General features: G+C 36.5%; 48 protein-coding genes (1 of these 48 running past the window's edge). 24 read left to right on the top strand and 24 right to left on the bottom strand.

All coding sequences use genetic code 11. The annotated features are described in order from the left end of the window. A protein-coding gene (locus tag BM361_RS00250; protein ID WP_074976185.1) for a GAF domain-containing protein crosses the window boundary here: on the bottom strand, positions 1-184 show its beginning. Its footprint begins 272 nt before the window's first position; 184 of the gene's 456 nt are visible here — the first part of the coding sequence; its start codon is at positions 182-184; the stop codon falls past the left edge of the window. A gap of 136 nt (positions 185-320) precedes the next feature. On the opposite strand from BM361_RS00250, the gene BM361_RS00245 reads away from it, so the two are divergent. Continuing rightward, positions 321-842, top strand: coding sequence for an AraC family transcriptional regulator (locus BM361_RS00245; protein WP_175496530.1), 522 nt, complete (start codon positions 321-323; stop codon positions 840-842). Positions 843-920: 78 nt separating this feature from the next. Beyond that, a complete protein-coding gene (locus BM361_RS00240) occupies positions 921-3,422 on the top strand; it encodes a heavy metal translocating P-type ATPase (protein WP_074976181.1) in 2,502 nt (833 codons plus the stop codon). A 113-nt stretch (positions 3,423-3,535) separates the two neighbouring features. Here the strand turns inward: BM361_RS00240 and BM361_RS00235 are convergent, their stop codons facing one another. From BM361_RS00235 to miaB, 8 genes are all read right to left on the bottom strand, one after another. Next, complete coding sequence (locus BM361_RS00235) at positions 3,536-4,819, bottom strand: DoxX family protein (protein ID WP_074976179.1); 1,284 nt, start codon at positions 4,817-4,819, stop codon at positions 3,536-3,538. A 128-nt stretch (positions 4,820-4,947) separates the two neighbouring features. Next, positions 4,948-6,579 carry a chaperonin GroEL gene (gene groL / locus BM361_RS00230; protein WP_038268957.1) on the bottom strand — a complete coding sequence of 544 codons (1,632 nt, stop codon included), beginning with the start codon at positions 6,577-6,579 and terminating at the stop codon, positions 4,948-4,950. 76 nt (positions 6,580-6,655) lie between these two features. After that, entirely contained in the window at positions 6,656-6,934 is a 279-nt protein-coding gene (locus BM361_RS00225; protein WP_074976176.1) for a co-chaperone GroES, read from the bottom strand. Between the two features lie 153 nt (positions 6,935-7,087). Further along, positions 7,088-7,441, bottom strand: coding sequence for a preprotein translocase subunit SecG (secG, locus tag BM361_RS00220; RefSeq protein ID WP_038268961.1), 354 nt, complete (start codon positions 7,439-7,441; stop codon positions 7,088-7,090). Between the two features lie 3 nt (positions 7,442-7,444). Then, the gene (locus tag BM361_RS00215; protein ID WP_074976174.1) at positions 7,445-8,263 is read right to left on the bottom strand and encodes a hypothetical protein; all 819 of its coding nucleotides are present in this window, start codon (positions 8,261-8,263) and stop codon (positions 7,445-7,447) included. Between the two features lie 3 nt (positions 8,264-8,266). After that, positions 8,267-8,758 carry an LPS assembly lipoprotein LptE gene (gene lptE, locus BM361_RS00210; protein ID WP_038268966.1) on the bottom strand — a complete coding sequence of 164 codons (492 nt, stop codon included), beginning with the start codon at positions 8,756-8,758 and terminating at the stop codon, positions 8,267-8,269. A gap of 36 nt (positions 8,759-8,794) precedes the next feature. After that, positions 8,795-10,069, bottom strand: a complete 1,275-nt coding sequence (locus tag BM361_RS00205; RefSeq protein ID WP_074976173.1) for a sigma-54 interaction domain-containing protein — start codon at positions 10,067-10,069, stop codon at positions 8,795-8,797. 81 nt (positions 10,070-10,150) lie between these two features. After that, positions 10,151-11,596: a tRNA (N6-isopentenyl adenosine(37)-C2)-methylthiotransferase MiaB gene (miaB, locus tag BM361_RS00200; protein WP_074976671.1), complete on the bottom strand. Its 1,446-nt coding sequence runs from the start codon at positions 11,594-11,596 to the stop codon at positions 10,151-10,153. Positions 11,597-11,739: 143 nt separating this feature from the next. Here miaB and BM361_RS00195 point away from each other — a divergent pair, with 143 nt between their 5' ends. From BM361_RS00195 to BM361_RS00160, 8 genes are all read left to right on the top strand, one after another. After that, positions 11,740-12,975, top strand: coding sequence for an LVIVD repeat-containing protein (locus BM361_RS00195; protein ID WP_074976171.1), 1,236 nt, complete (start codon positions 11,740-11,742; stop codon positions 12,973-12,975). 129 nt (positions 12,976-13,104) lie between these two features. Then, complete coding sequence (gene topA / locus BM361_RS00190) at positions 13,105-15,618, top strand: type I DNA topoisomerase (protein ID WP_074976170.1); 2,514 nt, start codon at positions 13,105-13,107, stop codon at positions 15,616-15,618. Next, positions 15,619-16,779 (top strand): formimidoylglutamase, encoded by a 1,161-nt coding sequence (locus tag BM361_RS00185; protein WP_074976168.1) that lies wholly within the window; start codon positions 15,619-15,621, stop codon positions 16,777-16,779. A gap of 154 nt (positions 16,780-16,933) precedes the next feature. Further along, positions 16,934-18,289: a T9SS ring complex lipoprotein PorK/GldK gene (gene porK / locus BM361_RS00180; protein ID WP_038268978.1), complete on the top strand. Its 1,356-nt coding sequence runs from the start codon at positions 16,934-16,936 to the stop codon at positions 18,287-18,289. A 70-nt stretch (positions 18,290-18,359) separates the two neighbouring features. After that, positions 18,360-19,013 carry a type IX secretion system motor protein PorL/GldL gene (gene porL / locus BM361_RS00175; protein ID WP_038268980.1) on the top strand — a complete coding sequence of 218 codons (654 nt, stop codon included), beginning with the start codon at positions 18,360-18,362 and terminating at the stop codon, positions 19,011-19,013. A gap of 49 nt (positions 19,014-19,062) precedes the next feature. Next, the gene (gene porM / locus BM361_RS00170; RefSeq protein WP_139226573.1) at positions 19,063-20,658 is read left to right on the top strand and encodes a type IX secretion system motor protein PorM/GldM; all 1,596 of its coding nucleotides are present in this window, start codon (positions 19,063-19,065) and stop codon (positions 20,656-20,658) included. 92 nt (positions 20,659-20,750) lie between these two features. Further along, positions 20,751-21,641 carry a type IX secretion system ring subunit PorN/GldN gene (gene porN / locus BM361_RS00165; RefSeq protein ID WP_038268985.1) on the top strand — a complete coding sequence of 297 codons (891 nt, stop codon included), beginning with the start codon at positions 20,751-20,753 and terminating at the stop codon, positions 21,639-21,641. Positions 21,642-21,748: 107 nt separating this feature from the next. Next, positions 21,749-22,810: an NAD(P)/FAD-dependent oxidoreductase gene (locus BM361_RS00160; protein ID WP_074976166.1), complete on the top strand. Its 1,062-nt coding sequence runs from the start codon at positions 21,749-21,751 to the stop codon at positions 22,808-22,810. 7 nt (positions 22,811-22,817) lie between these two features. On the opposite strand, the gene BM361_RS00155 is transcribed toward BM361_RS00160, so the two are convergent. Beyond that, positions 22,818-23,213, bottom strand: a complete 396-nt coding sequence (locus tag BM361_RS00155; RefSeq protein WP_074976165.1) for a DUF983 domain-containing protein — start codon at positions 23,211-23,213, stop codon at positions 22,818-22,820. A gap of 66 nt (positions 23,214-23,279) precedes the next feature. On the opposite strand from BM361_RS00155, the gene BM361_RS00150 reads away from it, so the two are divergent. The 13 genes from BM361_RS00150 (at position 23,280) to BM361_RS00090 (ending at position 45,695) form a co-directional block, all read left to right on the top strand. Beyond that, a complete protein-coding gene (locus BM361_RS00150; protein ID WP_074976164.1) occupies positions 23,280-25,190 on the top strand; it encodes an ABC-F family ATP-binding cassette domain-containing protein in 1,911 nt (636 codons plus the stop codon). A gap of 76 nt (positions 25,191-25,266) precedes the next feature. After that, a complete protein-coding gene (locus BM361_RS00145) occupies positions 25,267-26,400 on the top strand; it encodes an efflux RND transporter periplasmic adaptor subunit (protein WP_074976163.1) in 1,134 nt (377 codons plus the stop codon). A gap of 5 nt (positions 26,401-26,405) precedes the next feature. Beyond that, on the top strand, positions 26,406-29,603 hold the full coding sequence (locus tag BM361_RS00140) for an efflux RND transporter permease subunit (RefSeq protein WP_074976162.1): 3,198 nt from the start codon (positions 26,406-26,408) through the stop codon (positions 29,601-29,603). Beyond that, positions 29,593-30,912 carry a TolC family protein gene (locus BM361_RS00135; protein ID WP_074976161.1) on the top strand — a complete coding sequence of 440 codons (1,320 nt, stop codon included), beginning with the start codon at positions 29,593-29,595 and terminating at the stop codon, positions 30,910-30,912. Before BM361_RS00140 ends, BM361_RS00135 begins: the two co-directional genes overlap by 11 nt. 12 nt (positions 30,913-30,924) lie before the next feature. Next, positions 30,925-31,107, top strand: a complete 183-nt coding sequence (locus tag BM361_RS00130; RefSeq protein ID WP_038269001.1) for a CPXCG motif-containing cysteine-rich protein — start codon at positions 30,925-30,927, stop codon at positions 31,105-31,107. Positions 31,108-31,198: 91 nt separating this feature from the next. Then, positions 31,199-32,611, top strand: coding sequence for a DUF4403 family protein (locus BM361_RS00125; protein WP_074976160.1), 1,413 nt, complete (start codon positions 31,199-31,201; stop codon positions 32,609-32,611). Between the two features lie 164 nt (positions 32,612-32,775). Continuing rightward, a complete protein-coding gene (locus tag BM361_RS00120) occupies positions 32,776-35,508 on the top strand; it encodes a PKD domain-containing protein (protein WP_175496529.1) in 2,733 nt (910 codons plus the stop codon). 223 nt (positions 35,509-35,731) lie between these two features. Then, positions 35,732-36,310, top strand: coding sequence for an RNA polymerase sigma factor (locus BM361_RS00115; RefSeq protein WP_038269009.1), 579 nt, complete (start codon positions 35,732-35,734; stop codon positions 36,308-36,310). 104 nt (positions 36,311-36,414) lie between these two features. Next, a complete protein-coding gene (locus BM361_RS00110; protein WP_139226572.1) occupies positions 36,415-37,503 on the top strand; it encodes a FecR family protein in 1,089 nt (362 codons plus the stop codon). Between the two features lie 174 nt (positions 37,504-37,677). Then, a complete protein-coding gene (locus tag BM361_RS00105; protein ID WP_083425821.1) occupies positions 37,678-41,079 on the top strand; it encodes a TonB-dependent receptor in 3,402 nt (1,133 codons plus the stop codon). Positions 41,080-41,090: 11 nt separating this feature from the next. Then, the gene (locus tag BM361_RS00100) at positions 41,091-42,920 is read left to right on the top strand and encodes a RagB/SusD family nutrient uptake outer membrane protein (RefSeq protein ID WP_038269011.1); all 1,830 of its coding nucleotides are present in this window, start codon (positions 41,091-41,093) and stop codon (positions 42,918-42,920) included. Positions 42,921-42,931: 11 nt separating this feature from the next. Then, a complete protein-coding gene (locus tag BM361_RS00095; protein ID WP_074976157.1) occupies positions 42,932-44,002 on the top strand; it encodes a discoidin domain-containing protein in 1,071 nt (356 codons plus the stop codon). 49 nt (positions 44,003-44,051) lie between these two features. Beyond that, entirely contained in the window at positions 44,052-45,695 is a 1,644-nt protein-coding gene (locus BM361_RS00090; RefSeq protein ID WP_175496528.1) for a discoidin domain-containing protein, read from the top strand. 344 nt (positions 45,696-46,039) lie between these two features. On the opposite strand, the gene BM361_RS00080 is transcribed toward BM361_RS00090, so the two are convergent. After that, positions 46,040-46,225: a hypothetical protein gene (locus tag BM361_RS00080; protein WP_074976154.1), complete on the bottom strand. Its 186-nt coding sequence runs from the start codon at positions 46,223-46,225 to the stop codon at positions 46,040-46,042. A 135-nt stretch (positions 46,226-46,360) separates the two neighbouring features. Between BM361_RS00080 and BM361_RS00075 the strand changes: the two genes are divergently transcribed. Beyond that, on the top strand, positions 46,361-47,572 hold the full coding sequence (locus BM361_RS00075; RefSeq protein WP_074976153.1) for an alpha/beta fold hydrolase: 1,212 nt from the start codon (positions 46,361-46,363) through the stop codon (positions 47,570-47,572). Between the two features lie 463 nt (positions 47,573-48,035). Here BM361_RS00075 and BM361_RS00070 read toward each other — a convergent pair whose 3' ends face one another. From BM361_RS00070 to BM361_RS00010, 13 genes are all read right to left on the bottom strand, one after another. After that, a complete protein-coding gene (locus BM361_RS00070; RefSeq protein WP_074976152.1) occupies positions 48,036-48,467 on the bottom strand; it encodes a hypothetical protein in 432 nt (143 codons plus the stop codon). 178 nt (positions 48,468-48,645) lie between these two features. Further along, complete coding sequence (locus tag BM361_RS00065; RefSeq protein WP_139226571.1) at positions 48,646-49,323, bottom strand: hypothetical protein; 678 nt, start codon at positions 49,321-49,323, stop codon at positions 48,646-48,648. Then, complete coding sequence (locus BM361_RS00060; protein WP_074976150.1) at positions 49,271-49,540, bottom strand: hypothetical protein; 270 nt, start codon at positions 49,538-49,540, stop codon at positions 49,271-49,273. Before BM361_RS00060 ends, BM361_RS00065 begins: the two co-directional genes overlap by 53 nt. A 157-nt stretch (positions 49,541-49,697) precedes the next feature. Then, on the bottom strand, positions 49,698-50,093 hold the full coding sequence (locus BM361_RS00055) for a hypothetical protein (protein WP_074976149.1): 396 nt from the start codon (positions 50,091-50,093) through the stop codon (positions 49,698-49,700). Between the two features lie 11 nt (positions 50,094-50,104). Beyond that, a complete protein-coding gene (locus BM361_RS00050; protein WP_074976148.1) occupies positions 50,105-50,626 on the bottom strand; it encodes a hypothetical protein in 522 nt (173 codons plus the stop codon). 10 nt (positions 50,627-50,636) lie between these two features. Next, the gene (locus BM361_RS00045; RefSeq protein ID WP_074976147.1) at positions 50,637-51,830 is read right to left on the bottom strand and encodes a hypothetical protein; all 1,194 of its coding nucleotides are present in this window, start codon (positions 51,828-51,830) and stop codon (positions 50,637-50,639) included. Then, positions 51,820-52,167: a hypothetical protein gene (locus tag BM361_RS00040; RefSeq protein ID WP_139226570.1), complete on the bottom strand. Its 348-nt coding sequence runs from the start codon at positions 52,165-52,167 to the stop codon at positions 51,820-51,822. Before BM361_RS00040 ends, BM361_RS00045 begins: the two co-directional genes overlap by 11 nt. 83 nt (positions 52,168-52,250) lie before the next feature. Further along, positions 52,251-52,415 (bottom strand): hypothetical protein, encoded by a 165-nt coding sequence (locus BM361_RS17225; protein ID WP_394364639.1) that lies wholly within the window; start codon positions 52,413-52,415, stop codon positions 52,251-52,253. 647 nt (positions 52,416-53,062) lie between these two features. Beyond that, the gene (locus BM361_RS00035; RefSeq protein ID WP_074976145.1) at positions 53,063-53,353 is read right to left on the bottom strand and encodes a hypothetical protein; all 291 of its coding nucleotides are present in this window, start codon (positions 53,351-53,353) and stop codon (positions 53,063-53,065) included. A 681-nt stretch (positions 53,354-54,034) separates the two neighbouring features. Beyond that, positions 54,035-55,504, bottom strand: a complete 1,470-nt coding sequence (locus BM361_RS00025; RefSeq protein ID WP_074976143.1) for a hypothetical protein — start codon at positions 55,502-55,504, stop codon at positions 54,035-54,037. A 77-nt stretch (positions 55,505-55,581) separates the two neighbouring features. Beyond that, positions 55,582-55,857: a hypothetical protein gene (locus tag BM361_RS00020; RefSeq protein WP_139226569.1), complete on the bottom strand. Its 276-nt coding sequence runs from the start codon at positions 55,855-55,857 to the stop codon at positions 55,582-55,584. A 351-nt stretch (positions 55,858-56,208) separates the two neighbouring features. Further along, positions 56,209-56,772, bottom strand: a complete 564-nt coding sequence (locus BM361_RS00015) for a site-specific integrase (RefSeq protein WP_083425820.1) — start codon at positions 56,770-56,772, stop codon at positions 56,209-56,211. 45 nt (positions 56,773-56,817) lie between these two features. Next, positions 56,818-57,270 carry a site-specific integrase gene (locus tag BM361_RS00010; protein ID WP_139226568.1) on the bottom strand — a complete coding sequence of 151 codons (453 nt, stop codon included), beginning with the start codon at positions 57,268-57,270 and terminating at the stop codon, positions 56,818-56,820. Positions 57,271-57,671: the final 401 nt, after the last annotated feature.

Genomic DNA, 57,671 nt, shown 5'->3' with positions numbered 1-57,671 from the left:
CGCCTGCATATGGGCCTAACTTCAGCTCTTCTTTATCACCGTTTTTGAAATAGAAGCCTACCCAGTCGTAATAGTCAATACTATTACGTAATAGGGAACAAACTTCAGTGAGTCGTTCATCAACAGATTTGCCTGAGTCTGAAAGTATATTAGTAACTTGTGGTTTTAAAACGTCAAAAGTCATTATCGTAATATTAGGGTACAAATGTATTTAAAATGATGTGGATAACGTTACATTGATTAGGTAAAATTTGTTAAAAAAATAGCAGGTAAATTTCGTGAATTTTCTAGTAAAAAATATGGTGTGTGATCGCTGCATTATGGTAGTGAAAGATGATTTTGAACAGTTAGGGTTTGATGTGATGCAAATTAGTTTGGGGTCTGTTGAAGTTAAAAGCAATTATATATCCGAAGAGGATAAATTAGATTTGGAAAAAACACTTCAAGAACATGGATTTGAATTGATTTTGGATAAGGAGGAGGCCCATAATGAGGAGATAAAGGTCTTGCTGTTAGAGTATGTAAATGGACAGTGGTTTAAAAAGTTCAATGTGTCTGATTTTTTAGCTCACAACTTACACTCAGATTATATTGCTATTAGTAGATTTTTTTCAAAAAAAAATAACCTTACCATAGAAAAGTATCTTATCAGGTTAAAAGTAGAGCGTACCAAACAGCTTATTCAGGAAGGAAAACTTAATTTCTCAGAAATAGCCTATGAACTTGGGTATAGTAACCTAAGTCACTTATCCGCACAGTTTAAAAAAGAGGTGGGGAAAAGTCTTTCTGATTATAAAAACGATGCTGATTTTCAAAGAAATCCAATAGACAAAATTGTATAAGAATATTCTAAAATTTTAAAATACGAATGCCGAATCATCTGGTACCTTAGTTCATATTATCATATTAAAAGTTTTTCGATGAAACATACATATAAAATAACAGGGATGACCTGTAATGGATGCCGGACACATGTTGAGGAAGCCTTAAACTCAACTGAAGGAGTTATAAGGGCTGCAGTCGATCTTGAGAAAGAGGAAGCTGAAATTGAAATGGATAAGCATTTGTCCATTGAAAAACTTCAGAAGGGTATTCGAAAAGCAGGTGAAAAGTATCGTATACATTTGAGTGAAGAAGAGGCGAAAAAACATAAAGTAGCTCATGATCAGTCAAGTAAGAAGGGGCAGGGGAATGGAGTTTTTTATTGTCCAATGCATTGCGAAGGTGATAAAACATACCACGAGCCCGGCGATTGTCCTGTATGTGGAATGGACCTGGTTGAACAGCCTGCGATTTCGGCCACAACCATTTATACATGTCCAATGCATCCTGAGATAGAGAAAGACGAGCCTGGAAGTTGTCCTATATGTGGAATGGAGCTTGTTCCCAAAGAGGCAGAGGAAAGTGCAGAGGTGAAAACCTATAAAAAGTTGCTAGCTAAGTTTAAAGTTGCAGTGATATTCACATTGCCTATTTTTATTATAGCAATGTCTGACATGCTTCATAACAATCCTTTATACAATGTTTTATCGCTAAAGTATTGGAATTGGATCCAATTTGGCTTGTCGCTGCCAGTAGTTTTTTATGCGACATGGATGTTTTTTGAAAGGGCTTATAAATCTATAAAAACATGGAATTTAAACATGTTTACACTGATAGGGATTGGGGCAGGAGCAGCATGGGTTTTTAGTTTTTTTGGATTGCTGTTTCCTGGTGTTTTTCCAGACCAGTTTAAAACAGAAGCTGGTACTGTACATTTGTATTTTGAAGCAGCGACGGTTATACTAACCTTGGTGTTGTTAGGTCAGCTGTTAGAAGCTCGGGCGCATAGTAAAACCAATGCTGCTATCAAAGAATTGATGAAGCTTGCTCCGAATACTGCCATTAGGGTTGTTGACGGAAATGAAGAAACAGTTTCTATCAACGCTATTAAAGTTGGAGATGTTTTAAAAGTTAAACCCGGAGATAAGGTTCCGGTTGATGGGGTTATTGTTAAGGGCAATGCATTCATAGACGAGTCTGCGATTACCGGAGAACCGGTTCCGGTTGATAAGTCAGAAAATGATCAGGTCAGCTCCGGCACCATTAATGGTAAAACATCCTTCTTAATGAAAGCCGAAAAAGTAGGAAGTGAAACTTTGTTGTCACAAATTATAGCAATGGTTAATAATGCAAGCAGGTCAAGGTCGCCTGTACAAAAGCTCGCTGATAAGATATCTGCTTACTTTGTACCAATCGTGGTGTTGATTGCAATAATTACTTTTGTCATTTGGAAAATATTTGGTCCGGAGCCTTCAATGGTTTATGCCTTTGTGAATGCAATTGCCGTATTAATTATTGCCTGCCCCTGTGCTTTAGGTCTTGCAACGCCAATGTCTGTTATGGTAGGTGTTGGTAAAGGAGCAACCTCAGGGGTCCTTATTAAAAATGCGGAAGCTCTCCAGAAATTGAGTAAAATTGATACGCTAATAATAGATAAAACCGGAACAATAACTGAAGGGAAGCCGTCGGTAGAAACTATACGAGGTGTAAGAGATGCTTATTCTGAAGAACGGGTTACCGAGATCATTGCTTCCTTGAATAGTCATAGTGAGCACCCTCTGGGTGCCGCAACAGTTGCTTATGCAAAAGAAAATAAGGTAAATGTTGGTGAGGTGGATGATTTTGAATCGGTAACTGGAAAAGGTGTGATTGGTATTTATAATGATCAGAAGGTGGGGCTTGGTAATTTTTCACTTCTTAAAGATTTTAATGTTAAGGTTGGGGAAGATGTTGAGAACGCTATTTCAGAATATCAATCGAAGGGAAAAACTGTATCAATGTTGTTTGTTGATTCACAATTAGTAGGTTTCGTAGTATTATCTGATGCGATAAAGAAAACGAGTAGTGAAGCGATTGATCGCCTGAAGGAAGAAGGAGTTGAGGTTATTATGCTTACGGGTGATAATGAAAATACAGCCCAAGCCGTGGCAGAGGAGCTTGGTTTGTCTGGTTTTAAAGCCGAATGCTTACCTGAAGATAAATTGAAAGAGGTAGAGAGGCTACAGGAGGAAGGGAAAAAAGTAGCAGTGGCCGGTGATGGTATTAATGATGCTCCTGCCCTTGCTAAAGCAGATGTTGGAATCGCTATGGGTACAGGAACAGATGTTGCTATCGAAAGCGCTGAGGTGACTTTAATCAAAGGTGATTTGAAGGGAATCGTGAAAGCAATTAACCTGAGTCATAAGGTAATGAGGAATATTAAACAAAACCTTTTTTTCGCATTGATATATAATACAATTGGGGTGCCTATAGCGGCCGGAGTTTTGTTTCCTGTTTTCGGACTATTACTGTCTCCTATGATTGCCGCTTTGGCCATGAGTTTTAGCTCGGTATCAGTAATTGCAAATGCGCTTAGGTTAAAAGCAGTGCGTATTGATTAATGAGAAAAAGAGGCTGTATCAAAAATCTTGTCGTGCGGATTGTTAAATATTTTGACAACCTGATTTGAACTCAGGTTGTCGCATTGTTTTTTTGATTTAGCTTCTTTATGGGGCTATCTGTTATATGGGTACTCGTTTATCCAGTTAAACCCTCGCTTTAAAAGAGGAAATTGTGTGTGGTCTTGTTTGATGAGCCTTATTTTTAAGGTGTCCTGATAGTAGGTTCCTTCTAGATTTAGAATGCTGTCCTGTTGGGAATACTTAAACTTGTAATAGTAATTCATTTCTTTTTTATACGGGGTTAGCTCTAATGCATAATTTGATGAATCAACTAAATGTCTAACTCCTTTCGGAGTATCATCCATATTGATTATAAGAGAAGAGTTTTTGTCGATAATTAGTTTTTTCCACCGTATGCTGTCCGTTGTTAAAGGCAGTCTTTCATTATTGTTGTATGTAAACTTTTCGACCTCGTATATTCCATAGAGTGCAGGTAATGCAGCGAATTTTCCATATTGTTTTTGTCGCTCAACCTGCTTGATAGAAAATTTAACCACCGTGTAGGAAATAAATAGGGTTTTAAATATCAGTGCTGTGATGTTCCATCGTCTCTTGTTGAAATATTTGTCATATTGAACAGGTGGTATAGGTTTGTTTAACAGGAAATAGTTTATGAGGCTTTTTAAATGTGGAATAAGAATGTAAAAAGCGATCAGCATCAGGTGAAAAGAGAATAGTTTTACCGGAATATCATAACTGACGTTCATTAGAAAAACATTTAACATGACGCCAAACGTTATGAGTGCCCCAAGTTTGGTGGTTCTTCTAAACAGTAATAATACCCCTCCGATAATTTCACTTATCCCCGAAAATATGGTATAGGTGTCAGAATACTCCATGAAGTTCCACATGAGTCCCATAGGGGACGATTGACCATAGGTTTTAACCAGGTCAAACAACGACAAACTTGAAAATTGATTCGTAAATAACTTAGACATCCCATAGGATAACATATAATAAGCCAGGTAATATCTTAAGGCTACTAAGAAGAACTGAAGTAATTTGTTGTAGTTATTACGTTTTCTATCAAGAATAGACCAAAAAAAGGTTATAATTAGGGCGAGGCCTGCAATAGAGAGTAATTTTATATAATCAGAGGTTTTGTCGCCACTGCCATTAAAAAGAATTTTGAAGTTTTGTATGTGAAATATGTTTTCTGCAACCAGGGTTGTGATCCATTTCCAAAAATTGAAAACAGCCATATAGGGATAGTTAGAAAATGGCAGGTTGCCTAATGGAAACGGAATGATGTAGAGTGCAAGATAACAAAAGGAAAGTCTGAAATAAAGCTTCTTTGAAAAACTCCAATTTGGAGTGAACGTAGTGGTTTGAGCCATAATAAAAAGATTGATGATGGCACAATGTATTAAAAATTCAACTAAAATAATTCTGCTTATGTAAGAATTAACATAAAAAAAGCCGTACAAATTTGTACGGCTTTTTAAATTTATGCGATGTCTTTTTATTACATCATTCCTGGCATACCACCACCCATTGGAGGGCCTGCAGGAGGATTATCTTCTTTTATATCAACTAATGCACACTCTGTAGTTAAAATCATTCCAGCAACAGATGCTGCATTTTCTAAAGCGATACGAGTCACTTTCTTAGGATCGATAATACCTGCTTTTAACATGTTGACATATTCGTCAGTTTTGGCATTATACCCGAAATCATCTTTACCTTCGTAAACTTTAGCTACCACAACAGATCCCTCTTTACCTGAGTTTTCTACTATAGTTCTAAGAGGAGATTCGATAGCGCGTGCTACGATCTGAACTCCCGTTGCTTCATCGTCGTTTTCAGCTTTTATATCATCAAGAACTGACTTCGCTCTAACCAAGGCAACACCACCACCAGCTACGATACCTTCTTCTACTGCAGCTCTGGTTGCGTGAAGCGCATCGTCTACACGGTCTTTTTTCTCTTTCATCTCCACTTCAGAAGCAGCACCTACATATAGTACAGCAACCCCTCCAGCTAATTTAGCCAGACGTTCTTGAAGTTTTTCTTTATCGTAGTCAGATGTAGTCGTTTCAATTTGAGCTTTGATCTGGTTTACACGCGCAGTTACAGTATCGTGTTCACCTGCACCATTAACAATGGTAGTATTGTCTTTGTCGATGGTTACTTTTTCAGCAGTACCAAGCATATCAATACTTGTATTCTCCAGGTTGAAGCCTCTTTCTTCCGAGATAACAGTACCACCTGTAAGGATAGCAATATCTTCTAACATAGCTTTACGTCTGTCCCCAAACCCTGGAGCCTTAACCGCTGCTATTTTAAGAGCGCCTCTAAGTTTGTTAACCACTAAAGTTGCTAGAGCTTCTCCGTCTACATCTTCAGCAATAATCAATAAAGGTTTTCCGCTTTGAGCAACCGGTTCCAAAACAGGAAGAAGGTCTTTCATAGCAGAGATTTTCTTATCGAAAAGTAAGATGTAAGGATTTTCCAGGTCAGTAATCATTTTCTCTGAATTCGTAACGAAGTATGGAGAAAGATACCCTCTGTCGAATTGCATACCTTCTACAACATCAACATAAGTGTCGGTACCTTTCGCTTCTTCAACAGTAATAACCCCTTCTTTTCCTACTTTATTGAAAGCAGTAGCGATCAACTCTCCAATAGAATTATCGTTGTTCGCTGAAATGGCAGCAACTTGTTTAATTTTATCAGAACTGTCACCTACTTCCTTGGCTTGTTTTTCAAGGTCAGCAACAATTACTTCTACAGCTTTATCTATGCCTCTTTTAAGGTCCATTGGGTTAGCCCCGGCAGCAACATTCTTTAATCCTTCTTTTACAATAGCCTGGGCTAAAACAGTTGCGGTTGTAGTTCCATCACCAGCCAGGTCATTTGTTTTGGAAGCAACCTCTTTTACCATTTGAGCTCCCATGTCTTCTAAAGCATCTTCAAGCTCAATTTCTTTAGCAACAGATACACCATCCTTGGTTACGGTTGGAGCACCGAATGATTTGCTAATTGTTACGTTTCTTCCTTTTGGTCCTAATGTTACTTTTACGGCATTGGCCAATGCGTCAACACCTCTTTTTAAGCCATCTCTGGCTTCGGTATCAAATTGAATCTGTTTTGCCATTTTATTTTAATTTTTGTGAATACTATTTGTAGTATTATGATTTTAACTTATTGAATGAATCGAAAACTAAAAAGGGTTATACGATCGCCAGAATATCGCTCTCGCGCATCATTAGATACTCATTGCCTTCTAATTTTAATTCTGTTCCGGCGTATTTTCCATATAATACGCTGTCACCAACTTTCACAGTTAGTGGCTCGTCCTTAGTACCAGGACCTACTGCTACAACAGTTCCTTTTTGTGGTTTTTCTTTAGCAGTGTCAGGAATAATGATTCCAGATGAAGTAGTGGTTTCTGCAGCCAATGGCTCTATCAGAACTCTATCAGCTAATGGTTTAATGTTTAAGTTAGCCATATCGATAACTTTTTATGTTTTTAGATGTTTTACAAATTGCTGTTTCAGATGTGGCAGAAATTGTGCCAATTCAAAAAAGTGACATATACGGCATAAAAAAATGCCAGCTTGTCACACAAACTGGCATTTTTGACCTCTAAAGAGGGTTATTATTTACTGTGCTATAGTATCTGTCGTTGTACTGGAAGCAGGTGTTTCAGTTTCTGCTGGAGCATTATCCTGAGCAGGAGCTTCAATTTCTTGTCCTTCTAACAATTTAGATCCTGAATTCGGACCTGATTGTAATGAAAGGTTGGATAATAAAATTAAAGCGATTAAAATAGTAGCTAATGTCCAGGTACTCTTATCCAGGAAATCCCCTGTCTTTTTTACACCTCCAACTACTTGTGTGTTACCACCGAATGTTGATGATAAACCTCCTCCTTTAGGGTTTTGTACCATTATAACTAGTACCAACAAAAATGCTACGATAATAATAAGCACTAAAAAGATTGAAAACGTCATTATAAATTAATTATGTTGTTGTTGTAATTTTTTTATTGCATTAATTTGGTCTGCAAAGAAACCACTTTTTTCCGGATATTTCAAACTTAAAATTTTATAAGCTTGAATTGCTTTTTTGTACTTCTTTTGTTCGAGGTAAACCCTTGCCAAAGTTTCAGTCATTAACTCGCTTTTTTCGACTTGATTTTCTTTGGCGAGGTTCGCAGAATTCCCAAATTCTTTTACAGGACTTATCTTAGGGTTGTTCTCGATAAACTTGTCAATTAAGTCGAGTTTGTTTTTGAGCGGATTCTTTTTTTTCTTGGTTGAAGTTTTCTCTCTTACTATAGGAGTATACGAAGATAGTTTCAACCATTCGTTAAAAGAATGCTTCTCATTTTCATTAAAATCTAAAGGTTCACCGATCTTTAGTTTTTTTTTTGATGTTGGGTCTTTCGGCTTAAACAATTCAGGGTCTAATACCGCATCAGCGTCAGATTCTTTAAAACCAAATGTTTCATTGTCTCTTAACTTAATTTCTTCATGATCTGCAACATCAATCTGGCTTACAGCATGGGTGAAAAGTTTTTCGGCAACAATATTTTGTTGAAAGGTTTCCGAGGTTATGAAATCAAAAAGAATGCGCCTGTCAGTAGTATAAGCTGCAGTTTTTTTCAGCTCAGAATTGTACTTAAAGCTATCTTGGTCTTTCAGGCCTTTTAAATAAAGTGCTCTGGCAGATTGAAAATAGGGGTAATCATCCAGGATTTTCTCCAGTGCAGCAAAGTGATCCGTGTTTAGTTCTTCCGGATGCTGTAAAACCTGTATGAAGTCAGAAACATTCATTAATTACCAATCGGCTAGTGTTGCGTTTACAATATCTTGAGTTATTCGTTCAAATATTACCTGATATGCTTCTTCTTTGATGGCTTGTACCTGTGTGGTTGCTGGGAAATCATAAAAGAAGGAAAAGCGTCTTTCAAAATCTTTCTCGGGATCGTCGGTGTTAAAATAACGAACCATGACACCTATAGATAATCTGTTTTGCGCAGCTGTTTGTTCGGCAGTTGCACTCATGGGGGATATTCGGTATTCAACAATTTCTCCTTCATATACAAGGTCACCCCCTGTCTTAACAAGGTCAAGATTTGTCTGGTTCAGGATGAGGTCCTGTAAGGCTAAAGTGAAATCTCTATCCAATCCAGGTTCAATAATGGGGGCATTGTTTTGAAAGAAATTAACCTGATAAGTTTCGGCGGTGGTGTTTACTCCTGTAAAAGAATAAAATCCGCACGACTGAAAACTTAAAATAAGTAATATATAGAAAATGTGTTTTTTCATAGTGTTTTAATTCCGTTCAAAAGAACGAAAAAAATGTTACAAATCGTATTGTTTTATTTTTCGATATAAAGTTCGTTCGGAAATCCCTAATTCTTTCGCCGCCGCTTTTCGCTTTCCGTTGTTTCGTTCCAATGCCTTCTTTATCAGTTCTAATTCCTTTTCTTGAAGAGAAAGCGTTTCCTCTTCTTCAATATCTTCGGCAAAATGGTATTTGTCCTCTAGCGAATTATGATTAGGAAGGGCGGGAGGGCTATTGAGCGGTAAAACCTCTAAAGCCTCATCGATATCTTCGGCAGAATCATAACTTTCTTCCGATTCTGAATCTGACCCATAAATCTTATTAATAAGGGTTTTGTTGTCTTCTTGAACCTGCTCATTGTCGCCAGTCTCCATGAGTTCCAGAGTAAGCTTTTTTAAGTCGTTCAAGTCGCTTTTCATGTCAAAAAGAACTTTGTATAAAATTTCTCTTTCATTACTAAAATCAGTATCTGACTTGCTATGGTTTATGACAGCCGGAAGGTTTGGTTTGTAGTCAGGTAAATAAGATCTTAAGGTGTCGGCACTAACACTTCTTTCTTGTTCCAATACCGATATTTGCTCGGCAATGTTTCTAAGTTGACGCACATTTCCGCTCCAACGATATTTGTTTAATAAAACAACGGCCTCATCATCCAGTCTGATGGTAGGCATTTTATATTTTTGAGCAAAATCTGCAGCAAATTTTCTAAATAATAAGTGGATGTCATCCCTGCGTTCACGCAGTGGGGGCAAATGAATTTCCACCGTGCTTAACCTATAATATAGATCCTCTCTGAATTTTTCTTTTTCAATGGCTTCAAACATATTAACATTCGTTGCCGCCACAATTCTTACATCTGTTTTCTGAACTTTAGAAGATCCCACTTTGATGAATTCTCCATTCTCCAGGACTCTTAATAATCGAACCTGGGTAGTTAAAGGTAATTCCCCAACTTCATCCAGAAAAATGGTACCCCCATTTGCTTCTTCAAAATAACCGCTTCGAGTTTGGGTTGCACCGGTGAATGAACCTTTTTCGTGTCCGAAAAGTTCTGAGTCTATAGTTCCTTCCGGGATAGCCCCACAGTTTACAGCAATGAACTTGCCGTGTTTTCTGTGTGAAAGTGAATGTATAATCTTTGGAATTGCTTCTTTACCAACACCGCTTTCACCTGTAACTAATACAGAAATATCTGTAGGTGCTACCTGGATCGCTTTTTCAATGGCACGATTTAGTTTTATATCGTTTCCGATAATACCAAAGCGTTGTTTTATGGCTTGAACATTTTCCATTTCTTAGAGTTTAAAACAGCTATAATGATCTGAAGGAATCAAGATCGTAACTTATTCTCGATCGATACCTTCGGTATTTTTTTAATTGTTGTCTGAATAACCAACAGGCTCACCAATTAAGGTTGTTGAGGTACAGTCAGTAATTTTTACATTGACAAAATCTCCGATTTTGTAGTTTTCCTTTGGGAATACAACTACGGTATTTTGGGTGTTTCTACCTTTCCAGTGTTCGTTTGACTTTTTCGAATTTCCTTCAATTAGAACCTCCTCAACCTTGCCTAAATGTTGCTGAGTTCTCAGTAAACTATGTTTTTGCTGGAGGTTGATGATTTCTGTTAGCCTTCTTTTCTTGGTTTCTTCAGGAATATCGTCTTCCATTTTCCTTGCGGCCATGGTTCCTGGTCTTTCCGAATACATAAACATAAATCCGAAGTCGTATTTAACATACTCCATTAAAGATAAAGTGTCTTGATGGTCTTCTTCGGTTTCAGTTGGGAAGCCGGCAATCATGTCTTGAGAGATACCACAATCGGGTATCAGCTTTTTGATGTTGTCAATCAACTCAAAATATTCTTCCCGGGTATGTTGACGATTCATTTCCTCCAGTATGCGATTACTACCACTTTGAACTGGCAAATGAATATACTTACAAATATTTGGATACTTAGCCATCGACTCAATTACATCCAAAGTCATATCCTGCGGATTTGATGTGGAGAATCGTATGCGCATTTTAGGTTGCGCTTCGGCAACCAGGGCTAGCAGTTTGGCGAAGTTTACAGCGGTGGCTTTTTGCATATCCGTGGCTTTGTCGAAATCTTTCTTTAGGCCACCTCCATACCATAAGTAGCTATCAACGTTTTGTCCCAGCAAGGTTACCTCTTTAAAGCCTCTGTTCCATAAATCATTCACTTCTTCCATTATGGATTGAGGGTCTCTGCTACGTTCTCTACCCCTTGTGAATGGAACAACACAAAATGTACACATATTATCACATCCACGAGTTATGGATACAAAGGCAGAAACGCCGTTGCTGTTCAATCGTACAGGGGCTATATCGCCATAGGTTTCTTCTTTGGATAAAATAACATTGACTGCATCCCTTCCTTCATCTACTTCCCTGATCAAATTCGGTAGATCTTTATAAGCATCAGGGCCTACAACCATATCGACGATTTTTTCCTCCTCCAGAAATTTACTTTTTAATCGCTCAGCCATACAGCCTAAAACCCCTACCTTCATAGAAGGGTTTATTTTTTTTACTGCATTGTATTGCTCTAATCTTTTGCGTACAGTTTGTTCCGCTTTATCTCTAATAGAACATGTATTGACCAAAACGAGATCAGCTTCTTCTAATTTTTGCGTAGTATTGAAACCTTCTTTAGATAAAATAGAGGCCACAATTTCACTATCAGAAAAATTCATCTGACAGCCATAGCTTTCTATATAGAGCTTGCGATCGTTTTCTTTTTGCTGTTCAATTACCAGGCTTTCACCTTGCTTCTTTTCGTCTATGATCTTCTCCATACCTGTATCTGTAATATTAACTTTAATGAAAATAGGGTGCAAAGATAATATTTTATACGAGGTTGTGACAAATTGTCAGAGCAAATTTAACGCAACTTTTAGCGAACAATTCCATCTCTTAAGAAACCAACCCATTTAACATTATGAAAACCAAATTGATTTTGCTGTGTTTTTTATCGCTGTTAATTGCCTCATGTCATAGTGATGATGAATATGAGGTGATGAATGTAGCCGTTCCTCAATATAAGACCATGGAGACTTTGCGATCTTCTGTCGACATTACAGTTCCGCAGCCAGTTTTAGAATCTGGTAAAATTTATGTTCAGGAAGATCTGGTTCTCATCAATGATGTGAAGGAAGGTATTCATGTAATTGATAATAGTGATCCTGAAAATCCTGAAAAAATCGCTTTTGTGAAAATTCCGGGGAATATGGATATGGAAATGAAGGGGGATTTTCTATATGCGGATAGTTATGTTGATTTGGTAGTTTTTGATTTGAGTGATCTTGATAAGATACAAGAGATTACCCGGCTGGAAGATGTGTTTTCGTATTATCCGGTTTTTCCAAATGATGTAACCATTGATGTTGTAGATTATTCGAAGTTTCCGGATACAGAAGCGGTGATTGTAGGATGGGAGGTGAAGAAAGAACGCAGGGAGATAGATGGTTACGATACGGGGATATTTACGATGGATGCTTTTTCTTCTGAGAATTCCGCAGCCGTGGCTGGTCAAGGTGGCTCTTTGGCCAGGTTTAAAATTGTTGAAGATTATATGTATTCGGTAGATAGTCATTCTATTCACGTGTTTGATATAAAAGATCTTGAAGCCCCTAAGAAATTAAATCAGGTTCACGCAGGTTTCGATATCGAAACAATTTTCAATCGGGGAGAACATTTATTTTTAGGTAGTAGGTCCGGAATGTTTGTTTTTGATTTGTCAGTTCCCTCAGCGCCAAATTACATTGCTGAATTTTTACACGGTACGGCTTGTGACCCGGTAGTGGTCGATGGTGATTATGCTTACATAACATTAAGAGGTGGTAATTCTTGCGGTGCATTTGAGAGTAGTCTGCAAATTGTGGATGTAACGGATATTGCGAATCCTTTTTTAGTGAAGTCCTATAGTATGGATGGACCTTATGGGTTGGGAGTAAAAGATGATATGTTGTTCGTGTGTGATGGAGAATCTGGGTTGAAAGTTTATGATAAAACGAATGTTGAAGATTTACAATTAATTAATCATTTGGAAGGAATGATGACTTATGATGTGATACCGATGCAGGAAATACTAATGATGATCGGGGAGCAGCGGCTGTATCAATATTCATATCAGGAAGATGGGGTGAAATTGATTAGTCAGTTCAGTCTGGATTAAGTTTTTTTCAGGAAAGCATTAAGTTATTATTAAGCCTGTATTTAAGCAGGCTTTTTTTGTGGAGAATAGGTACATTTCGCTGGAAATAAAAAAACTTATTTACTTTTGTAGGATTAAATAAGATTGTTCATGGCAAAGAATTTAGTGATAGTGGAGTCGCCTGCAAAGGCTAAGACGATTGAGAAGTTTCTAGGGAAAGACTTTAAGGTAACCTCTAGTTTTGGGCATATTGCTGATTTGCCTTCGCGCGAGTTGGGAGTTGATGTGGAAAAAGATTTTAAACCAAAATATGTTGTTGATAAAGAGAAGAAGGCTTTGGTTAAGAAGCTTAAAGATTTGGTTAAAGGATCCGAAGTGGTATGGCTAGCGAGTGATGAAGACCGGGAGGGAGAAGCTATAGCCTGGCACTTGGCTGAAACGTTGAAGCTGGATAAGGATAAAACCAAGAGAATTGTTTTTAACTCCATCACTAAAAATGCGATTTTAAAGGCCATCGAGAATCCGAGATCGATAGATTATAACTTGGTCAATGCGCAACAGGCAAGACGTGTTTTAGATCGTTTAGTAGGATATGAGATTTCGCCGATTCTTTGGAAAAAAATAAAAACAGGATTATCAGCAGGAAGAGTGCAGTCTGTGGCAGTTCGATTAATCGTTGAGAGAGAAAGAGAGATCCAGGGGTTCGCTCCGGAAGCATCGTACAGGATAGCGGCTGAGTTTGTAACTAAAGAAGGAAAGGTTTTTAAGGCGAAGCTGAATAATACTTTTGAAACCAAGGAGTCTGCGGCTGCTTTCTTGCAAAAAAATATAGGGGCAAACTTTAGTGTAGCAGACCTTGATACCAAACCGGCTAAAAAGTCGCCGGCAGCACCTTTTACAACATCGACATTACAGCAGGAGGCTTCCCGAAAGTTGTATTTTTCAGTTAGTAAAACGATGCGCATGGCGCAACGTTTGTATGAGGCCGGACTCATTACTTATATGAGAACCGATAGTACAAATCTTTCTTCAGAGGCTGTTAATGCTGCTAAGGAAGAAATCTTGCGTTCTTATGGTGAGCGCTATAGCAAACCAAGAAATTACGCGACGAAGGCGAAAGGAGCGCAAGAAGCTCACGAGGCTGTTCGTCCAACCAATATGGTTGTCCATAGTTTGAAAGATGTGGAGAGAGATATGGCTCGTTTATATGAGCTTATCTGGAAGCGTACTGTAGCTTCCCAGATGAGTGAGGCGCAATTAGAGCGTACAAATGTTAAAATTGCAGCAGATAAGCATAATGAACTTTTTGCTGCAAGCGGAGAGGTGTTGAAGTTTGACGGATTCCTGAAGGTGTATCTCGAAGGAACAGATGATGAGGACGAAGAGCAGGCTGGAATGTTACCGGCTTTAAAAGTCGGTGAACAAGTTGAAAAGAAGTATATGTCTGCTACGGAAAGATACAGTCGTCCTCCGTATAGGTATACAGAAGCGTCTTTAGTGAAGAAACTTGAAGAGTTAGGGATAGGAAGACCATCAACCTATGCGCCTACAATTTCAACCATTCAAACCAGGGGGTATGTGGAAAGAGGAACTGTAGAAGGTGTTGAAAGGAAATATATGCAGTTAACACTGTTGGCTGATAGTGTCAAGGAAGAAACTCTGACTGAAAAGGTAGGTTCCGACAAGGGTAAGTTAGTACCTACGGATATCGGAATGATTGTAAATGACTTTCTCGTGAATCATTTTTCAAGTATACTTGATTATAATTTTACAGCCAGGGTTGAGGAAAATTTTGATAATATCGCATCCGGTGAAGAAGACTGGACGAAAATGATGAAAGATTTTTATGAAGATTTTCATCCAAATGTAAAAGATGTCGAGGAGCATGCTGAACGAGAAACAGGAGAGCGTGTCCTGGGAGTTGATCCGGAGAGTGGTCGTCAGGTTAGTGTGCGGTTGGGTAGGTTCGGACCGATGGCTCAAATTGGTACTGCAGAGGAAGAAGAAAAACCGAGATTCGCCAGTTTGTTGCCCGATCAGTCAATTGAAACTTTAACTTTAGAAGAGGCGTTGTCTCTTTTCGAACTTCCAAGAATCCTTGGGAGTTATGAAGATCAGGAGGTGGCAGTTAATGTTGGTCGATTCGGACCGTATGTACGCTTCGGTAAATCATTTGTTTCACTTGCCAAGGATGATGAGGTGTTTGATGTAACTTTAGATCGGGCAATTGAGCTTATTAAAGAAAAACAAAAAGCAGATGCGCCAATAGCCACATATCAGGATAAAGAAGTGACCAAAGGAAAAGGTCGCTTTGGTCCTTATATAAAATGGGATGGCAAATTTATTAATGTCAATAAGAAATACGATTTCGATAATTTATCAGATGAGGATATCGTGACATTAATAGAGGATAAAATACGTAAAGATGCTGAAAAGCTCATTAATTATTGGGAAGAGGAAGATATAAAGTTAGAGAAAGGAAGATGGGGTACCTCTACCATAACAAAAGGGAAGAAAAAGATAAACTTGCCTAAAACTGTTGATGCAACCAAGCTGACGCTTGAAGAGGTGAAAGAGATTATAGAGAAGGAGACGAAGACCACTAAGAAAAAGACCACTAAGAAAAAGACCACTAAGAAAAAAACAACCAAATCTAAAAAGTAAGTGGATTTAGAATTTTTATCACCAGTTGAGCAGGTTGTGCTGGCACATAATGAGCTTTTACCAGTGCAATCTTTAGGTAGAAACATAAGGATTCACACAGAAGCCAGTGGGGTGCCTGACCTGGACGGAGTACAAATAGCAATTGTTGCTGTGAACGAAATTCGTAATGCTTCAATCAAATCTCGCGAAGGATTAAAGGTCTCGGATTTCAGGAGATCTGTTTACAAGCTTTTCCTGGGGAATTGGAATGCTGCTATTGCTGATTTAGGGAATATAGAGCCGGGAGAAACTGTAGATGATACGTATTTCGCTTTGGCCAAACTCACGGAAGAATTAGCTAAAAAACGAATAAATCTCATAGTGCTAGGCGGTAGTCAGGATTTAACGTACGCTACCTACCGGGGGTTTGATAAGCTGGAACAGATGGTGAACCTGGTTTCTGTAGATAGTCGTTTTGATTTTGGTTCGGCAGATGAGTTAATATCCTCACAATCATATTTAAGTAAAATAGTAGTAGATCAGCCAAATAATTTGTTTAACTTTTCTAACGTAGGTTATCAAACTTATTATAATGCCCAGGAAGAAATCGATCTGATGGGGAAGCTGTTTTTTGAAGCTTACAGGTTGGGGGAGATTGTTCATGATATAACATTGGTGGAGCCCGTTATGAGGGATGCAGATGTGGTTAGTCTTGATATGACCTCGGTCCGTTCGGCAGATTTAGGCTCCGATGCCAGATTGCATCCAAATGGATTTGATGGCAGAGAGATTTGTGCCATTGCACGTTATGCGGGAATAAGCGATAAAGTTTCAGTGTTCGGAATATATGAATGTGTTAATAATAGCCAGTTTGAGCAATTAGTGGCTCAAATAATATGGTATTATATAGAAGGGTATAATTGTAGGAAAAATGATTATCCGTTTAGTGCTATAAATGATAATTATGAACGGTATATCGTACCATTAGAAGATGCTGATGTTAACTTTTACAAGAGTATTTCATCAGGAAGATGGTGGGTTGAAGTGTCAGAAAATGAATTTTTAGATAATAAATTCAAAAGACATACGTTAATACCTTGCACCCATTATGATTATTTGGAAGCCTGTAACAATAAATTACCAGAACGCTGGTGGAAGGCTTATAAGAAAATGATGGTGTGATTTAGAATAAGTTGGGTAGATAAACCTGTTCGGAATTTTAAAGAAACAATTAAGCTGTTTAACAGAAATTTCACATAAGTATTGTTTTTTTGAAATTATTTAGATAGGTTTACCTTCTCAATCTTAAAATTGTAATTTAACCTCAATTATGTATATGAAAAAGCTATTTTTATTAGCACTCGTTACATTGTTTATGTATAGCTGTGGCTCTGGAGACCGTGGCCAGTTAGTGGGTGTTAAAGGAAAAAAATGGTACCCTGAGAAGCCGAAAGGTATGGCCCTGATACCAGGAGGATCCTTCATTATGGGAAAATCTGAAGAAGACATCGCAGATGCTTCAGATGCACCAGCCAAGACCGTAACCGTCCGAGCTTTCTACATGGACGAAACAGAAATTACCAATGCCGAGTACCGTCAGTTCGTAGAATGGGTTAAAGACTCAATTGTACGTACCAATCTAGCTATTATGGCAGATATGATGGGAGAAACTCCAGGAAATGGAGGTATTGGAGAGTATGCCTTTATGGATGCTGATACGTCTAACCTTTCTGTATATCAGAAATATATGCTTGAGAATTACACAGGCATGGGTGAGACAGGCTATGAAGGAAGAATGCTTAACAGACGCGTAGATTTGGAATGGAATATCAATGATTATCCAGATGAATTCTATGCAGAGGTTATGGATTCTATGTATATTCCAAGTGAAGAATCTTACAACGGAATTAGAACTATAAATGTTCAGAAGCTTAAGTTTCAATACGATTGGATTGATATTCAGGCAGCTGCCCGTGATAAAAAAGGTAGTAGAAAGGATCATATCAAACACGAGGAGATCATGATTTATCCTGATACCACCGTTTGGATCAAAGACTTTAGTTATTCATATAATGAGCCAATGCACAATGACTACTTCTGGCATGATGCTTACGGAGATTATCCGGTAGTTGGAGTATCGTGGAAACAAGCAAAAGCATTTTGTGCATGGAGATCAAAATATTTAAACGATTACAATAGAAGCAAAGGAAAACAACCGGCAAACCAATTCCGTCTTCCAACAGAAGAGGAGTGGGAATATGCCGCCCGAGGAGGAATCGAATCGGGTAAGTATCCATGGGGAGGACCATATATACTTAATGATAGAGGTTGTTTTATGGCGAACTTTAAACCACTTCGCGGTGATTATGCTGCGGATGAAGCGTTGTACACTGTAGAGGCAAAGTCATATGAGCCTAACGATTATGGTTTGTACAATATGGCGGGGAATGTGTCGGAGTGGACAAACTCTTCTTATGATCCAAATGCTTACGAATATGTGTCAACAATGAACCCAAATACCCTGGACGACGATAACCAGCGTAAAGTTATCCGAGGTGGGTCTTGGAAGGATGTTGCATATTTCCTACAAGTAAGTACCAGAGATTATGAGTATCAAGATACTGCTAGGAGTTACATTGGTTTCAGAACCGTGCAAGATTACATGGGGACCGATGTTACACAAAGCAAATAATCTACTTCTGGCTTAGCCCACAATTATTGAATTAACCATAAAGCTTAACTACAACTAAAATTTAATTACTATGGCACAATCAAAATCAACCAAGCAACTATTTAACATGGCCTATGGCCTTGGAGCATCAATTGTAATATTGGGTGCGTTGTTTAAAATCGCTCACTGGGAAATTGGTCCACTGAACGGTACAGTTCTATTAGCTATCGGTCTTATCACTGAGGCTATTATCTTTGCTATTTCGGCTTTCGAACCCGTAGATGCAGACCTTGACTGGTCTTTGGTTTATCCGGAATTAGCAGGAGGAGAAAGTAAATCTAGAAAAAATGAAGCGCAAGAAGCAAAAGAAGCTGAAGGGTTATTGTCTAGAAAACTAGATGATATGCTTAAAGAGGCTAAATTAGATGCTTCATTAATGAATAGCTTAGGAGAAAGCATTCGTAGCTTCGAAGGAGCTGCTAAAGGGATCGCTCCTACAGCAGAGGCTATTGGTTCTACTAAAAAATATGCTGAAGAGCTTTCATTGGCTGCTGCGCAAATGGAATCATTAAATAGCTTATATAAAGTACAATTAGAAAGTGCAAACAGACAGGCTTCAATAAACGAAGAAGTAGCTGAAAATGCCGGTAAACTTAAAGAGGAGATGGTTTCATTAACCAGCAACTTATCTTCTTTAAATGGTGTATACGGTAATATGCTTACTGCTATGAATGGTAGAGGTTAATTAGTTGATAATTATTCATTTTAAAAATTTAATTAACACTAATTAAGAGATCATGGCAGGAAAATTATCACCAAGGCAACGAATGATTAACCTCATGTACTTGATTTTCATCGCGATGTTAGCGTTGAATATGAGTAAAGAGGTGTTATCAGCATTTGGTTTGTTAAACGAAAAGTTGACTAATTTTAATAATAAAGCAGCTGAACGTAACGCAAATGCATTTGCAAGTTTAGAACTTAAAGCATCTGAAGAGCCTTTAAAGTATGAGGCACTTTTTAAAGATGTTCAAACAATAAAAGAATCATCTGGCGAATTTTACGGTTACCTCGATAACCTTAAATCTGAAATGTTAGCCGGATTAGCTCAGGAAGATCAACAGGATTATGAAGTAATGGATAAATCCAACTTCTTAGATCAGAAGTTCTTTCAGGGAGAGCGTTATTCTGCAGAAGGTCAGGAGTTTGTTGATAAGATCAATAATTTCAGAACCAGTAGTTCAGAGGTAATTAATAAGATACCTGATTCTTTGATGAAACCTGCTCAGAAAAAGGCTTTGGTCGATGCAATCGAAGCTCGTTTTAGCACAGGAGATGACAAAGGACAAGTAGAAAATAGAGATGGTAGACCGGTTGATTGGTTAAACTATCACTATGAAGGTTTCCCTTTGGTAGCCTCAATGACTAAAATTACCCTTTTACAATCAGATATCAGAACAACTCAGGATGAGATTCTTAAAGCAATGTTGCAAGGTCAGTTAACTCAGGAGGTTTCAATGACAAACTATACAACCTTGTTAGAAGCTCCAAAGTCTGCTTATTTTGCTGGTGAGAACTTCGATGGTCAAATTGTATTAGGAAGAAAGGATGCCACAACGAAGCCAAATAGAGTAGAGCTTACTTTAGATGGGAAAGAGTTAGGTGAAGACGATTATGTTATTGAAGATGGTCGTGTTCGATTAACTGTTAATACTGGTAATGTTGGTGATCATACGATAGAAGGTAACTTGATTTTTGCTCAGGATGGAGAAGAAATAGAAGTTCCTGTTAAGCAAACATTCACAGTGATTCCTAAGCCGAACTCTGCAGTAATTTCTGCCGATAAAATGAATGTGGTTTATCGTGGGGTTTCTAACCCGATGACCATTTCAATACCTGGAGTTGGTAATGTAAGTGCTAATGCTCCTGGTTTAAAAAAGGTAGGCGGTGCAGGTAGATATGTTATGAACCCTGGAACGGGTAGAGAAGTAACAATTTCAGTTTCTGGTAAATTACCGGGTGGAGTAGGTGTTTCTGATAGAAAGACATTCAGAATTAAGGATATTCCAAGACCTTCAGGAACCGTAAGAGGTGAATTTGGCGAAATTAAAATGCCTAGATCTAACCTCGAAATTTCTACTGTAGGTGCTATTTTAGAAGACTTTGACTTTGACCTTAACCTGGCTATTAGCGGATTTAAATTTAAAGTTCCTGGTCAGCCAACTGTACAGGTTAGAGGTAACAAGCTTGACGGACGTGCTAAGGCAGCACTTCAAAGAGCTAGAAGAGGTGAAGTAGTTCAAATCTTCGATATCGAGGCTTATATTACGAATAACAGAAGTTATAAGCTTAAGAAGGTTTCGCCTGTAGTGGTGGAGCTTACGAACTAATAAAAGATCTTAACATAAAATTTAACTGCTTTTTTTTCGTTATAACTTAAAAGCAGTTAAATTTTAATAAGAACAAAATATTACAAGTTATTATGAATTGGAAAAGTATAATATGTGTAATCTCGGGAGTACTTTTTAGTACTGCGACATTTGCTCAGGCAAACTTACTTAATGCCAAGATCCCAGAACAAGTAGGGGTTAAAACAATGGAGCAAATTGAAGCTGATAATGACGCACCACTACCTTATGGGTATGTAGATGATAGAGATATTTTATGGTCTAAAACTACATGGGAGCGTATCGATTTAGATGAAAGGATTAATTTCCCATTATATTATCCGGTTGATACCGTAGGCATCGGAAGTGATAGAAGATCACTGTACGATGTGCTGGTAAAGAATATTAAAAATGGGAATCTTCAGGATATTTACGTGGATTCATACTTCACAGAGCGAAGAAATTTTGAAGATTTAGAAGCTACCTTGGTTAAAGTAGATACTACAGATCTTGGTTACGAACAACTAAATGCAGGAGAGCAGGTTTCTCCTGAGTATGTAAACAGAAGGAGAATTACCTCAGCTGATATTCAGGAATACTGGATTAAAGGAGTGTGGTATTTTGATAAGCGTCAAGGTGAACTTAAGTATAGACTTATAGGACTTGCACCTGTTGCTCCGGATGTGAACTTTATCGATAGTGAACACCAGGATTTGGTGCCTCTATTTTGGGTTTGGTTTCCAAGTGCCAGAGAGATTCTACACGAAGCTAAGGCATTTAATGGTGCTAACACTGCACGACCTATCTCTTTCGATCAATTGTTAAATGCACGGCGTTTTAATGCCTATATTTATAAGGAAGAGAATGTTTATGGAGACAGGAAGATCGAAGATTATATACAAGACAATGCATTATTCCAGTTATTGGAAGCTCAGCGTATCAAAGAACGATTACGTGATAAAGAGCAAGATATGTGGAGTTACTAAATAAGTCGATTTCCAATTCAATATACAATATATCGCCTGACCAACCGGTCAGGCGATTTGTTTTTTAATTACCTTGTTTAGATTCAAATAACGGCTACCTTTGCGCTATGGTGGATTATATAATAGTAGGTTTGGGTTTGGCAGGGACTTCCTTTGCTGAACAATTGTTAGCAGGTAACAAAACTTTTGTGGTTTTTGATGACGATTCTCAACAATCGTCCGTAGTTGCCGGAGGATTGTATAATCCTGTTATTTTGAAGCGCTTTACAAAAGTCTGGAGGGCTCATGAACAGTTAAAAAAAGCGAAACCTTTTTATGCTCGTTTAGAAAGTAAGTTAGACATGCGTTTCGATTATAAAGTACCTGTGTATAGACGTTTTGCTTCCGTTGAAGAGCAAAACCTATGGTTTGATGCATCTGATAAACCGCTATTAGAAGATTTCTTGTCAACTAAAATTATTCAGAAGGATCACAGTTGTATAGAGGCAACTTATGGTTATGGAGAAGTGCTAGGTACTGGAAGAATTGATACTGAATCTTTGGTTAAGGCCTATACCAAATACCTGAATTCAAAAGGGCTGTTGCTCCGGGAAAAGTTTAACTATGAACTTCTGGAGTTGAGTGAAAACCATATTCAGTATAAGGACTTAAAAGCAAAGCACATTGTGTTTTGTGATGGATTTGGACTTAAAAAAAATCCATTTTTTAATTACCTGCCTTTAAACGGAACCAAAGGTGAGTTGTTGACGATTCATGCACCAGCACTTAAAATCAATTTTGTCCTGAAGTCATCTGTATTTCTCATTCCGATTGGTGAAGATCTTTATCGTGTTGGAGCGACATATGAGTGGCACGATAAAACGAACGAGGTCACTGAAAAAGCCAGGCAGGAATTGTTGAGCAAGATGGAGACCTTTATAAAATGTGACTATAAAGTGGTTGATCAAAAAGCGGGGATCAGGCCTACAGTTACAGATAGAAGACCTCTGGTAGGGCAACATCCTGAATATAAAAATATATACATCTTAAATGGTATGGGCTCTAGAGGAGTAATGATAGCTCCAGATGCTTCGGAGCAATTATATCAATTCATAACACATCAATCGGAGCTTGATGAAGACATGAATATCAGAAGGTTCGATAAAAAGTACAAAAGTCTAAACCAATAGTTGGATGCTATTTGTTGGAAGGATTTTTCAAAGATTTAGGGTCGTATTTAATAAAGAAATTAATCCAGATATTTCGGGAAAATCGCATGATTACAGGCATAAATACAATTAAAGATCCTACAATCGCAATAAAGGATGTCTTTAAACTGGAGCCTATAATCAAATAACTTAAAACAAATGCTGCCACGGCTACTGCTACCCCTACACCATAGCTAACATACATCGCCCCGTAAAAGAATGAAGGTTCGATTTTATATTTGGTACCACAGTGAGAGCAGTGATCATGCATTTTGAATATGCTGGATAGATTATACATATTATTATCTAAATACATACTCTCTTCATGACATTTAGGACAACTTCCTGTTAAAATACTGTAGAGTTTCGTTCCTTTTTTTAACATTTGCACAGGTTTTGTACAAAAGTACATATACTGCAAAATATTATTAGTAACAATTGTAACAAATAGATGTTAAACGTACATAATTTATCAGTTTCATTCGGGGGTGAAGTTTTGTTTGATGAAGTTTCTTTTAGATTAAGTCCGGGAGATAGGGCTGGACTCATTGGTAAAAATGGGGCAGGAAAATCAACCATGCTTAAATTACTGTCTAAAGAAACAGAAGCTGATACTGGTGTTATTGCAACAGATAAGGAAGTTAAAATTGGTTTTTTAAAACAAGATATTGATTTTGTTAAAGGTCGTACCGTACTGGAGGAAGCTTATCAGGCCTTTGAAGAAATTAAAGGTCTAGAGTTTAAAATGGATGAAATTAATCACCAACTCGCAACACGAACGGATTATGATAGTGAAGGGTATAATCAATTAATGATAGACCTCAATGATATTACACATAGATATGAGGTTCTCGGAGGTTATAATTACCAGGGAAATACCGAAAAGGTCCTTCAGGGCCTTGGTTTTAAACGCGATGATTTTGATAAACTGACAGATTCGTTCTCAGGAGGTTGGAGAATGCGTATTGAGCTGGCTAAGTTGTTACTCCAGGACAATGATGTGTTGCTTCTGGATGAGCCGACCAACCACCTCGATATCGAATCGATTATTTGGTTGGAGCAATTCCTTAATGCCTATAGCGGAGCAGTAGTTATTGTTTCACACGATAAAATGTTCCTCGATAATGTAACGAATAGGACCATTGAAATTTCATTGGGTAAGATTTATGATTATCCCAAGCCATATTCTAAATACCTGAAATTAAGAGCCGAAATGCGTGAGCAACAAATGAATGCTCAAAAAAATCAGGAGAAACAGATTCAGCAAACTGAAAAACTGATCGAAAAATTCAGGGCGAAGGCCAGTAAGGCTTCCATGGCCCAGTCCTTAATTAAAAAGCTGGATAAGATTGACCGTATCGAGGTAGATGAAGAAGATAATGCTGTAATGAATGTGCGTTTTCCTGTATCAATTCAGCCTGGTAAAGTTGTACTTGAAGCTGACAAAGCCGCAAAGAGCTATGGGGATAAGGAAGTGTTGAAAAATATTAACCTGTTAGTGGAAAGAGGGAGTAAGACAGCGTTTGTTGGTCAAAACGGACAAGGAAAGACAACCCTGGCTAAAATGATTGTTGGGGAGATCCCTTATGCTGGTACGCTTAAATTAGGTCATAATGTGCAATTAGGTTATTTTGCCCAGAATCAAGCGGATTACCTAGACGGAGAAAAGACGGTGTTAGATACCATGCTCGATGCAGCAACAGATAACAACCGTGCTAAGGTAAGAGACATGTTGGGCTCTTTTTTATTCCGTGGAGATGATGTCGATAAAAAGGTAAAAGTACTCTCCGGAGGTGAAAGGAACAGATTAGCTCTTTGTAAAATGCTTTTACATCCATTTAACGTGCTTGTAATGGACGAACCGACAAACCACCTTGATATTAAGTCTAAAAATGTCTTAAAAGGAGCGCTTCAAAACTTTGAAGGGACATTAATTCTGGTTTCTCACGATCGTGATTTTCTTCAAGGTCTAACGAACAAGGTTTATGAATTTAGAAATAAAAACATCAAAGAATATCTGGGAGATATTAATTTCTACCTTGAACAACGTAAGGTTGAAGACTTTCGTGAAATAGAAAAACGAGATAAAATAAAAGAGGAGAAAAAAGAGTCTTCCGGAGCCATCTCTTATGAAGATCAGAAGAAACTCAAGTCGTTGAAGAATAAGCTCAGTAAGGTAGAATCCCAGATCTCAGAATTAGAAAAAGCTTTAGAAAAGGCCGATTTAAAATTAGCTGAGAACTATGACGAACTATCTGAGGATACGGTGTTCTTTGAAAATTATTCAAAAAAGAAAGCCGATTTAGAGCGTTTAATGCAAGACTGGGAAAATATCTCGGAAGAATTGGAAGACAATGCATAAAAGATCTTTTTAAGATATATTTAACTATTTGCGCACTTTCAAATAGATAGATTTGTAGCATACCTTAAAGCTACTTATGAGAAACTTAATTTTGTCTGTGTTAGGCGTAGGAGTTATCGTTGGTTCGATATTCTTTGCCAAATATTTAATCGATAGTAAGAATAAGCCAAAGCCTGTAATACAAAAGAGAGCAAAGACTGTCTTTGTAGAAAAGGTTCAAAACGAAACCGTACCTATTATTGTTAATAGTAATGGGAGTTTAACAGCAAAACGCCGGGTTGAATTGTTTGCAGAAGTTCAGGGAATTTTTAAAGGCAGTAGCAGACCTTTTAAAGAAGGTCAAAACTTTAAAGCCGGACAAACACTACTTCGAATAGATGCCTCAGAGTTTGCTGCAGGAGTGCAATCCCAAAAAAGTAATTTGTATAATCTTATCGCCGCAGCCATCCCGGATTTAAGATTAGACTTCCCTGATTTTTATCCTAAATGGCAGAATTACCTCGATAATTACGATCTTAATAAACCTACTCCGGAGTTACCGAAGTTCACTTCCGATAAAGAACGTTATTTTATTACCGGTCGAAATATTTTAACGACCTATTATTCAGTTAAAAATGCCGAGCAGCGACTGGCTAAATATTATATTACGGCTCCCTTTTCAGGAGTCTTAACAGAAGCCTTGGTCACTGAAGGGACACTCATTAGAAATGGACAAAAGTTAGGAGAGTTTATAGATCCTTCTGTATATGAATTGGAAGTAACTGTGAATAAGTCGTTTGCAGGACTTTTAAAAGTAGGAGAGCGGGTAGAGCTTACAAATCTTGATAAAACCCAAAGTTGGGAAGGAAAGATCGTTAGGGTTAACGGAAGAGTTAATCCTCAGAGTCAAACCATAAGCGCATTTGCTGAAGTTACATCCGACGATTTAAAGGAGGGGATGTACCTGGAAGCATTAATTGATGCAAAAGAAGAAAAAAATGCTATTGAAATTGATAGAAAGTTACTTCTTGAAAACCAGGAAGTTTTTGTTGTCAAGGATAGCCTGTTAGACGTACTGCCAGTAAAACCAGTGTATTATTCAGATAAAAAAGTAGTTGTAAAGGATATCCCTGATGGAACCCAAATATTAACACGACCTGTGCCTGGAGCCTATCCTGGTATGTTGGTGAAGATATATAACGACTCGTCAGCAACAAATAAGGCAGAATAGGGATTATGAGGAAGATTATTTCGTATTTCATAAAATATCACGTTGCGGTAAATGTTTGTATACTGGCAATTATAATTTTTGGTTTTATAGGAGTTTTAAGACTCAAGTCCTCTTTCTTTCCTTTAGTAGATTCAAAAACAATAACCGTTAATGTTACCTACCCGGGAGCTTCTCCATTAGAAATTGAAGAAGGGGTTATTCTAAAGATAGAAGACAACCTTAAAGGTTTAGAAGGTATAGATAGAGTGACCTCCACCTCCAGAGAGAATAGTGGTACCATTACCATTGAAATCTTAAAAGATGAAAATATAGATTTCATGCTTTTGGAGGTTAAAAATGCTGTAGATCGGGTGCCGTCTTTTCCAACGGGAATGGAACCTTTGGTAGTAGCCAAAAGGGAAAATGTTCGGGAGACCATTAATTTCGCAGTAAGTGGCGATGGTATTTCTTTAGCAACCCTAAAACAAATAGCCCGAGAAGTGGAGAATGATCTGCGTGGTATGGAAGGGGTGTCGCAAATTGAAATTACAGGCTACCCCGATGAGGAGATTGAAATTGCCGTTCGGGAAAATGACCTGCTTGCCTATGATCTCACTTTTAACGATGTAGCGCAAGCTGTATCGCGAACAAATCTCCTGGTTACAGGGGGTAATATTAAAACTTCAGCAGAAGAGTATCTTATCAGGGCAAATAATCGCTCGTACTATGCTGATGAACTCAATAACCTGATAGTAAGAGCAGATCCTTCAGGTAATGTAATACGACTACAAGAAGTAGCTTCCGTAAGAGATCGGTTTTCCGAAAATCCAAACGCATCCTATTTTGATGGGAATTTATCAGTAAATATTGCGGTTAGTAATACAAATACAGAAGATCTGATTTCTACCGCAGAAAAAGTAGCGCGTTATATAGAGGAGTTTAATCAGCAAAACAATAATGTAAAACTTGATGTGGTTAGTGACTCTTCCATTCGATTAAAACAACGTACTCAGTTATTAGGAGAGAATGCAGCCGTTGGAATATTCCTGGTAATCGTATTTTTGTCACTTTTCCTTAATACCCGTTTAGCATTTTGGGTGGCATTTGGATTACCAATTTCTTTTTTGGGGATGTTTATTTTTGCCAGTGGATTTGATGTTACGATCAATGTATTGTCCTTATTCGGGATGATTATAGTAGTCGGGATCCTGGTTGATGACGGAATAGTAATTGGTGAAAATATTTATCAGCATTATGAACGTGGTAAATCACCGGTCAGAGCGGCAATAGATGGTACTATGGAAGTGATTCCGCCTATTGTATCGGCTATTTTAACCACCGTCCTGGCATTTAGTACATTTTTCTTTTTAGATAGTAGGATTGGTGAATTCTTTTCGGAAGTAGCCACAGTAGTTGTACTGACGCTAACAGTATCCTTATTTGAAGCCTTGGTAATACTACCCGCGCATTTAGCACACTCTAAAGCCTTGTCAAGAGAATCGGAGGAAGAGAAAAAGAAAAGAACTAAAATAGCAGCCTTCTTTGCTAAAATGAGAGACATCAATAAAATTGGTGATCGCATAATGAAATACCTCAGAGACTATCTGTATGCTCCGGTATTAAAGTTCACATTAAGTAATAAGATTTTTTCTTTTGCCATGTTTTGTGCCTTTTTTATCATAACCATCGGAGCAATTGGAGGGGGTATTATAGGAACCTCTACATTTCCAAGTATTGCCAGTGATCGTATTACTGTTTCCCTTGTCATGCCTCAGGGAACGAATGAGAAAATAACGGATTCTATTATTTCAGAAATAGAATTAGCCGCTATAGAGGTAGGAAAGGAGTATACGCAAAGACAAACCGGAAACAAACCGGTAATTGAGAATATAATCAAAAACATCGGACCGGGAAGTTCCAAAGCCTCGCTTCAGATCAATTTGTTGCCGGGAGAAGAGCGGGATTTTCCCTCACCGGATATAAATAATAGCCTAAGAGATAAAGTTGGTAGTGTTCAGGGAGTAGAAAGTTTAATTTTTGGATCCGGCGGTAACTTCGGAGGAAGTCCTGTTTCCGTCTCCTTGTTAAGTAATAATATCACTGAACTGAAAGCAGCTAAAGAAGAGTTGAAAACTGTATTAGCTCAAAATCCGCAGTTAAAAGATATTAATGACAATGATCCGGCCGGAATTAAGGAAATCAGAATTAACCTTAAGGAGAATGCCTATATCCTGGGGTTAAGCTTGCGCGAAGTAATGAGTCAGGTACGCTCCGGATTCTTTGGTGTACAGGCACAAAGATTTCAGCGTGGTCAGGATGAGATAAGAGTATGGGTGCGGTATGACAGAGCAGATAGGGAGTCTATCAATAATCTCGATCAGATGCGTATCGTAACACCTGCCGGTGAACGCATTCCTTTTGATGAGATTGCTAATTATGAAATTATCAGAGGTGATGTTGCGATCAATCACTTGGAAGGCTTAAGGGAGATTCAGGTAAATGCCGATCTCGCAGATGTAAAATTGAGCAATACAGATATCCTGGAAGATATTAAAATGAATGTCGTTCCTGAAATACAATCAAAATACCCAACAGTAAAAGCTTCGTATGAAGGGCAGAACAGAGAGGCTCAAAAACTATCGCGTTCAGCAGGTGAGGTATTCCCGGTAATTATATTCTTGATCTATGCGGTAATAGCATTTACATTTCGTTCTTACAGTCAGCCATTGATGTTACTTCTTTTGATACCGTTTAGTGTTATTGGAGTAGCATGGGGACATAAATTACACGGATTTCCGATCAATGTGTTGTCTTGGCTGGGAATTATAGCCTTAATAGGGATTATGGTAAATGATGGTCTGGTTCTCATAGGTAAATTCAATCAAAATTTAAAGGAGGGGATGAAATTCGATGATGCCTTATTTGAAGCAGGAAAGTCGCGTTTCAGGGCTATATTTCTAACCTCATTAACCACCATAGCAGGAATGGCTCCTTTAATTTTAGAAAAAAGCCGACAGGCACAGTTTTTAAAGCCTATGGCCATTTCCATTTCCTATGGAATTGCCATAGCGACATTTTTAACCTTATTAATGTTACCACTGTTTTTGTCTGCCAATAATTATTTAAAAGTAAATGTGAAATGGTTAATGACCGGTCAGAGAAAAGCAAAAGAGGAAGTTGAAAGAGCAATTAAAGAATTAAACGTAGCTGAACATGAGCATTAAGAAAAGTATACTGCTACTTACTGTTTTCGTAACGACAAGCTTAACAGCTCAGGAAGTGTTGACTCCTGAAGAAGCCATGAAGCTTACCCTCGAGAATAACCTGGGGATACAAATTGCAAATAACAATTTAGAAATAGCTGAAAATAATGCCGACATTCTTAATTCAGGGTTTTTACCCATCCTTTCAGGAAATGCTTCCGGTTCCATAGATCGGCAAAATACAGAAGGAGAGTTGGGCGATGGCTCGACCCGATCTGCTGATGGTGTGGAAACAAGACGATATAATGCCTCGCTTAATTTAAATTATACCCTTTTTGACGGATTGGGAAGGCATTACAATTATAAAAGCTTGAAAGAACAGTATGGTTTATCTGAATTAGAGGCACGTCAAACCATTGAATCAACCATTGTGCAGTTATTTACGGTGTATTATGAAGTGGCAAGAATCGAGGAGAATAATGGTAATTTAAAGCAGGCTTTGGAAATTTCAAAAGATCGCTTGAAACGTATTAAATATCAGTTTGACTATGGTCAGGCAACAGGCCTGGATGTATTAAACGCAGAAGTTGATGTAAATACGGATAGTATTAATGTACTGAATTCAGACCAATTGCTTCGCAATACCAAACGAGATTTGAACTTGGTAATCAATAGAGATCTGGATGCAGGGTTTACAGTCGACACGACTGTTACTTTTACTTCAGGGTTATTAATGGAAGAGATGTTTAATGATGCCAAATCCAATAACGTGCAAATGCTGATTATGGAGAAGAATATCTCCATTTCTAACTATGATTACAAAGCAGTGAAAAGTGGATTTTTACCTACTATCGGATTATCCGGATCCTATGGATGGAATGAAGCTTCGAATAACAATCCATTGGCTTTTACCGTGCAGAATACCTCTACTGGTTTGTCGGGAGGAGTTAGTTTGGCCTGGGATCTTTTTGATGGTGGACGCACAATTACCAATACCAAAAACCTTAAGATCAATTACGCAAATCAGGAATTGATAAAAAGACAAACAGAGTTGCAGGTAGAGCGAAATATTAAAAACGCTTGGGAAACCTATCAAAATGCATTGTTTATTTATGATACCCAGGAGAAGAATGTGTTGACTACAAAAAATAATTTTGACAGAACAGAAGAACGCTATAAGATTGGTCAGGCAACATCACTGGAATTCAGGCAGGCACAAATAAATTTGTTGAATGCTGTCTTAGCAAAGAATCAGGCAAAGTATACAGCTAAGATTGCTGAGTTGATAGCACTTCAGGTAAGTGGACAATTGCTTAATACCGATTTTTAGTATATTGGGTGTATGATAGAGCATTTTTTTCAGTGTCCATATTGTTGGGAGCAGATATCTGTATTGATAGATACTTCGCTACCCGCACAGGAGTATATAGAAGATTGCGAAATTTGTTGCAACCCTATAAAGCTGATAGTGAAATGCAGTAATGGAGGAGTGATGGCTTTCGAGGCAATAAGTATAGAACAATAAATATACATTTAGGCTGTTTTAAAGTACGATTGAATTATTGAGATTTTATATCTTTAAAATCCAATCTTAAAGAACTTTAAATTACTTATTGATGAGAAATAAATGGCTTTCTAAGATGCCAGTTGTATGTGGTGTTGTAATAATCCTTACATCAATTTTCAGTTGTGCTACTCAAAAAAAATTAAGTACCTTAAAACCCGAACCTGATGATGCTGCGCCATTAGTCTACGAAAATGTCTATTCGTTTATTAATATTCCCGTAACCATAGAGCTTAAAGACATCGAACGAATAACCAATAACTCACTTGAGGGATTGGTTTATGAAGATTCAAATTTCGATGGCGATGATCTCAAAATGAAGGTTTGGAAACAAAATGCTATTTCCATTACTAATGAAGGAGGAAAGCTTAAAACGGTCCTGCCATTAAAAGCCTTGATTAATTATCGTTTTAGCGTAAGTAAGTTTGGTATTCCACTTGAAGATGTTCGGGACATTCATCTCGATGGAGTGGTGACACTAATAAGTGATGTCGGACTGAATAATTGGCAATTGAATACAAATACAAGATTAAAATCGCTGGTGTGGAATGAAGCTCCGACAATGAAAGTTTTAGGGCAGGGAATCCCTGTAACCAGTCTTGTGAATCCTGCAGTAACAATTTTTAAATCTGTAATAGAGGAAAGTATCGATCAGTCAATTAAAGAATCACTCGATTTTAAACCGAATGTGCTCGACGCTTTAGAAGCGGTCTGTAAGCCTTTTGAAATGAGTGAAACCTACGAAAGTTGGTTAAGAGTGGTCCCTGAAGAGCTCTACACTACGGATGCATCATTACAAGATCAATCCATTAAATTTAAAATGGGAATGAAATGTGCCATGGAGACCATCATTGGGAAAGAGCCCGAACCTAAATTTAATCGCAGTGAAATCGTATTAAAACCGGTAATTAAAATTCCGGAAGCTGTAACTGCAAACATCGCTGCAATTTCTTCCTATAAAGATGCTTCCCGAATTATGACCAAAAATTTCAAAGGATATGAATTCGGAACAGGTAAAAAGAAGGTTACCGTTCAAAATGTTGAGATTTGGCAACGGTCACAAAAAATGGTTATAGCACTTGATGTGGCAGGAAGTGTTAACGGACTTATTTACCTTACAGGATATCCACAGTATAATAATGTGACCAAAGAAGTCTATTTTGATAAGTTAGATTATGTGTTGGATACAAAGAATGCATTGGTTAAATCAGCACAGTGGTTGGCAGGGAACTTTATGCTTCTGCAGTTTCAGGAAAAATGCAGATACTCCATTGAACCAAACCTGGTTGAAGGAAAAGAAAATATTGAACATTACTTAAATAATTACTCTCCGGTAAAAGGTGTTTTTGTAAATGGAGCAGTAAAAGATATTAACTTCAAGAAAATTCAGCTTACCAATAATGCTCTGATAGCCTTTATAGAGGTAAAAGGAAAGGTGGAAGTTGATGTAAATGGGTTAGAATAGATCTTATTTAATTTGTAACTGGCGACAGCCTAAGAATACTTTTGTGTAAAACCAAACAAAAACTATAAGGTTTTGTTTGGTTTTCTTTTTATACAACTTTACTTTCGAATTATTGATTTTAATACGAGTGAAGTTTATCTATGTTTAGAGCTAATTCTATAAGTATGTTGAAAAGTAAAAGTGTTTTAAAGGTGCTCCTTTTAGGAGTGCTGTGTTTAGTTTGCGGAGTGTTGATTTCTTTTGATTATGATAAAGACCCTGCAAAAGATGGTGAAGAGTTAACGGTACAGAAAAAAATGTATTGGTCGAACCAACACAAATTAACCTCTTGGTACAATGCTTTAGGGCTTGAAAATCCAAATTTTTTCGAAGTCAGGGATCAATTCGTTTCTTACTTTGAAAACAGACCCTATGTAAAGACGGAAGCCGTTAAAGAATACAAGAAGTACATAGCTAAAAACTTTCCCAATATTGATGCTAATGGTAATTATATAGAACCGATATCATCTGAAGTTAATTTAAGAAAGAAGCCTAAGGCAGGTAATAAATGGAAACAAATTTTCTTAAAGTGGAACACCAGGCAAGATAATTCCGGAGTAGGTGTGTTACGATCCATTCGAATCAAGCCGGATGAACCGACTACAGTTTTGGCCGGTGCCGCAACCGCAGGAATATGGATGACTGAAAATGCAGGCGAAGACTGGAGCCTGGTTTCTAACGATGTGCCCGAAGTAGAATGGGTCAATGAAATTGTCTACAGTCGCAAAGATCCTAAAGTAGTATATGCGGCAACCAATATTGGTGTTATAAAGTCAGTAAATGGAGGGAATAGCTGGGATTATACAGCTTTAAAAAAGACATTCCCCGATAAGTTTGGGAGTCTGTTATGGGTAGATGTATCATCAGTAAGTAGTGATTTGGTGTATGCAACCACCGAAGAAAAAGGAGCATATACCCTGCATGTTTCTGAAGATGGAGGTGATTCCTGGTCAGAAAAGTATAAAACGACCAATAAGATCTGGGATATGAGGGTAAAACCTAACGATCCGAAAATAGTTTATATCCTTGAAGTGTCTGAAAAAACGAAATGGATTAATTTCAAAAGATCCATAGACGGCGGACAAACATTTGAGGTCGTTTCTGAAGGATTCCCGGCAGACCATAATACAAAAGCACACAGAGCACGCCTGGGTACTACGCCCGCTAATAATGAGGTGGTTTATATTGCGATCGGTTTTAATGGCGGACGAGACAAGGATATGATCTCGTTTTTTAAATCTTCAGATGCCGGAAAAAGTTTCTCAAAGAATTGTTGTGGAAATAGTGAAGAACCATTGGTTAATGCCATGGGAACAACCGATTTTCTGTACGATACCTGTCATCTGGCTCAGCTCACATGGAACTTTGCTTTTACGGTTTCAGAAACAGATGAAAATGTATTGGCTTGTGCGGCCAATAAATTAAAAGTAAGCACCGATGGAGGGAAGACCTGGCATTTTGATCTTACAGGAGAAGTAACCAAGGGAAGGGCTTATGACAGATACCCTACTAACGATGTACATACCGGGGTGCATGGCGATCACCATGGCCTTTCTATTGTGGGTGATCATATTTGGGATGGAAATGACGGAGGAGCATATTATTCTGCCGATGGAGGAAAAACCATAGTAAAAGATAAGTCCGACGGCCTGGGAATTCAAGAGCTTTGGGGCTTCGGACAATCATTTAAAAATGATATCATGGCGGTTGGTTTGAATCACAATCGCATTTGTTTTAGGGATGATGAAGTATACGGTGGATGGATTGGTGTAAATGGAGCTGACGCCATGGCTGCCAATGTTAATCCGATAGACGATCAATATATGTATACCCATCCATGGGGGCATCAAAGGGTTAAAAGATCACTGGAAGGAGTTAAAGGACATCAGTTCCAGGATTTAGGGATTGAGTTGGGCTATATAACCCTCGATAACCTGGAATTTCATCCTCATAAATACTATACAATTTACGGAAGTGATTATGGCGATAGAAATAAAACGTATCTGCTGAAGAAAACAGTAGATAATGCCCAGTCCTGGCAAACCATAAGTTCTTTCGTGGATGAAAAGAAAAATGCGGTTGCTGTTAAAACAAGTTTTGCCAATTCAGACTATGTTTATGCCGTAGTAGAACCTAATAAGGTAATAAAATCAACTGATGAAGGGACAACCTGGAAAGAAGTCAGCCCTCCACAGAGCCTCGTAAAAGATTATGCGCTTTGGCGTATGGCTGTTAGTGACCAAAACCCTGAACATGTATGGGTAACAGTTAAAGGGAGTCAGAATGAAGTAAAGGTCATCGGGTCTAAAGACGGAGGGAATAGTTGGTTCGACTTTTCTGAAGGATTGCCTTCATATGCAATTTATTCGATGATCTATCAAAGAGGCAGCAATGATATTCTTTATGTGGGTACACGATTAGGTGTCTATTACAGGAAAAAGGGCATGAAGCAATGGGAGTTATTTGGCGAAGGAATGCAGGCGGCAAATACGAGCTTTATGTTTATTAATTATGCAAAAGGTAAGATTCGCGTTGGTACTTCCAGGGGCTTATGGGAAAATGACCTGGTAGAATTAACAGCACCCAAAGCAAATATGTCGGCAGATAAAACAGAAGTGTCAGATAAGGATCCGTTTGTAAGATTCGCAGACTATTCGGTAGTCGATAAGGAAGCTGAGTATTACTGGGAATTCCCGGGTGGTATTCCTGCTACTTCAACTGAAGAACGTCCAATCGTTTCTTATGAAAATGCATCTTCCGGTAAATACGATGTAGTTCTGACTGTAAAAGACAAACGGGGCGAAAGTAAGCAAACCTTAAAAGGATTTGTAACCCGGAAAGCAGATGATTCAAAATAACAGGGGTCCTGAAGCATAAATAAAAAGAGCGATGAACATCGCTCTTTTTTTGTGAACGATTGAAATGAAAATACAGAAAGTTAAAACTTTCACTTTTTTATTGAGTTTCATTCGTTTTTTTATGGTATGTTAAAATAACGTTATTTTTTCTTGCGTTATCTATAAAATAGTAATACATTCGAAACCAATTGAATAAAAGTAAATATTGATTATCGTTAGATAAATGAAAGTTTTAAAGCTCTCATATAATAAACAAAAGGACATTGATCTTTGGACTGATATGAAGTTTGGAGATAAGGGAGCCTTTAATCAAATTTTTGAAGAGCATGTACATTACCTGACGAATTATGGTAAGACCTTTACAGCCGACTGGGATTTGGTTGATGATTGTATTCAAGAAGTGTTTTGCAGAATTTGGATCCTTAGAAAAGAGTTAAAGACCACAGATAATATTAGGTTTTACTTAATGGCTTCATTTAGAAATGAATTAATGAAAAGCCTGCAAAAGCGTAAGAAGTTTAATCTTATAGCTTCATGGTCTGAGTTAGATGCAAAAGCGGCCACATTTGATATGTCGGCAGAAAACCTGATGTTTTTAGAGAACAATGATGGCCGGTTATCCCAAAAAATCAAAGAAATATTTATTAAGTTAACTTCCAGGCAAAAAGAAATTATCTACCTTAAATACTACAATGAACTTTCGTTCGAAGAAATTTCACAAGTAATGCAAATCAGTAAAAAAGCGGTTTATAATGCCTTGTCAAAAGCTATGATGACCCTGAGAAAAGGGGTTTCCAAATAGTCTACAATTGCTTTTTTTATCGATAATAAAAAAAATCCACTTTTTTAGGGAGTAAAAAGAGTACTCGATGTATTATATATAAAAGAGATAGTTTTAATACATCATTGAAAACGAATTTGAAACCATATACAGACTACAAGCTTGATGATTTTCTTGCAGATGAATCCTATATCGATTGGATTAAAGGAAAAACGGAGGATACAAAGTGGAACGATATTTTAATCCGAAATCCGCATCTTAGGGAAGTATCTGATAAAGCATCCATTATTATAAGAAATCTTGATTTTCATCATGCTGAAACCTCTAATCAAAGAATTCAAGATTTAAGAACCAGAATCAACAAGCAAATAAATCGTGACTCATTTGCGGTGGAGGATGATAAAAAGGTTCGCCCATTGCCCATCAGTGAGTTAATTTCCAAAAGAAATAGACGAAGAAATATTTATATGATTGCCGCTTCTTTTATTGGACTGATAATCATATCCTCTGGAATTATTTTTAAATCTGATTTGAGTGAATTGTTTTTCGATAATAATAATCTCATTACCCGAGTAGCTCAAAAAGGGGAGAAATTAACCACTTTTCTGCATGACGGCACCAAGGTGGTAATCAATGGAGGTAGTTCAATCACATTTAAGGAAGAATTTGATGATGATGTTAGACACGTTGTGCTGGAGGGAGAAGCTTTTTTTGATGTAGTTAAAAATCCTGAGAAGCCATTCGTTGTTAATGCTAATGGGGTAATTACTACTGCCCTTGGAACCTCATTTAATATTAATCAAAACCAAAATAGAGTTGAAGTCTCATTAACAACCGGTAAAGTTTCTGTGGTTAAAAATGAAAATGGAAACCATTATAGGGATACGCTGGTTCCCGGTGAGCAAATTCTAGCAGACTTTAATGAGAATCATGTATTTCTGAAACAGAAGTTTAATAAAAATGAAGTAGTGGGCTGGATGAATGGGAATCTCATTTTCAATAATGATAACGGTTTAGTGGTTTTAGAGAAGCTTGAAAATTGGTATGGGATAAATATCGTGTCGGAATTAGAAGAAGAAGCCTTGCAGGGGTGGAGTTATTCCGGGAAATTTCAGAATGAATCACTTCAAAACGTCCTGGAGAGTATCAGTTTTGTTAAGGAATTTGAATTTAAAATAAAGGGAGATCTCATAACTATATATAGACAGAAGTAAAAAAGTAAATTAAGTCAACCAAAACAAATCAGAAAATGAAAATTCAAAAAAAACAGTATCCAACCTAGTTAAAGTATTTTAATTAAAATGAGCTATGCGGAGATCTCTTTTTCGGAAAAGAGCATCTGACTGCACTTATTCACTTTATTTAAAACTTCACCAAAACCATTAAAAATGAAAAATGTGATACCAGGGTTTTATCGTGGTATAAGGCACTCTTTTGCCTTTATTTTAGCGTGTTTTACGTGTTTAAATTACTCGTATTCAGCGAATAAAACCTTAGAAAAGTATATTGATAGTACGCAATTAGAGTCCATAGATTTAATGCTTCAAGAAAATAATTTGGAAAAAACATTTCAATTGATTGAAAGTAAAACAAGCCTAAAGTTTTCTTATGATAAAAAAGACCTGGACAATAATCTGAAGCTGACCAAAACATTTAAAAAGGCACCACTAAATCAAGTCTTGTCTTACATTTCCTCAATTTCGGGTCTGGAATTTAAGATCATCGGAAAAACGATAAATGTCGTAAAAGGGGATTCTAATAATAAAAGGGCTCCCCAGCGAAAAATAAATGGAACGGTCTTAGACCCGAACGGAACCCCCATTCCAGGAGCGAATGTGGTTGAGGTAGGAACTACGAACGGAGTAGCGACTGATTTTGATGGAAAATTCGAAATAGACCTGATAACGGCTGAGCCTAAAATCAGGGTGTCCTATGTAGGCTTTAAAGCCATTGAAATGGAAATAGGAGAGGCTGCAACCTACGAAATTACACTTCAGGAAAGTGCTGAGGCGTTAGATGAAGTAGTGGTCGTAGGTTTTGGAGAACAAAAAAAGGTGTCTGTGGTAGGGGCCGTTACCGCTATAAAACCTGAAGAAATGAAGATTCCGTCCAGTAGCTTGTCTCAATCCTTTGCCGGGCGTCTTTCAGGAGTGATTGCAGTTCAGCGATCTGGAGAACCTGGAAGAGATGCTGCTCAATTTTGGATTCGTGGAATTTCGACTTTCGGAAATACAAACCCTTTAGTATTTATGGACGGTATTGAGATCTCTTTGGGTGACTTAAATAGTATCGATCCAACCAATATTCAAAACTTCTCCATATTAAAAGATGCTTCCGCAACTGCTATTTATGGTGCTCGAGGTGCTAATGGTGTTATTCTAATCGAAACAAAGAGAGGTATGGAAGGAAAACCTCGAATAAATGTTACCGTAGAAAATTCATTTATTAGCCCAACACAATATCCGGAATTCACCGATGCGGTTACTTTTATGAATATGTATAATGAAGCTCGAAAGAACCAAAATCCTTTTCAACCGCCTAAATTTTCAGAGGATAAAATTCAGGGAACCAGGGAGGCCAGAGACCCATATATTTATCCAAATGTCGATTGGTTAGATGAATTGTTTAGCGATTTTTCCATTCGTAAATATGGGAACCTTAATATCAGAGGAGGAGGGCAAACAGCAAGGTATTATATGTCAGCTTCCATTTTTCATGATAAAGGAATTTTAAAAGAAACAGATGTTAATGATTTTGATAATAATATAGATCAAAAGCGATACAACTTTGTTAATAATATTTCCGTAAATGTAACTCCTACCACCGAACTAGAGCTTAACCTTAATGCCGATTTAATCAATTATAATGGTCCGGCCGTAGATGCAAGTAACATTTTTGGAAACATAATGAATTCAAATCCAGTGCGCTTTCCTGTTACATATCCAACGCCTGAAGGTTCAGGACATATTTATTTCGGGAATACCACCGGTGGATTTGGCCCTTATAATACTTTTCCAAATCCTTATGCTGACCTGGTTAAAGGTTATAAAGAAAGGTTTTCCTCCACCTTCATTTCAACCTTTAGAATTAGACAGCAATTAGATATGATCACCAAAGGTCTTAGCTTTAAAGCTTTTGCATCGTTTAAAAACTGGACCAGTAGTGAAATCACAAGATCTTATGAGCCGTATTTCTATCAACTGGATGGTTATCAGTATGATCCGCAAACAGATACCTATGAATATGAATTGTCCCAAATAGGTCAGGGAGGTAGAGAGTCCCTGGCTCAAAGTGGAAGCAACAATGGTGATAGATCCTTTATGACACAGGCGGCGTTAAATTACAATAGAACTTTTGGTAAGCATGATGTTTCTGGTCTCTTAGTTTATCTTCAGCGCCAATATAACGTAAATGTAATTGGAAGTGATTTAACCTCTTCATTGCCGAGCAGAAACCAGGGAGTATCCGGAAGATTGACCTATGCATATGACGATAGGTATCTGGCCGAGGTTAATTTTGGATATAATGGATCTGAGAATTTTGCTGAAGGTAAAAGATTTGGTTTTTTTCCATCCTTTGCGATGGGTTATGTCATTTCAAACGAACCATATTTCAAATCGCTTAAGAAGTCAATTAGCTTATTTAAACTTAGAGCATCTTATGGTGAATCTGGAAATGATAGAATCGGAGCAGTTCGTTTCCCTTATACCAGTAATGTGAATCTTGGTGCAGATAATGGATTTACTTTTGGTCAGAACTTTAACAATAGCAGACCAGGAGTTGCAATTACGCGTTATGAAAATAATTCTATTACCTGGGAGGTTGGTAAAAAGATCAACGTTGGACTAGACCTGGGGTTATTTGATAAAGTCACTTTAAACGTTGATGTGTTTAAAGAACGTAGAGAAGGAATTTTTATGCAACGTAATACGATTCCGGGTACGATAGGTATCGGTGATACTAAACCTTATGCTAACCTTGGAGAGGTAGAGAATAAAGGTGTAGATGTTTCCCTGAGTTATAATCAAAGTTTTGGTAGTGACTTAATAGTTTCTTCCAGAGGTACCTTCACATTCGCTCAAAACAAAATTTTAGCGATGGATGAACCGAATCTGAAGTATTCCTATCTGTCGAGAGTGGGACGACCGGTAAATCAATTATGGGGCCTTCAAGCAGAACGTTTGTTCATAGACCAGGCTGAAATAGATAATAGCCCAACTCAAACCTATACCACACAATATTATCCCGGAGATTTAAAATATACCGATATATCAAACGAGATTGATGGTCAAAACAAAATTGATGCTAATGACAGGACTCCGATGGGGCACCCAAGTGTGCCAGAAATAACCTATGGATATGGGATTAATGTAATGTATAAGAAATTTGATTTTGGTGTGCTCTTTCAGGGTATTGCAAGAGTGTCATTTTTTATGAGTGGCTTACAACCTTTTGCTCAAAATGAACGAAATGTGCTCCAAGCTATAGCAAATGACTATTGGACGGAGGATAACCAGAATTTATATGCTTTTTATCCGAGACTTTCTGAGTCCGAAAATCCAAATAACGTTCAAAATTCCTCATGGTGGTTGCGCGACGGCTCTTTCATGAGACTTAAAAGTGCAGAAATTGGATTTCAGTATAATCGCCAAGTAAGATTTTATGTGAATGGGGTAAACTTACTAACCTTTTCAAAATTCAATCTTTGGGACCCTGAAATGGGTGGTGGAAATGGTTTGGGATATCCACCACAAAGAACGTTTAACCTTGGAGCCCAAATTAACCTGTAAAGTAATTGATTATGAAGACAAGATTTAAAACAACAAATAGATTGCTTTTGGTAATAGCCTTTTCTTTTATGATGCTATCGACCTCATGCGATGAATATCTGGATATAGTTCCTGACGATGTTTCAACTTTGGATGATGCATTTAACAGGCCAAATGAAGCCCTAAACTTTTTATATTCTGTGTATGGCTTCATGCCTCAGGAAAATGATATGTTCAGTTCTATTGCCCTTTGGGGAACTGATGAAATGGTTACGCCCTGGGATAGATCGTGGTATCATGCTAAAAGGATGATGAGGGGCGAGTTAAATGCTTCTGATCCATTTTTCGATTATTGGACAGCTGCGGGTTCTATTGATATGTATGATGGAATCAGGCAAGCCTATATCTTTTTGAATAATATAGATAAAACTCCGGATTTCTCTCAAGCGGAGGTAAGAAGAATGAAGGGGGAGGCTACATTTCTTATAGGGTATTATCATTTTATTTTACTTCGTCAATATGGCCCAATCGTTCTTATGGAAAATGAGGTGCCTTTGGATGCTTCAGGAGAAGACTTTTATGCCCCGCGAATTCCATACGATCAATGTGTAGAGTTTATTGCCCAAAAGTTTGATGAGGCCTATGCTTTACTGCCAAACGATGTTTCTACCGATAGGGAATTAGGCAGGGTAAATAAAGCTATAGCAAAAGCCTTAAAGGCAAGAGTGTTGCTTTATGCGGCAAGCCCTTTGTTTAATGGTAACTCGGAGTTTTATGCTGATTTTACAGGGCATGACGGAACACCATTGATGAATACATCTTATGATGAACAAAAATGGGTGTTGGCCGCAGATGCGAATAAAGATGCAATCGAAGCAGCTCAGACTATAGGTCATGATTTATATGCTTATAGTAATGAAGGTGATAATGAAATGGAACAAGGAGCCCTTAATTATCGATATTCAATGGTAGACCCGTGGAATAAAGAAGTGGTATGGGGGTACTCTGTGCCAGAAGGATATTACGGGTGGCAACGTCATAGTATTCCGAGAATCTCTAGTAATTCCTATAACGGACAATCATGCTCACTGTCCATGGTAGAAACATTCTACACTGAGAATGGCTTGCCTATTGATGTAGATCCGGCTTATAATTATAGCGCAAGATTTCAAATGGCAGACAGTACAATTATTTTACACAGAAACAGAGAGCCAAGATTTTATGCGACTGTCGGTTTTGATAGAGGCTTGTTTGAAGTAAATAATACAGAAGTAGTTTTAAAAATGCGAATGGATGAAGCGCATGGATGGGCCAATGGTCTTAATGATTATTCCCCTACAGGATATCTGGTTAAAAAGGGGGTTCATCCTCAAACGATCATTTCATCTTCTGAAAATCAAGTTATTAACTATCCATGGCCTTTGGTTAGAATGGCAGAGCTCTATCTGAATTATGCAGAAGCATTAAACGAAGCTTATGGAGCCGCTAGACATGCTGAAGTAATTCAATATTTAGATTTGATCAGAGAAAGATCCAATGTTCCTGGTGTGTTGGAAGCTTGGTCCCTGGTAGGAAAATCATCCTTTTCTAAAGAAGAAATGAGAGCGATTATTCAACAGGAAAGAAATATTGAATTGTGTTATGAAGGACATAGAACCTGGGATGTTAGAAGGTGGAAACAAGGAGAAATGTTTAATGTGCCTGCTCAAGGATTAGATATTAGATCCTCAGAAGCGGTAGACTTCTATAAGCCGGTCAATGTTGAAAACAGAGTTTTTACAACTCCAGGATATTACCTGTTTCCAATTAGATTATCTGAAGTTGAAATAAATCAAAATTTAGTGCAGAACCCAGGCTGGTAAAAATTAAGATTATGAAGAAATTATATGGTTTATTAATAGTTTGTTTAACAGCATTGACTTTCACAGCTTGTGATGAGGATAACGATGTTGTTATTTTAGAAGCCCCCGGTAATATTACGGTAGAGGCTGGATACGGAGAAGCCATTTTTACATGGAGCTTTCCGGACGATCAGAATGTAGAGTTTGTAAGAGTAGATTATTTAGATGATGATGGAATTCCTCAACATCAAAAATTCAGTGAATACAATGATGCTGCTACCATCTCCGGACTTTCAGAAAGAGCATATGAGTTTAAGGTTGCAGCTTCAGATAAACACGGTAATTTGTCCGAGCCTACTACCTTAAATGTAACACCTAATAAGCCTCCATACATGTTTGTGGCCAATACCCTGGCAGCCAACCCTGATTTTGGAAGTGTTATCGTTACATGGGAAAACTTAACAGAAAAAGAGGTAGGAGTAAACATAAAATATGTCGATGTGGATGGATTACCTCAAATTTTTGTAGCGAATTCTTCTGAAGTTGACGGAGAGGCTGTGCTATCAGGATTGTCTAATGAAGAGCAAACCTTTGAAGTATATGTTACCAGTCAAAATGGGATAAAATCACCTTCGCAATTTTTTGAATTGGCTCCATACTCGGAAACTAAATTTGATAAGTCTAATTGGGAGATTGTTGACTTTTCATCTCAGGAGGCTGGAGGTGAAGGTCCGGTAAACGGATATGCTACAGCAGCGATAGATGGAGATGTCAATACCTTCTGGCATTCTGCCTGGTCGACAGGTTCTCCGAGTTACCCGCATTGGATCACTGCAGATATGAAAGAGGTAAAAGTGGTTAGTAGAGTCGTATTGTTTACTCGAAACAATGATAGCAGAGGAATGACCAAATTTACAATTGAGGGAAGCTTAGATAATACTACCTGGGAAATGATTGGTGAATTTGATTTTGACAATACAGATTTTAGCGGTCAAAGTTATAGATTGTCGTCTAATCCCGAGATGAGGTATATTAGAATGACAGCAATTGAAGGCCCAAATAATTTTACCTTTTTGGCCGAGCTAGATGTTTATGGCGAATAATTTAAAAATACCAGGGGACTCAAAAGGGGTCCTCTGGTTTATATATGATATGAAAAAAGTAAAAACTTATTTCTTCATGTTAATGGTGGCCCTGTGGGGGTGCTCGTCACCAGAGACTGAATCTAACAATCCGGATGAAAATGTTAAGGATCCGGAAACTGAATTACCGGATAATGGTCAAGAACCTGATTTAGGCAATTACATTAGTGATTACGAACATAATTTAAATGTGGTATACCTTGTACCCTCAGACATAGATCCATTAGATAATTATCATGAAAGGATATCGGGAATTATGACCTTTATGCAAAAATGGTATAAAGATGAGATGACTCGATATGGTATTAACGATAAAACTTTTGGGCTTCTTAAAAGTGAAAAAGATCCGTCCTATGTTAAAGTAATTTTAGTTAATGGCAACCATGGTCAGGAATATTATCCCTATGAAGGAGGAGGTGGTAAGGCTGGAGAAGAAATAAAGGAGTACTTTTCCGAAAATCCGGGAGAATCTTCCGGAGCACACAGCATTGTGTTCTTGCCAAGTCGGGAAGGTGATAATGGTTGGGATGCAGGAGGTGTACCTTTTTATGGCATCGGAAAATGGTGCTATGCCCTTGATTATACCAACTTCGATATGAAGTATTGGCAAGATGGATCTCAACAGGGAAATTCACTATGGATTGGAGGAACCATTCATGAGCTTGGTCACGCATTAAACCTGCCGCATAACAAACACCAGGCAACCGATAATTGGACTTCCATGATGTCGTTGGGAAATCATGAATTCAATGATAATCCGGATGGAGTGCATTTAACATTCGCTTCAGCTTTGATATTAAATAATAATCAGGTGATGAATAAAGTGGGTTCCATGCCTTTTTATGAACAAACACCGTCCCTTAACCCTATTTCTATTAGGCTGTTTGCAGATGCTGAAAAATTATATTTTCGGGCGAAATTCGAAACAGATATCCCGGTTAATGGATTTATAGCCTATAATGATCCTAAAACCAGTAGCAGTGATGCTGATTATAATGCGGTTACATGGGCCAGCCGGAATATTATAAATGGCGATAGCATATCTCTGGATATGCCATTGTCTGGAATTGATGGTGATTTTAGGCAATATCCATTTGACTTAAGATTGCGCTTCCTTCATGAGAACGGTAATTTTTCCGTTTGGAATTACTCCTATGAATTTGTTGATGGCAAACCGGATATTGATGTGGAATTAAAAGAAGTGACAACCCTATCCAAGGATAATTGGGAAATCGTTCAGGTTTCATCTGAAGAACTCAATGGGGAAGGTTCAGAAAATGGAGCAGCGAAATACTTGATTGATGGAGATTCAAATACTTTTTGGCATTCACAATGGCAAGGAGCACAACCAGGTTACCCGCATAATTTCACCATCGATTTAGGAACCGTAGAAGTAGTGAAGGGTTTTTTATTCAATCAACGAAGCAATAAATTTAATGGGCGTGTTAAGGATATTGAGATTGAAATTAGTGATGATGCTGTAAACTGGACCAAAATACAATCCGGAACCGTTGGATCTTCAACTGTTGAAACCTTAGATTTAAACGAGTCACAATCATTCAGATATTTTAAAATTAATATTCTAACAGGACATGATAACGGAAGTGGGGAAGACATCTTCTTTACTCACCTTGCAGAAATAAGTGCTTATTAAACCATAAGGTTTAATTTAATTAGGTTAAAAATAGATTCGGAATACTCAGAAATAATTTCGAATTAATTTGGTTGATAATCAGGTCATTTCTTGGCCTGATTTTTTATTGAAGCTAAGTAATCCCATGAAATATAAAGTCGACTATGCAACTGTACTTTTCATTTCGCGGGAACTTGGTTAACGCATCGTGCATTATAAAAATATCATCAAAAACTATATGTCTAACATTAGCAAGAAGTACACCTGCCAAATTTCCTAATCGGAAAGATCGGTAGGTTATTGGTTGCTGAATCCCGAGAAAATCATTGTGGCTCTTTCCCTTTATAAATCTGTGAAACATGTTTTTATCGATAATCTCGATGATAGAGATCAAACTCAATCTCTTTTTTAAGTTCTTTTTCAAAACTCCCTAAATCTTTTGAGACTTTACCCTCACCCGAGTTTTTATAAGATAACCTGTCGGATATCAAAAATAATAGTCCAATTATTGTAATTAGTACTACCCCAAATCCATTAACTAGCGTTTTCATATCTTTTGTATTAAATGATTAAACTTTTGTACTTCAAAATTAGCTATGATGCTGATAGTCAGTAATATTACATCGGTATTATGATCTATGCGAAAAGTATTTTTTATATAGATTTTAAAGATTTAACTTTATAAAATGCAAACCGGAAGTACTAAATATGCCCAATCGGGGAAGGTTAATATAGCCTATCAGGAATTTGGTAGTGGCGACATTTGTTTAATAGTAATTCCTGGCTGGATCTCAAATGTTGAACAATTTTCACATATTCCACCATTGGCAGCTTGGGTAAATCACCTTACAAGTTTTTGCCGGCTGATTCTATTTGATAAACGCGGAACCGGATTATCCGATAGGGTAAACGAGAATGAATTACCAAATATGGATCAACGAGCAGAAGACCTGTTAGCGGTTATGAAACATGCTAATATAGAACAGGCAGCTCTTTTTGGACTTTCCGAAGGGGGACCACTCGGTTTACATTTTGCCTCAGCATACCCAAAAAAGGTATCCAAACTGATCCTTTTTGGTTCCTTTGCAAAATGGGTAAGATCCGATGATTACCCTTACGGTCTCAATGAAGAGGGGCATTTAAAGTCCATAAATTATATGGCAGAAAATTGGGGAGGTCCTGTAGGGTTGCAATTGATGGCTCCCAGTGTAATGAACGATAGTGAAGTTCAGGAGTATTGGGCTTCCTATCTAAGACATAGTGCAAGCCCTTCCGCCGCAATCGCTCTGTATAAAATGAATCTGGATATTGATGTAAGATCATGTCTTAAGAAGATAAAGCAGCCGGTTTTACTTATTCATAGAACAGGGGATAAACTAGTGGAAAGTGGTCATAGCATTTTTTTACATCAAAATATACCTGGGTCAGAGCTGTTTCTTTCAGAGGGGACAGACCATTTACCTTGGTTTGGTGTTAAAAGAGAAGAACTGACAGCGATACTGACCTTTCTGCTGGGTGGTAATATTGTAAAAGATAAAAGGCTTGATAAACTTAAAACTGAAGATGTTTTTATTATTTATGCCATAAAAGACTATATAGAAAAAAAATTCAATGAAGTAATTTCGATTAAGGGACTTTCCAGGAAATTTGGGATTAATGAGTTTAAAGTAAAGTCTGGGTTCACAATATTATTTGAGACTCCTGTGATTACTTACCTTAATCAAACCCGATTAGAGCATTCAATCAGGCTTTTAACAAATTCTAGCCTTTCTATTAGTGAAATCGCTGAACGCGTTGGTTACACACATCCTAATAACTATACCATAGCTTTTAAAAGAAAATATGGAATGCCCCCGAACCAATACAGGACCGAATTAAATAAAGATGCATTTAAATAAGTTTCCTTGTATTTCTATAAAAGATCAGGGAACACTTTATATGTATTTTGAATAAAAATGATTTAGAACCCATTCTCCTTTGATTACTCCCAGTGTCATTCCGCACCCAATGTCATTCCGCATTTATTGCGGAATCCACCCTCCACTGATGCCTTCCAATATCATTCCTCACCCAATGTCATTCCGCATTTATTGCGGAATCCACCCTCCACTCACCACTCCCAGTGCAATTCCGCTCCCCAAGTCATTCCACACCCGGTGTCATTCCACATTCATTGCGGAATCTCTTAATGCGATGCTTAATCCATTATTCTTTCAAAAAGAAACTTCCCAAAATCTCATGTATAAAAAAAGCCTCTCATTTCTGAAAGACTTTTGTCTTTGTCACGGGAGCTGGGTTACAAACAAATAAAAGGAACAAGGATTTATGCTTTCACCAGCCTGAATGAAACGTCTAATAAGTTTATTGTTCATGAATAGGTTCCATGCTATCTTTCATAAATACATTTATAGCAATAGAATCTCCTTTTTTTACTTTCAGATTATTTATGTTGATTGGTTTTTTTGATAAATACAATATACTTATATCATAAGTTTTATTTGTTGAAACACTTAAAGAGATATCTTCTAAATTTTGATTATTAATAAAAACCCCATTAATTTCTATAGCCCCTGATATTCTTTTGTTTCTATCAACATAATCAAAAATAGAGATATTTAGATTTTTACTTTTTAGGGAGTTTGATATTTGATACCTCGATATATCATACTCATCACTATCAATGGATGTTTGTTTGACTGAAGAACAGCCAAAAATCATTATAGACATTACTATAAATAATTGTTTTTTATGGCCATTTTGTACTTTTAGCATCTGATTTATTATATCTTTCATTTTGTAAAACTTTTTATTATAGTCTTTAACTCTTTCTATTGATTCAATATTTTTTTATTTCTTTGGTTATGGAATGAAATAAATAAGAATAAATATTTTATGGTAGACCTAGCTAAATGATATAACACTTTCTTTATCAATTGTCCACACCAGTGTGGTGAGCAGAAATAATGGTAAGTCAAGAAATTGAAATTGTTTCTTTATGTACTATGACCCAATTATTATCAATTTTCTCTAAAAAAACTAAACTGTTATAGCTATTTAATCTTCCTTTACTGATTCCAATAATGGTTACCGCTTTATCGCAATCAGCATCGAATACAATTTTGGACCCCGTTATTCTTAAATCAAACGAATTCCACAAATCTTCATCTTTTATTAATTCCTTTAAAGTTGGAGCCTTTATAAAAATATTCCCTCTGGTTTTTTTTATTTTATCTATCTTTAAAATAGTATCACCACTTTTAACTGATAAATCTTTAACTAAACTCTCAAATTCTTTAGGGTAGGTGTTTTTGAATATGACCTCTTTATTAGGCGTATAAAAATATGGCAATACAGCGACTATATTTTTTTGATTTACCCACTCCTCTGATTTAATCAAATTTAATATTGAGTCTCTTTCGTTCTTTATTGTATCAACAACACCTTCAGGAACTAGTGGAGGAATAGTAACGGAGGGTTTAGCAAATGAATCTATAATAACAGTTAATAATTCATATTTAAGCATATCAGATTTAGTACAATTTTTATTTTTGCTACAGCCTACTATTATTAAAAAGGCTGTTATTATTAATATTGACTTATTCGCAAGTAACATTTGTGCTGATGTTGATTTGTTGTTGCTTTTGGACATAATCAGATTTTTGGTTAGTATTTAATTTGTGCTTAAAATCATAAGTTGATTCAAGACCCTTCCATCCATGCCACATATAGAAATCCAGAGAATACCTGTTTCCATCTATTTGTCGAATGGCCTGAGCTATTGGGGTTACATAATTTTCTGCCATATATTGATGCTGAGCATCTGATATTGGGTCACCATTATAAACAGGATTATCCGTAAGTCCCATAAAGAATTGATAAAGTTGAAAAAATCTGGGAGTTAAATATTCATTTGTGTATAGCAATATTAACTCATAGTTGAATTCGCTTTAGACTTTATCAGATATGAAATACCTCTTGGCATATCCATAAGGTATTAATATAGTTAAAAAACACTTAATAGCTTTATTCCATCCATACCCTGCTAGGGCAATAACATTCCCATTTATTGTTTCTTTTAATTAGTAGATTAAATTGTCCACTTGTACCATTCTCAGAATAGTAAATAGCACAGTTGTTTTCTCTAAAAATAACGGGCATAGAGATGTAGTAACCTTGCTTTCTAATATTGGTTATATTTTCGGAATTGATAATACGCTTTTTGTTGATTTCTTCAACTTTAAGACTTTTGAATTGATTCTTAAGAAATTTAATTTCGTCTGAAGTAAGTTCGCTTTCACTAGATTTAATATTATCAATGCAAAGTTTAAAATTAATGGTACTAACATATTCATCAAGTCCTTGTTGAAGTCGCGTGGTTTTAATCACCCATAATACTTCTTTAGGGATACAATCACGCACCTTCTAGAGGTTTAATTGACAAGCATTAAGAAAGTATATTTATGACAAATCACCTCCCAATTTGATTCCTTTTTTTTAAGAATCATGATAGATTCTTCATAATTAGATTTTAAGTAGATAAAGCCTAAATCTTTAATTATAATCGGTTCGGAGATATAGGTCACCTTGGCATTATCGTCTATGCTTTTAGATTTGATAAGTTTAATACCAGGGTCTAACATGCTAGTGTTTAAAAAGGTTTCATTGGTTATTTTGCTAAACTCATCTGAAAAATCAACATCTTTCAAGGACTTGGATATCTCATCAAGGTCAGATGGTTGCCCATACATATCTTTTAAGACTTTAGGGTTGTCAAGGAAAAAAGTCATTCCTTTAAAATTTTCAAATTTCTCATATAGAAATAGATTATTTATTTTTCCTTTAAAAATACTTTTGATAATAGAGTATTTTTCTTTTTCGTTGTCTATTTCAGTTTGAGAATAAACATTAAAAAAAAATAGATTGATAATAATTAAACAGAAATACTTTTTCATAATAAACGTTTTATTGACAATTATTAGAACCTTTGGCAATAGTGGTAGATGCGGCGTTGGCTTGACCTTCTGCGATATTGGCGTCTGTAATTGCTTTCTTAAAAGCTTCAGGGAAATGTTCAAAATCATTCGTTTGGAGCATATCACCAGACCAAGAAAGATAGTAATAATAATCATAGCTGCCTATACTATTATTATCCCACTCTTGTAATGAATAAGCCATTGCCTCTGTAAATTCAACAAACATTTCATGTTGAGCATCATTCGTGTTATATCCATTTTGAGCAAGGTGGTATCTAATTCTACTAGAAAAATCAGTAAAAGGTTGATCTTGGTACATGTGTGACAAATGTGCATGAAGAGATTCATGTATAATTGTTCTTGCAACTGCTAAATCTGTAGCGTTTTGCAAAAAAAGTTGATTCAAAGTGATAGTATATTTAAATTCACCATTCCCTAGAGAAGTTGGAACAGTTACAGCATTTTTACTAGATGACAAGTTTCCAATTTTTATTTCTAAATTGTGATTTGAAGAGCTTTCAAACAAATTTAAAATTATTGACGATAGATTAGTATTAAGAGGAAGGCCTGGAACTATATAAATATTTTTTGATTTAGTTTTTAAATCGTTAATAATTTCCTCAAGGCATTCCGGAACACTTGGATCAATGGTGATACCATCATCCATTTCTACACAATTTCCATTTTCATCGACACTATAGCCCTCTGGGCATTCAACAACTTCTTCTTTAAATTCATAATAACATCCATGGACAGTATCAGGACATTCTTCCTCTGGGCTAGTGCTACCCACTCCTGTATCATTACCACCGGTGGTTGCACCTTCATATGGATCATAACCATTGTTTGGATCAACACAAACTTCCTCCTCAGTATATCCTTCATAAACGACATAAAGTAATTCAGGCTCGCCATCTCTTAAAGCATATATTTCCGTATAATGTTGAGTAGTTACAATAACACATTCTTCTTCCATTTTTTGCTTAACATTCTTAGTTTTATCAACCTCATTTACTTCACCAACTAACGTTCCATTAGAATACATTTTAGCTAAGATTTTATTAGCTTGGGAATCATAAATATAGTATTTCCCATTAAAATCTTTTAAATTGAGCAATGAAATATTTTCTGAATAGGAGTCACTTTTCTCTAAAAATTTAACTGCAAAAAATTCAAATCCCATTAGCCAATAATTTGTAATTTGGAAATGTATGAGTATTCTCCCCATTTAGTGCAAAATCAATTGGATTCATTTCTGTTAACCAATTTAAAGTGAATTCATAATATTCTGAATCCATTTCTTCTGAATAACCTATAGCATAATTATTCCAATCTACCGAATATTCATAAGGAATAATCTCCTTGAATTCTTCTTTGTGGAAGCCCTCAGATAGTTTATGGTTAATGTTGTCTTCAACATGTAAGTCGCTGTTGTTTTGACAAGCATATAACATAAAAATTAGTGCTATAAGATGTAATCTTAAAACTAGTTTTGTCTTTTTTAAAGTTGTTACATTCATAATTATTTTATTAAATTTCGCCATAATTTATGAATAAACAGTTTGTTTTATTGGGGATTATTCTCCTTTTTGATGAAATCCTTTTATTGTTCAAAAATGGAAAATAGACTCTCTTTGGAGAAACTACAATGCCAGTTGCAAATTCTTTTCTTATTATAAGTTAATCTACAATAGAGGGGAGCTAGTCCTTTTTTGTTTAGCTTTTGCTTTTTTAATACAAATAGAATGTAGATTTTTTGTGGGTTCATGACCAATGTTTTTAAGTGATTTAACATTGGTGTTCTATGAGAGATAGCCCATAATTTTAATAGGTCACCAATTTTAAATAATGGGTCACCTAAAAGGACATCTTTTAATTAAGGTTATAAAAAGAAAAAACCCTTGGGTTTCCAAGGGTTTGGCTTGTTGTATCGGGAGCTGGATTAACTCACTATGCTCGTTGGACCAGAGTAGGAGGAAACTTTACAAAGAAACCTACGCTGCTCCGCATCTTGTTTTTTATTTATCTCCAAAGCGGATGTAAACATCGCTTTTGCTATAAAATAAAAAACCAGCTATTTCTAGCTGGTTTACTTTGTAGCCTAAAAACAGAACAATTTTCAAACCATTTTGTCCAAGATTTGAAAAATTTAGCTCATAGTGTATAGTGATTTGAATAACAAAATTAAATGTAGAAAAGTAACAGATTTAGTTACTCAATAAACGATCATTCATCATTATAAAAAGGGATGCTACCAGGTGTGGCATCTTTTTTTTGTTTCCTTTGGCCAACATCCTTTTTTTTTTTGATAAGATCCAGTAAATATCTGGAGTATCATCATTTTTAAAGATAGCAGCTGCCAGAGAATTAAATAAACCCAAAATTAGGTTTGTAACAAAAAGTTTTTTTAAATATCTATTCTGTCTTAATTAGTACTATAAGAGCAAATGTTTTTAATTTATAATAATCTAAATCTTCTTTGTCTAAAACTGATAGCATGCCTTTAGCATAATCATTAGGTTGTGGGTTTGATAATTTACGTATAGAATCTAAAACATGGTTAAATCGTTTTATTTTAGTTGTATTATAATTTAAACTGTTCAGAATCATTTCTTCACAATCTATTGTTATTTTTTTTGGGAAATTGTTTTCTTCCGTTAAGTTTAACAGAGAAGTAGAAGGGTTAAACGATTTGTTTGTAGCCATTTTTTCAACAACTTCCCAATAACTATTTGCGGTAGTATCTTTAATTATATTTTCTGATATTAGGAGACTCTCATATTCTTTAATAATTTTTTTATAATCAGAGCCATGGGAAAGAAACGTTTTATATATACTAACTCTGCTCTTTCCTTTTGTTTACAGCTTATAAAGCTTGATAAGACAGCTAAATAAAAAGTGATATATTTTAAACACAATTTCATTAAAAATATTTAATTAGTTCTTTTCATTTTGGGTTTTAGTTGGGATATACCATTTAATTTTTTCAAGGAGATAATCTAAATTTATTCTATTGAATAGACCCGTTTTTTGGTTTGAGGGATGTCATTAAAATCTTTCATTGTAGATTATGGTTTTATACATTCCCCATACTTTTAGCTTCTATATACCAATAGACAATAGAGATAGTAATTATTACTAAAATAAATAATGTTCTTTTTTTAATGCTTTGAACATTCTTATTATAAATATCTTTTATAAGTAATAAAAAAAAGAGGAAGAGTCCTAAAATGAATGTCACTATCATCGTCCAACCTAATAAATTTGGTGAATAAACTCCCCATATGTACTTTGAGGGTATAACAAATATTATAAAGGCATAAATAATTGCTAAGTAGAAACAAACGTTTAGTGTTTTTTTATTAAAATACTTCATGATATTGTTATTTAATCACATCCTATTTCACTTGTTGATTTTTCTCCGTTTAAGACTTGTTCTATTTTATTCCAATCAGGTCTATTCGTTATAGCAGGAATTATATTTGAGGAACCTGAATTATTGTTAACAAATTGATTAATCTTTTGCTGAAAGCTAGACCAAAGATTGTCAGCTCCAAAAAAGGGATTTCCGTTTCCAATTACATACGCTAAATTCTCTGCTATATTAGACTCAAATCTATCAACTCCCCTTACAAAAAAATTATAAGAACCATTTGAGTTTTGTTCATATCCAAATTGTCTTGTTCCACTAACAGGATGATTGCCAGTATATGGAGCATTCAGTGTCATAAAATACCAATAACTATTTGCGTATTTAGAACATATAACAACTCCATCATCCATTGGAATATCAATGTATATTATGCTACTTAATGGATTCGATGAATTCCATAAGTTAGTTTCAGTTTCACACATTGATGATATTTCACAATAAGGTTCAAAAGTAGATCCTTCAATAAAATTATTAAAATGTCTTCTAATATAATCAAGAAACCCATCTGGATTAAATTGTTGCCCTGTGTTTGGGTCATTTGGGAGATTAGATATGTTGACTCCAAAGTAATCTAAATTTACAATGGTGCCATTAGCATCTTCTAATGATTGAATTTCAAAATTGTTAAAAAATGAACTCGGTAAATTATCTATTTTATTTTGTATACTTTGAGGAGCAATATGTTGAGCAAGAGCTTGCCATTTTTGTATTTGATTGCAATCGATTTCGATTATCTTAAATGGGTTTTCCTCAAGTAGGTGATTTAAGAATCCTTCAAATAAATTTATGGAATATCCACTCATTTGGTCCCTCATAGCTTGTATTGCAAATTCTTTTGCTTTGGGAGAAAATAATTCAGGATTTAAAAAGTCAAAAAGTTTTTGAGCATACCATAAATTATTGCGTAACCAATTTTCTTCAATTCCTAAAATTCCTAAATTCTGAAAACTATCAATTATGACTTCACATTGTACGTATACGTTTTCATCATCATCTAACATTAATATTGGGGTACTCCCACCTGGACTTCCACTGCTGCCTGTACCTGAAACAATTTCGCCATCAAGAGTAACGTAATCACCCATAGTAAGTTGGTTAAACTGATTTACTTCATAATATACGTTCACTGTGACCGATTGAATGAACCCGGGAGTACAGTTAGCAGTGGCTAAATGCCACGCCCCATGTTGTCCATTTTCCCAATCACAAATCAGTATGACTATTTGGATTACTGCTGTTCTCTGAGCTAAAATTTCATTAAGATCTATTTCTACAGGAGTTATGTTTAAAGAGCCATTAAATGAATATGCGTCATGATTTGAATGGCAAACAAAACCTTTCCCTTGTGGTGTATAACTCAATATATAGCTATTAACTTTATCATTACTATCAATTGAAATAATAAGATTGTCAACAGTTCCCATTTCGGATTCCTCTCTTTTTGCTAATAGGCTATATGTAGTAATTGAGTTTCTTTTTACTTTAACAACTTTTGAAGTATCTATAAAAAATTCTGTTTGTTTTTTGATTCAAGGCTGTTTGATTTGATATCAGCTATGTTAGTTTTGATCTTCTTTAGTGATTCTTGAAAAGTAATATCTGCTTTGAAATCTTTAATAGATCCGTGCTCTATTTTAACTTCAGGGTCTTGATACTGGATAGGAACTTCATTAGGGATCTGAATATCTTCTTTTTGACATCCGACACCAAAAAGAATTAGGATCAATACGAATTTAAAGTAATATTTTTTTGAAATAAAAGTGTAAAATGTTTTCATGACATTTAAGATTTGGTTTTTGGTATATTGCTGATAATCAGATAAAATATACAATATTATATGTGTAATTTTAAGGTGTATTCAATTTTTAACATATTAAAAAGCTCACATGATTAAATAAAGATTCTAGTTTTCAAATTATCAAATATGTAATATAGACAGCTAAACCAATGATGTTGTTAAAAAGAGAAGGGATATCGTTACATATAAGCAACACCCTAGAGCAAAGGGTAGAAAGCTGTAATTAACTATCATCAAATTAATGAAATAGATATAACGTCTAGTAATAATATTGAACATGACCTATACCTTAGCATGTATAAAAAGAATTACGAAAATGTGACACTAGGCTTAAAACACAATAGTATAACTGTCGGAATAATCTTCCGATAGAGCTGCACCAACATCACGAAGGTAGTTTTTAAGGCCGCTTAAACTTTTATGCCTGGTAATCCCCATGAGTTTCATTTGAGCTTCGCGCTCACTCAACCCTTCTTTTAAAAAGTTTTCGTATAAGTTCTTTACAAATGTATGTCTAAAACTATAAATACCATACTCAACACCAAAGCCAAAATGTTCTTTGACCTCTCCAAATCGTTTTTGGAAGTAATCTGATTTACTTGTTTCTTTTGAATCCCAATAGTCTGGTTGTTGTTTAGGTGTAAATAAGTGAAAGTTGTATTTGTATTTTTCCAATTGCATCCCTTCCAACGTTGGTACCAGGTCTTCAATTATTTTTATAGTACTGCGGTTTTCGGTTTTTGACTTTACAGTCAACACCTTGTTTTGTAAATCGATATCCCCAACTGTAAGGCGAACGACTTCGATAGGGCGCAAAAAAGCAAATGTAACCATCCTAAGATAATGGTATAGGTACGGATCCTTTTTTAGGAAATACTCACGTATGTTCTGTATTTGCTGTTGTGGTGTGAATGGTTTGTTTTTTGTAGGGTTTACTTTTTACTTTGCTATGGCCGAAACCGGATTAGACACCAGGATATCATCATCGACCAATTTTCCAAACATAGACCCTAAATAAGCTCTAAAATTATTGATGCTGTTTGCACCAAGTTCTTTACTCAGCTCATTTAAAAAAGTGGTAAGGATGCGCTTGTTGATTTTTTCTATTGGTAACCCAGCCACATTATTGTATTTCATCCATTCAATGAACTTATCATGCCGGTATTTATAGTCGCTTTTTGTTTTCTCGCTCCAATCTCCCTTTTTATTGTTGTATGCATAATCCATTGCCTGCATAAAATTCATGTTCAGGGAGTCGGTAAGCATGTCTTTTGTATCGGGGCGCATTGGATCAAATCCCCTATTTAGCATGACAGTATAAGCTTCAACTAGTGCTTTGCCAATTGCTTTACGTCTGCTACTTTGGAATAGCGGTTTATGTCGTGTTGGCACTTAAATTTTTTATTTAAAAGGCCAGTTTCAGGATCCCGCCATAAAAACCATACGTACCATCGCTTTCCGGGTTCAATCGTAGGTTTACCGTTCTTTTTTGGGACGTACAATTTTGGTAATGTATAGTTTTTCTGCATCAACTTTTTGATTAAAGTTGGCTCGTTTATTGGCTCGCTTTGTAAGAAAGATCTATTTTTTTTCATACAAAACAAGGGTTTTCCGGCTTTGTATCGGGAGCTGGATTAACTCACTATGCTTGTTGGACCAGAATAGGAGGAAACTTTACAAAGAAACCTACGCTGCTCCGCATCTTGTTTTTTATTTATCTCCAAAGCGGATGTAAACATCGCTTTTGCTATAAAATAAAAAACCAGCTATTTCTAGCTGGTTTACTTTGTAGC

This window comes from Zhouia amylolytica, from assembly GCF_900116365.1.
Lineage (GTDB): Bacteria > Bacteroidota > Bacteroidia > Flavobacteriales > Flavobacteriaceae > Zhouia > Zhouia amylolytica.
Note: the sequence above shows the minus strand (reverse complement) of the source record. Positions and strands in the feature narration are given on the sequence as shown.

Bases quoted from the DNA above. Each gene is read 5' to 3' on its own strand.
- BM361_RS00245 (WP_175496530.1), top strand. From the start codon at position 321: ATGGTAGTGAAAGATGATTTTGAACAGTTAGGGTTTGATGTGATGCAA.
- BM361_RS00240 (WP_074976181.1), top strand. From the start codon at position 921: ATGAAACATACATATAAAATAACAGGGATGACCTGTAATGGATGCCGG.
- BM361_RS00235 (WP_074976179.1), bottom strand. From the start codon at position 4,819: ATGGCTCAAACCACTACGTTCACTCCAAATTGGAGTTTTTCAAAGAAG.
- groL (WP_038268957.1), bottom strand. From the start codon at position 6,579: ATGGCAAAACAGATTCAATTTGATACCGAAGCCAGAGATGGCTTAAAA.
- BM361_RS00225 (WP_074976176.1), bottom strand. From the start codon at position 6,934: ATGGCTAACTTAAACATTAAACCATTAGCTGATAGAGTTCTGATAGAG.
- BM361_RS00215 (WP_074976174.1), bottom strand. From the start codon at position 8,263: ATGAATGTTTCTGACTTCATACAGGTTTTACAGCATCCGGAAGAACTA.
- lptE (WP_038268966.1), bottom strand. From the start codon at position 8,758: ATGAAAAAACACATTTTCTATATATTACTTATTTTAAGTTTTCAGTCG.
- BM361_RS00205 (WP_074976173.1), bottom strand. From the start codon at position 10,069: ATGGAAAATGTTCAAGCCATAAAACAACGCTTTGGTATTATCGGAAAC.
- miaB (WP_074976671.1), bottom strand. From the start codon at position 11,596: ATGGAGAAGATCATAGACGAAAAGAAGCAAGGTGAAAGCCTGGTAATT.
- BM361_RS00195 (WP_074976171.1), top strand. From the start codon at position 11,740: ATGAAAACCAAATTGATTTTGCTGTGTTTTTTATCGCTGTTAATTGCC.
- topA (WP_074976170.1), top strand. From the start codon at position 13,105: ATGGCAAAGAATTTAGTGATAGTGGAGTCGCCTGCAAAGGCTAAGACG.
- porK (WP_038268978.1), top strand. From the start codon at position 16,934: ATGAAAAAGCTATTTTTATTAGCACTCGTTACATTGTTTATGTATAGC.
- porL (WP_038268980.1), top strand. From the start codon at position 18,360: ATGGCACAATCAAAATCAACCAAGCAACTATTTAACATGGCCTATGGC.
- porN (WP_038268985.1), top strand. From the start codon at position 20,751: ATGAATTGGAAAAGTATAATATGTGTAATCTCGGGAGTACTTTTTAGT.
- BM361_RS00160 (WP_074976166.1), top strand. From the start codon at position 21,749: ATGGTGGATTATATAATAGTAGGTTTGGGTTTGGCAGGGACTTCCTTT.
- BM361_RS00155 (WP_074976165.1), bottom strand. From the start codon at position 23,213: ATGTTAAAAAAAGGAACGAAACTCTACAGTATTTTAACAGGAAGTTGT.
- BM361_RS00150 (WP_074976164.1), top strand. From the start codon at position 23,280: ATGTTAAACGTACATAATTTATCAGTTTCATTCGGGGGTGAAGTTTTG.
- BM361_RS00145 (WP_074976163.1), top strand. From the start codon at position 25,267: ATGAGAAACTTAATTTTGTCTGTGTTAGGCGTAGGAGTTATCGTTGGT.
- BM361_RS00140 (WP_074976162.1), top strand. From the start codon at position 26,406: ATGAGGAAGATTATTTCGTATTTCATAAAATATCACGTTGCGGTAAAT.
- BM361_RS00135 (WP_074976161.1), top strand. From the start codon at position 29,593: ATGAGCATTAAGAAAAGTATACTGCTACTTACTGTTTTCGTAACGACA.
- BM361_RS00130 (WP_038269001.1), top strand. From the start codon at position 30,925: ATGATAGAGCATTTTTTTCAGTGTCCATATTGTTGGGAGCAGATATCT.
- BM361_RS00125 (WP_074976160.1), top strand. From the start codon at position 31,199: ATGAGAAATAAATGGCTTTCTAAGATGCCAGTTGTATGTGGTGTTGTA.
- BM361_RS00120 (WP_175496529.1), top strand. From the start codon at position 32,776: ATGTTGAAAAGTAAAAGTGTTTTAAAGGTGCTCCTTTTAGGAGTGCTG.
- BM361_RS00115 (WP_038269009.1), top strand. From the start codon at position 35,732: ATGAAAGTTTTAAAGCTCTCATATAATAAACAAAAGGACATTGATCTT.
- BM361_RS00105 (WP_083425821.1), top strand. From the start codon at position 37,678: ATGAAAAATGTGATACCAGGGTTTTATCGTGGTATAAGGCACTCTTTT.
- BM361_RS00100 (WP_038269011.1), top strand. From the start codon at position 41,091: ATGAAGACAAGATTTAAAACAACAAATAGATTGCTTTTGGTAATAGCC.
- BM361_RS00095 (WP_074976157.1), top strand. From the start codon at position 42,932: ATGAAGAAATTATATGGTTTATTAATAGTTTGTTTAACAGCATTGACT.
- BM361_RS00090 (WP_175496528.1), top strand. From the start codon at position 44,052: ATGAAAAAAGTAAAAACTTATTTCTTCATGTTAATGGTGGCCCTGTGG.
- BM361_RS00080 (WP_074976154.1), bottom strand. From the start codon at position 46,225: ATGAAAACGCTAGTTAATGGATTTGGGGTAGTACTAATTACAATAATT.
- BM361_RS00075 (WP_074976153.1), top strand. From the start codon at position 46,361: ATGCAAACCGGAAGTACTAAATATGCCCAATCGGGGAAGGTTAATATA.
- BM361_RS00070 (WP_074976152.1), bottom strand. From the start codon at position 48,467: ATGAAAGATATAATAAATCAGATGCTAAAAGTACAAAATGGCCATAAA.
- BM361_RS00065 (WP_139226571.1), bottom strand. From the start codon at position 49,323: ATGTCCAAAAGCAACAACAAATCAACATCAGCACAAATGTTACTTGCG.
- BM361_RS00060 (WP_074976150.1), bottom strand. From the start codon at position 49,540: ATGGGACTTACGGATAATCCTGTTTATAATGGTGACCCAATATCAGAT.
- BM361_RS00050 (WP_074976148.1), bottom strand. From the start codon at position 50,626: ATGAAAAAGTATTTCTGTTTAATTATTATCAATCTATTTTTTTTTAAT.
- BM361_RS00045 (WP_074976147.1), bottom strand. From the start codon at position 51,830: ATGGGATTTGAATTTTTTGCAGTTAAATTTTTAGAGAAAAGTGACTCC.
- BM361_RS00040 (WP_139226570.1), bottom strand. From the start codon at position 52,167: ATGAATGTAACAACTTTAAAAAAGACAAAACTAGTTTTAAGATTACAT.
- BM361_RS17225 (WP_394364639.1), bottom strand. From the start codon at position 52,415: ATGAACCCACAAAAAATCTACATTCTATTTGTATTAAAAAAGCAAAAG.
- BM361_RS00035 (WP_074976145.1), bottom strand. From the start codon at position 53,353: ATGGCTACAAACAAATCGTTTAACCCTTCTACTTCTCTGTTAAACTTA.
- BM361_RS00025 (WP_074976143.1), bottom strand. From the start codon at position 55,504: ATGGGAACTGTTGACAATCTTATTATTTCAATTGATAGTAATGATAAA.
- BM361_RS00020 (WP_139226569.1), bottom strand. From the start codon at position 55,857: ATGAAAACATTTTACACTTTTATTTCAAAAAAATATTACTTTAAATTC.